The organism is Brevibacterium sp. CFH 10365 (assembly GCF_009299785.1).
GTDB lineage: Bacteria > Actinomycetota > Actinomycetes > Actinomycetales > Brevibacteriaceae > Brevibacterium > Brevibacterium limosum.
Window position 1 is genome coordinate 286,239 of the sequence record NZ_VIGO01000002.1, and the last position, 56,401, is coordinate 342,639.

Here is a 56,401-nt window from a genome sequence, read left to right on the forward strand (position 1 = left end):
CGGTCTGCTGCCACCCACGACCATCGCCGCCAACGGCTACCGCTGCTACGACGAAGCGGCTCTTGTGCGCCTCCAGCGCATCTTGCTGCTCAAGGAGCTGGGTCTGCCGCTGACGACGATCGCCGAGGTGCTCGATCGGACAGACGACCCGGTCGAGGCACTGTCGCAGCATAGGGTCTCGCTCGGACGCGAGAGAGATCGACTCGACCGACAGCTCGCCGCCGTCACCGCCACCATCACACGATTGAGAGCAGGTGAGCCGCTCATGGCTGAAGAGATGTTCGATGGTTTCGACCACCGCGCACACGAAGAGGAAGTGACCAGGCGTTGGGGTGCCGACGCCTACAGACGGGGAGACGAATGGTGGTCCCGGAAGACCCCCGAGCAGAAGCAGGAATGGAAAGCCGACTTCACCGCGCTCGCCGAGGACTGGATCGCCGCCGCCGAGGCGGGGGCACGGCCCGAATCGGACCGCTGCCAGGAACTCGCCCAACGGCATATCGAATGGCTGAGGGCGGTTCCGGGCACCCCTGCCCATGATCCCGAGGGAGACCTCGCAGGCTATGTGCGCGGCCTCGGACAGATGTATGTCGACGATCCGCGATTCGGCGCGAACTTCGGCGGCAGCGCCGTGGCCGAACTGGTCAGGGACGCTCTCGACCGCCGCCTCGAGGCCCACAGCCTCTGAGACGGTCGGAGTCGGCGCTGACCGATTCAGGACAGTTCGGAGAGTGCCTGTCGGATCTTCTCGGCAGGCGCCTCCAGCTGCTCGGGCGTCTGCATGGGCGCACGGTCGGAGATGTCGAAATCATCCATCGAGTTGGTCGGCAGCACATGGATGTGCAGGTGGGGCACCTCGTAGCCGACGATGAGGAGCCCGATGCGCTCGCAGTCGAAGGCCCGCTTCTGGGCTTGGCCGATCTTCTTCGCCACTGCAGTGAGGTGGGCGAGAAGATCGGCATCAGCGTCGACCCAGTGAGAGATCTCCTCTCGCGGAACGACCATGACGTGGCCTTCCGTCATCGGAGAGACATCGAGGATAGCGACGCACTCGTCATCCTGATGGACGAAGGTGCCTGGGATCTCTCCGTTGATGATCTTCGTGAACAGCGTGGCCATTTGAGTCCTCCTCAACAATCTCCGAAGCCGCCGTCGATCGGCACTTCGGTTGCGGCTCGATTATCCGAGGCAGGACAGCGCCGCGGCGAAATCCTCGGAGAAGCCCCGAGTCTCGGTGCGGGTGACCTGCCTGCCACTCACGATCGTACCCGCAGGTGAGATGACGAAGACTCCTCGTTCGGCGACTCCGTGGATCTCGTCGAAGACACCGAACGCACGTGCGGCGCCGCCGTGAGGCCAGAAGTCCGAGGCTAGGATGACGGCGGTGCCCGCCTGCTGAGCCCACGCGGCCAAAGTGTATTTGGAATCCGTGGATACGACGATCACATCGACGGCATGGGAGCCCTGCCGCATCCGCTCCTGCCATCCGTCGAGGGCGGCGAGTTCGTCTCCGCAGATCGGAGAGAAGGCGAACGGAACGAATGCGAGCACGACAGCGGCACGCGGGGCCGCCTCGGTGAGGGTGAAGACCGATCCGAGATGATCGGGAAGGCTGAGATCCGGGGCCCGGTCACCGGGCCGCAGGATCATGAATAGTTCTTCTTGCCCACGAGCCGGAATCCGGCCCAGTCCTCGGCGGCACTGACCGTCGAGGTCACGTGCATACCGGCGGTGGGTGCCGCTTCGGAGATGTCAGCGGGGCTGATGTGTCCCGGGCGATTCGCCTTCGGACTGAGCAGCCACACGACTCCGCCCTCCTTCAGAGTGGTCTGGGCGTCGACGAGGCCGTCGATGAGATCATCGTCGTCCGACCGCCACCACATTAGGATCACGTCGTAGACATCATCCTCTTCGCCGTCGGCGATCTTGTCACCGATGATGTTCTCGATCGCCTCGCAGAGTGCCTGATCGACGTCGTCGTCATAACCGACCTCTTGCACATAGTCGCCCTTGTTCAAGCCGAGGTTGTGTCCCAGCTCGTTTGCGAGGGTCGAAGTGGAGGATGTCCTTTCAGAAGCGGAGTTGCTCATGCCTGTATTGTTCCGCCAACAGTGGTCAAGGTGCAAATATCGGCGCGTCCGCGCGCGGCAAGCGCACTCAAACGACACTCAATCAGCTCACCGGCCCGTGACCAGGCCCGCTCGACGGAGCACATTCGTCAGAGAGATCACAACTTCGCGGGAGCGCGAAGTCTGTCTGCCCGTACTAGGCTGACAGGTGTATCGGGTGGACCCTGGGCTCAGACAACCTGCGGAGGACACACCATCCGATGGACATGATCTCTACACCAAAGAAGATCGTGGAGCTGAAGAGAGGACCACATCGTGGACAATCGGAATCAGGGCGGGCCCATCCTCAACGGGCTGCCCAGCCAGGTGCCCGACATCGACCCGGAGGAGACCGCTGAATGGCTGGCCTCCCTCGATGGCCTCATCGATGAGGGCGGTCGATCTCGAGCACGCTATGTCATGCTGCGCATGCTCGAGCGCTCACGCCAGAAGCAGATCGGCGTGCCCAGCCTCACCGCCACCGACTACGTCAACACCATCGGCCCGGAGAACGAACCCTGGTTCCCCGGCGATGAAGAGGTCGAACGCCGCTACCGCCGCTGGAACCGCTGGAATGCCGCCATGCTCGTCCACCGTGCCCAGCGCCCCGGCGTCGAGGTCGGTGGGCATATCTCCACCTACGCCTCCTCGGCGACTCTCTACGAGGTAGGCCTCAACCACTTCTTCCGCGGCAAGGACCACCCCGGCGGCGGCGACCACATCTTCTACCAGGGCCATGCCTCCCCCGGCATGTACGCCCGCGCCTATCTCGAGGGCCGGATGAGCGCCGACCAGCTCGACGGCTTCCGTCAGCAGCAGTCGCACTTCATCGACGGCAAGCCGCAGGGACTGCCGTCCTATCCGCACCCGCACCAGCTGCCCGACTTCTGGGAGCACCCGACGGTGTCGATGGGTCTGGGACCGATGAACGCGATCGCGCAGGCGCAGTTCGACAAGTACCTGCACAACCGCGGCATCAAGGACACCTCGCAGCAGCAGACCTGGGCCTTCCTCGGTGACGGTGAGCTCGACGAGCCCGAGAGCCGCGGAATGCTCCACGTGGCAGCTTTCGAAGAGCTCGACAACCTCAACTTCGTCATCAACTGCAACCTGCAGCGCCTCGACGGACCGGTTCGCGGCAACGGCAAGATCATGCAGGAGCTCGAGTCGTACTTCCGGGGCGCCGGCTGGAACGTCATCAAGGTCGTCTGGGGACGTGAATGGGACGCACTCCTGGCCAAGGACCGCGACGGTGCGCTCGTCAACCTGATGAACGCCACCCCCGACGGTGACTATCAGACCTACAAGGGCGAGTCCGGTGGGTTCGTCCGCGACAACTTCTTCGGCCGCGACCCGCGGACGAAGGCAATGGTCGAGGACTACAGCGACGAGCAGATCTGGAACCTCAAGCGCGGCGGTCACGACTACCGCAAGGTCTTCGCCGCCTACAAGGCCGCGATGGCGCACACCGGTCAGCCGACAGTCATCCTCGTCAAGACCGTCAAGGGCTACTCGCTCGGACCTCACTTCGAGGCCCGCAACGCCACGCACCAGATGAAGAAGCTCACGGTCGACGACCTCAAGCTCGCCCGTGACCACTTCCAGATCCCGATCTCGGACAAGCAGCTCGAGGACAACCCGCAGCTGCCTCCGTACTACCACCCGGGAGTCGACGCCCCCGAGATCAAGTACATGCAGGAGCGCCGCTCTGAGCTCGGCGGGTACTCCCCCGAACGCCGATCCGCCCATATCGATCTCAAGATGCCCTCCGACAAGGCCTACCAGGCCGGCCGCCGCGGATCGGGCAAACAGGCGATCGCCACCACGATGGGCTTCGTGCGCGTGCTCAAGGACCTCATGCGGGAGAAGGAGTTCGGTCACCGGATCGTGCCGATCATCCCTGATGAGGCTCGCACCTTCGGCATGGACTCCTTCTTCCCGACGGCGAAGATCTACAACCCGCACGGGCAGAACTACGTCTCCGTCGACCGCGACCTGTTCCTCGCCTACAAGGAAGCCACGGACGGTCAGCTGCTCCACGTCGGCATCAACGAGGCCGGAGCGACCGCGGCACTGACCGCAGTCGGCACCTCGTATGCCACGCACGGCGAGCCGATGATCCCGTTCTACATCTTCTATTCGATGTTCGGCTTCCAGCGGACCGGCGACTTCTTCTGGGCCGCCGGCGACCAGATGGCTCGCGGATTCGTCCTCGGCGCCACCGCCGGACGCACCACCCTGGTTGCCGAAGGTCTCCAGCACGGCGACGGACACTCGCATGTGCTGGCCTCGACATACCCGTCCGTGGTCTCCTACGACCCGGCCTACAGCTATGAGATCGCACACATCGTCAAGGACGGCATCCACCGGATGTACGACCCCGCCGATGAGCGCGACCCCGATGTGCTCTACTACATCACGATGTACAACGAGCCGATGGTGCAGCCGGCCGAGCCGGAGGACCTCGACGTCGACGGCGTGCTCAAGGGTCTCTACCTGCTGAAGAAGGGGCCCGACAACGGCGGGCCGAAGGTCCAGCTCATGGCTTCCGGTGTCGGTGTGCCGTGGGTGCTGGAGGCTCAGGAACTGCTCGATCAGGACTGGGGAGTCTCGGCCGATGTGTGGTCGGTGACCTCGTGGACAGAGCTGCGCCGCGACGGAATGGATGCCGAGAACGAGCGCCTGAAGAATCCTCAGGCCGAACCGCGTGTGCCCTATGTGACCGAGAAGATGGCCGAGACCGAGGGACCGATCATCGCGACCTCGGATTACATGCGCGCAGTTCCCGACCAGATCCGTCAGTACGTGCCCAGCCACTTCACTTCGCTGGGAACCGACGGCTACGGAATCTCGGATACCCGTCCGGCGGCACGTCGCTACTACCTCGTCGATGGGCCGTCCGTGGTCACCCAGGCGCTCATCTCGCTGGCCGACACCGGAAAGATCTCGATCGACAAGGCCACCGAGGCGGCGCAGAAGTACCAGCTCGACGATGTCCGTGCCGGCAGCTCGGGTTCGACCGAGGGTGCAGGCGCCTGATCTCGCGCGCATCCTGAGCGCTGATATGGCCGGAGTCCCCAAGACTCCGGCCATATTTGTCGGTTTTTCCGATTGTTTGTATGTCGCTGACAACCGAGTTGTTCTCATTCATCTAAACTCGTGGTCATGATGTCTGATGCCGAGACCCTGCGCCGTCGCGCCGAAACCGCCCGCAGACTGCGCGCAGGAGTCGGCGTCCTGTCCTCGGTGACTCTGCAGCGACTGGAGGCGCAGCTGCCCTGGTACCGCTCGATGTCGTCATCCGACCGCTCCTGGGTGGGACTGCTCGCGCAGTCCGGCATCTCCTCGTTCGTCGACTGGTATCGCAAGCCCGATACGAATCTGCGGGTGGTCTCCGACATCTTCAAGACCGCGCCGCGCGACCTCATCCGCGCCATCAGCCTGCAGCAGACACTGCAGCTGCTCAAGATCGTCGTCGAGGTCGTCGAGGAGCGCGTCCCGGACATCGCCCGCCCGGTCGAACAACCGGCCCTGCGCGAGGCCGTGCTCATCTACTCCCGTGAGATCGCGTTCGCCGCCGCCGACGTCTATGCCCGTGCCGCCGAGGCCCGAGGCAGCTGGGATGCCCGCCTCGAAGCGATGGTCGTCGATGCTCTCGTCCGCGGAGATTCCGTGGACGAGCTGGCCAGCCGCACTGCGGCCTTCGGCTGGCAGTCCGAAGGGCCCGTGTGCGTCATCGTCGGCCGCGCCCCGCAGCGCTCGGCGAAGAAGGGCTTGGACGGCATCCGCCGCAAGGCCAGCCGGTGGGCCGATGACGCGCTCGTGGGCATCCACGACAACCGACTGCTCATCGTCCTCGGCGGAGTCACGGAACTCGACGATGCCGTCGAAGACCTCTCCGACTGCTTCGGACCCTCCGAGGTCATCGTCGGACCCGCTGTGCCGGGCCTCGCCGAGGCGGCCACCTCGGCGAAGGCGGCGATCCGGGCTCTCAAGGCGGCGACCGCCCGCCCGGATTCCCCACGCCCCGTCAAGGCCGATGACCTCCTGCCGGAACGAGCTCTGTCCGGGGACCGCATCGCCTTGAGCGAACTCATCGAGCGCTATTACGAACCGCTGACGTCGGGAACGGGACAGCTGCTCAAGACCGTGAGCGCCTATGTCGAATTCGGGTCCTCCCTCGAGGCCACGGCCAAGGCACTGTCCGTGCATCCGAACACCGTGCGCTACCGGCTGCGGAAGATCACGGACGCCATCGGACTCGATCCGACGACCTCGCGTGATGCCTTCGTCATCCACATCGCGTTGGTGTATGGGCGACTGTCCGAGGACGGCGTATTGTCGGACAGCGACAAATCTCGTTGATTTCGGCCCAGAGTCCATTAGATTGATCAACGGAACCCAACGAAAAGAGAACTGAGTGCTTGCAATCACCTGTCCGGGCCAGGGAGCCCAGAAGCCCGGCTTCCTGAGTTCGTTCCTCGAACTCGACACCTTCTCGGCACAGATCGACGAACTCTCGACCGCCTCGGGGATCGATCTGCGTCTGCACGGAACCGAATCCGATGACGAGACGATCAGGGACACCGCGGTGGCACAGCCTCTGCTCGTCGCCTCCGCCATCGCCTGCGCAGCCGAACTCGGTGCCGGCCCCGCCGTCGTCGCCGGCCACTCCGTGGGCGAGATCGCCGCCGCACAGATCGCGGGCATCTTCACCCCCGCCGACGCCATGCGCTTCGTCAAGGTCCGTGCCGACGGAATGGCCGCCGCTGCCGCCGCTACTCCGACCGGCATGTCCGCCGTGGTCGGCGGTCAGCCCGACGACGTCCTCGCCGCCATCGAGGCCGCCGGAGCCAGCCCCGCCAATGTCAACGGCGGGGGCCAGACAGTGGCTGCCGGTTCGCTGGAGTCGCTCGACGCCCTGGCCGCGAACCCCCCGGAGCGTGCCCGGGTCATCTCGCTGGCCGTAGCCGGTGCCTTCCACACCGATTTCATGGCTGCGGCCACGGAGGATCTCGCCACCACCGCCTCGGCGATGGAGGTCTCCGATCCCACCGTATCCATCCTCAGCAATTCCGACGGCACTGCTGTCGAGGCCGGTCGTGAGTACGTCGACCGACTGGTCAAGCAGGTCACGAATCCGGTGCGCTGGGACCTGTGTCAAGAGTCGCTGCTGAACGCCGGGGTCACCGGAATGATCGAACTCGTCCCCGGTGGAACCCTCACCGGCATCGCCCGACGCGCCATGAAGGGCGTCGAGGCATTCGCCATCAAATCGGCCGCCGACCTCGACGGCGTGCGTGAGTTCGCGGCAGCCCACGCCTGAGAATCGAAAGAAGACGCCATGCCTACACTCAAGACTGCCGAGCTCGGCACCTTCTCACGGATCGCCGGAATCGGTGCCTACCGTGCGGAGAACCTCGTCACCAATGACGATATCGCCGGACCGATCAACTCGTCCGACGAATGGATCCGTCAGCGCACCGGAATCATCACCCGTCGTCGGGCCAGCAAGGATGTCGGTGTCCTCGAAATGTGCGAAGAGGCCGCTCTCGAGGCGATCGCCTCCTCCGGCCTCAAGCCGGAGGACATCGGCGGAGTCATCATCTCCACCGTGACATTCCCCTACTTCACCCCTTCGGCTGCGGCCGCACTCACGGACCGCCTGGGCACCGGCCCGGTCCCGGCGTGGGACATCAGCGCCGCCTGTGCGGGCTACTGCTACGGAATCTCGCAGGCCGACGCCCTCGTCCGTGCCGGAACCATGGACAACGTCCTCGTCATCGGTGCAGAGAAGCTCTCCGACGTCATCGACCCCGAGGACCGGTCCATCTCGTTCATCCTCGGTGACGGTGCCGGTGCGGTCGTCGTGTCGTCCTCCGACGAACCGGGAATCTCGAAGACCGTGTGGGGCTCGAAGGGCGAGAACTGGTCGACCATCCGGATGACCGATTCGCTCATGGACATCCGCGACAACCGCGAGCTGCCGTTCCCGACTCTGCGCCAGGACGGTCCGACCGTCTTCCGCTGGGCCGTATGGGACGGCGCCGAGGTGGCCAAGGAAGCGCTGACCGCGTCCGGAGTCGAAGCAGAGGATCTCGCGGCGTTCATTCCGCACCAGGCGAACATGCGCATCATCGATGAGCTCGCCAAGCAGCTGAAGCTCCCCGGGTCGGTCGTCATCGCTCGTGACATCGCTGACAACGGGAACACCTCTGCGGCGTCGATCCCGCTGGCGACCGAGCGACTCCTGCGCGAGCAGCCCGAACTCAGCGGCGGTCTCGCACTGCAGATGGGCTTCGGCGCGGGCCTGGTCTACGGTGCCCAGGTCGTCCGCCTGCCCTGAGACACACCCATTCACGGAAAACTCTCCGTGAATGTCCTAAGATATTCGGCGGGACACTCGTCGAAAAGTTCCTCAAACGGTCGAAAACCCTCGACCGAGATCAGAAAGTAGGAAAGAAATGGCATTCACCGAAGCTGAAGTCCTCGCTGGGCTGGCAGAGATCGTCAATGAAGAGACCGGCCTGGCTGTCGAAGCAGTCGAAGCCGACAAGTCGTTCACCGATGACCTCGACATCGACTCCATCTCGATGATGACCATCGTCGTCAACGCTGAGAAGAAGTTCGGCGTGAAGATCCCCGATGACGACGTCAAGGACCTCGTCACCGTTCAGGACGCTGTCGACTACATCAACAAAGCTCAGGAAGCCTGACCCACAGCAGCCGAACACGGCCCGTCCACAGACGGGCCGTGTCCACACTATCGACGAGGTTTGTACCATGACATCTAAAGTTGTCGTCACCGGAATCGGTGCGGTAACCCCCCTGGGCGCGACTGTCGATGCCACTTGGGAAGCCATTCTGGCCGGTAAGTCCGGCGTCCACACCATGGACAACGATTGGTCAGAGAAGTACGGCCTCGCCGTGGACTTCGCCGCGCAGGTCGACCCACAGGTCGTGCCCGACAATCTCAAGCGGGTACAGGCCAAGCGCCTCGACCCCTCGAGCCAGTTCGCCCTCATCTCCGCTCGTGAGGCCATGGCCGACGCCGGTCTCGAGGAGACCGATCCGGAACGTACGGCCGTCTCCTGGGCCACCGGAATCGGCGGTGTCTGGACTCTGCTCGACGCCTGGGACACCCTCCAGGAGGAAGGCCCTCGACGGGTCATGCCCCTGACCGTCCCGATGCTCATGCCGAACGGTCCTGCGGCCGCGATCGGAATGGAATTCAAGGCCCGCGCCGGCGTGCAGACTCTGGTCTCCGCCTGCGCTTCGTCGACCGAGAGCCTCGGCCACGCCTTTGATGTTCTGGCTTCGGGCAAGGCTGATGTCATCATCGCCGGTGGTTCCGAAGCTGCGATCCACCCGATCACTCTGGCCGCGTTCAACTCGATGCAGGCGCTGTCGCGTCGCACCGATTCGCCCGAGGCCGCATCGCGTCCCTACGACGTCGACCGTGACGGCTTCGTCATGGGCGAAGGAGCCGGCACGCTCATCCTCGAGACCGAGGAACATGCCAACGCTCGCGGAGCGAAGATCTACGCCGAGGTGGCCAGCTGGGGCATCTCGAACGACGCCTACCACATCACCGGCGGAGAGCCCGAGGGCAAGCATGCCCTCGCCGCCATGCAGCAGGCTCTCGACGGCGGTGGGATCACCGGCACAGAAATCAAGCACGTCAACGCTCATGCGACTTCGACTCCGGTCGGAGACATCCCGGAGTCGCTGGCCATCAGCGAGCTCCTCGGGGACAATGTCTCCGACGCTCTGGTCTCGGCCACGAAGTCGATGACCGGCCACCTGCTCGGCGGTACCGGTGCGGTGGAAGCGATCCTCACGGTCAAGGCTCTGCAGACGCGCACTGCTCCCCCGACCATCAATATCGATGAGGTCGATCCGAAGGTCGAAGGAATCAACATCGTCCGCGACACTCCGCAGGAACTGCCGTCGGGTGATATCGCTGCGATCACGAACTCATTCGGCTTCGGTGGTCACAACGCCGTCGTCGCGTTCCGCTCCGTCTGAGATCGCAGCTCGACACCGAGCAGCTCTACGGCCCACTCCACGGTGGACAGCACAGGTTTCAACTTGGGCTGTTCACCTCGGAGTGGGCAGTTTCCATTGGTGCGCAGGCCGAACACCCGCACAGGTAAGCGAAATGGGCACACCCGAGGCAGGTAGGTGTACCCATTGAGCAGAGTCGAGCCGACCGAACCGTCACATGACTGTACGACCCGGAGGCGACGGAGAGCGGCTCAGCCGACCTTGGTCAGCCAGCGGACCGGTGCGCCCTCACCGGCATGGCGGAATGCGTCGAGTTCCTCATCCCACGCTTCGCCGAGGGCGATCGCCATCTCCGAGGAGAACTTCGCGGGATCGCCTGCAGCGCGTTCCATGACTGTGCGGATGCGGTCTTCGGGAACGAGGATGTTGCCGGCGGTATCGGTCACGGCGTGGTAGATGCCCAGATCGGGTGTGTGGCTCCACCGTCCGCCGTCGACTCCTGCCGAGGGCTCCTCGGTGACTTCGTAGCGGAGAGAATCCCAGCCGCGCAGCGCCGATGCGATACGGGCTCCGGAGCCTGCTGGCGCGCGCCAGCAGACTTCTGCGCGCACGAGACCTGGAGCTGCCGGCTGGGGTGTCCAGTCGAAGCGTGCTTGTGCACCGATGGCCCCGCCCGCTGCCCACTCGATGTGAGGGCACAGCGCACGAGGTGCTGAGTGGACGAAGAGTACGCCCTGTGTCATATCCATTTCTGCCTCCTACCTCGGATACGTCTTCCCCTACGATCCGAAAGGAGGTGCTGACCACATGATAGTCGATGTTCGTCGTGCAGCCAAGCATCAAAGACGCTGGTGGCGTCGGGTGTCTGCAGGTGGCCGGCGATCGGCGTTACGGTGGGCACATGACCGACGATCACATTGCCGAGGACGCATCGCCCCGGACCATCCGCATGTTCCCCGACTATGCGGATACGGTGCTGTGGGTCCGCGAGCCGATCGACTACGAGGACACGGGACTGTCCGACGGTCTGGTCGCGGAGCTGGAGGCATGGGAGCAGTTCTACTACGACTCGCTCGATCCTGATTTCACATGGGTGTCCAACGCGGCCGTTCGCGCCTACAGCGCAGTCGGCACGCGGCTGGCACATCGTGTCGCCGACGAAGTGGGGCCTCAGTTCATCGTCGAGTTCGCCTCGCGTACAGAGAGTACAGAGATCGTCCGGGCACGATCAGATCATCGGGCATCCAACTCCGGAGCAGAGTCGGCCTTCACACAGCTGTTCGACGAGGTCGAGGCCGAGGAACGTGAAGCTGCCGAGTTCATCAGGAACAATCCGGGCGGAGAGTGGGTCGCCTACGCTCCGCTGTCGGGCACCGTCTTCAAGCCGAATCCGAGCCGGCAGGCCGAGACGGCGTCCGATGAGGACTGACGACGGCGCGACATCGATCGGACGGTGTCAGTGGTTGATGGTGCCCCCGGTCGGACTTGAACCGACGGCCAAGGAATTATGAGTTCCCTGCTCTAACCAGCTGAGCTACGGGGGCCGGCCGAGACAACATTAGCACCATCGGTGTCCGCTTCCCCATTCTGATCACACGCGCATTCTGTAAAGCCGTGGCGCGCGGACTCGACGGTCTCAGGCCTGCAGCTTCGCCGTCGCGGTGAGGGGAGCGACACGAGTGAGAACGCTGCGTGCGGCGTCGACGCAGGTGTAGCGGTCGGTCGTGATGTAGACGTCGAAGACGGTCTGTCCGTCGCTGCCAGGATCGCTGCGTTTCGACGCCGCGACCATGCCCGACCAGTCCGGTCCGACCACGACGACCCCGTGTTCATTGCGCATGGGATCGGAGGCATCGACGAGTCCGGTGCGCACTCCGGGAATCGGCGGTCCGTCGAATCCGCCGGAGAACATAGCGGTCAGCCCCACAGTGTCCCGGATCTTCTCGTACCTCAGTCGTGTCGCCTCGGAGAACCCGTCGTCCTCTCCGAACACACCGAGGGTGATCGTCGCGGTTCCCGAGGCCAGAGCACGTTCTTCCAGAGCCGCGATCTGGGCGATGAGCAGTTCGCGGTTCATCACCAGCGGTTCACGTCGCAGCCCCTGCGAGATCGAGTACGGAGTGCCCAATGCCGGCAGATTGCGTGAGTAATGGGAGACGAGAGCGTCCTCGCTCGGTTCGGAGAACGACTGCGGCTGTTTCGTGGCCTCACCGAAGTAGGGTCCGGACATGAATCGCGCCCCCAGTGCTCGCACACGGTCCAGATCGTCTTCGGTCTCGACGCCGTCGGCGAGGATGACCGCTCCTGTGCGTTCGAGGTGGGCATGCAGCAGACGATTGAGCTCGGCCAGATGAGAGTCGCAGTCGATGCGCAGAACGTCCGGATGGAGCCCGACGACGGAGGGGTTGACCAGAGGGACGAAGGACGTGCTGCGCAGGTCGGCACCGACCGATGACATGCCCACTCCCCACCCCAGGGCGCGAGCCGAGCGCACAGAACGCAGCACCGAAGCCGGGGACGAGGCGACCCGATTGGCATCGAGCTGCAAGATGACCGAACGGTCGGGTTCCCCTGTGCGATCCTCGAGAGTCGCAAAGGATTCGGATTCGGAGCGGAGGAACAGGCGATTCGACTTCGGCAGCCCGGCACCCTCTGCGGTGCGCAGAGCCGAATCCCGCAGAGAGGCGTCGATATCACCGGTGATCGTCGAGGCACGCATGGCGTGGCGCAGGTTCTCCGACTCGGCGCGGCCCAGCTCCGGATCACCGGTGGGAGCCTGCAGAATCTGATGGCCGACCCGCTGGAAGGTCAGTACGTCGACGACGGGGGCGAAATAGGTTTCGATCCCGCCCGAGCGCACGAGTTCCTCGAGCGCGAGCTCGTCATCGGGTACGGCCTCGACCACTGTGTTTCCTTCCATGGGCTGATGTGCGTTCACAGTCTTCCATATTCGGACACAGCCGATTGTCTAAAATCCGTAACATTATTGCGCTGACAGCTGAGGATGATCTTTCCTCTGACGGGCGCGCCGCGATCGGCGGCTCAAGCGCGGCGGGGACCGCCTCGGCGGACTTCGATGAGGCCGACGACTCCGGCGAGGACGACAACGACGACGATCGCGGCGAACGCCCCGACCATCCCCCAATGCCAATCGCTCACAGCGGTGATCGAGAACGCCAGGGCAGTCATGATCGCCAGCCCCATCGAGGTGCCGATGCGCTGACCGGTCTGGAGCACTCCTCCGGAGGATCCGGCGTATCGCAGCGGGACTTCCTGCAGGGTCAGGGTCTGGTTGGGGCTGATGACCATGCCCTGAGCGGTGCCGATGAACGCCAATGTGAGCAGCATCCACCACTCGCTGCCGATGCCTCTGGACAGCAGCGCGACGACGCCGATCGTGGCCAGCAGGCCGACGAGGCAGAGGGCGATCCCCCACACCACGAGGCGGCGCCCGACCTGGAAGACGAACCGTCCGGACACGTCGGCGGAGACGGCTGAGCACAGTGCGGCCGGCAGACCGATCATGCCCGCGGCCAGAGCCGTATGCCCCAGGCCCTGCTGCATGTACATGGCGACGAGGACCCAGACGCTGGTGACGCCGAGGAAGTAGAGGGCGATGATGATCGAGCCATTGCTGAAGCTGCGGATGCGGAAGAGGTCGAGATCGACCATCGGCGGCCGGCCCATGCGCGCATAGCGGCGTTCCCACCGCATCCACAGCCAGATCGCACCGACGCCGAGCGGGAGGGAGAGCCAGATGAACCAGCCCAGCGATGATTCGACGAAGGGCAGGAGGATGAGGAGCACACCGACACCGAGGAGGACCACTCCCACAGGGTCGAGGTCCTTGTCGTCATCGGCGTTCTTCGCTCCCTGGTCGACAGCGGGTCGCCAGGCGCCGCTCGGCAGCCAGGCCCGGGCGAGGACGAGAGAGGCGATGGCGAAGGGCACATTGACCAGGAAGGTCGCCCTCCAGCCGAGGTCACTGCCGAACAGGGCGATGAGGGCTCCGCCGAGCACCGGACCGATCGCCACAGACAGACCGACAGTGGTGCCCATCAGCCCGAATGCACGACCGCGCGGCGGGCCCTGGAAGTACTGCTGCAGCAGCCCCACGACCTGCGGGTTGAGGAAACCCGAGCCCAGTCCCATGGCCACTCGGGAGATGTTGAGTGTCAGCGGGTCCGGGGCGACTCCGGCAACCAGCGAGGACAGACCGAAGAGACCCACACCGATGACGAACAGCTGGCCGCGCCCGAAGACGTCACCGGCTCGTCCGGCTGCGACGAGGACGACGCCGAAGGACAGCGCATACCCGGTGAGAACCCATTGCAGAGCCGAGGTGGAGGCGTCGATATCGGCGGCGATGGAGGGGAGGACGACGTTGATGCTGGAGACCGAGAGCAGCGACATGAAGAGGGGAACGAGGCCGATGATGAGGATGCGCTTCTGCATCTGCGTCATCTTCGTGCTCTCGCTCACTCGGTCTCCCCTGTTAGGCGTCGTCTCTGACTGGTCTCATCATACGGTTGCAGAGGATTCCGTGGGCCTTCAGCTCAGCGCTCGCCGGCGGGCACCCATCCGAGAGCCGGTGCGACGTACTTTGCGAAGGACTCGAGGACGTGCAGATTGCAGTCGACTCCCAGTTGGCTAGGGATCGTGAGCATGAGGGTATCGGCGGCCGCGATCGCCGCATCGGCCTTGAGCTCTTCGATCAGTGTGTCCGGTTCACCCGCATAGGTGCGACCGAAGGTCGAGCGAGTGTCATCGATGATTCCGATCTGGTCTCCCTGTCCGGCTCCGCGTCGCCCGAAGTAGAGGTCGTCGAGGTCGGTGGTGATCGGGAAGATGCTGCGGCTGACGGAGACCCGCGGCGTCCACTCATGCCCGGAGTCGCTCCATGCCTGTCGGTACCTGGCGATCTGTTCGGCCTGGAGGTCACCGAATGCGGTTCGATTCGCAGCCGCGCACCGGGACCGAACTGCTGCGGATCGGCTGGGGCGAGCTCCTCGCCGCGGATGGCGCGGAGGAAGCGGTCGAACTTCTCTCGGGCCATGTTCGCGGCTTTGGACTCGGTGGGATCGTCGTATCCGAAGGCCTCCCAGGCGCGCAGCGCCGGCTCCGGAGAGCCGCGGCTGACGCCCAATGCCACTCTCTGGTCAGAGAGCAGATCGAGGGTGGCGGCCTCCTCGGCGAGGTAGAGCGGTTTCTCATACGTCAGTCCGTCATCTCGTTGAGGATCCGAGCGGCGACCATGTGCTGGATAGCTCGACAGCGTCGATGTTGGTGAACCAGGCAGTCAGTTGGATGCATGATCGTTGTCAGCGACGTCGCGTAATGCGGACAGACCCGCGGCGACGGCGGGGTGGTCCACGCTGCCTCGTCGGACGCTCATCATGATCTGCCGCGCAGGAGCCGACCGGCCTATCAGCGGCACTCGCACGACAGTGTGTGAGGCGGGAACGGGAACGATACGCGGGAGCAGACACACGCCGAGCCCCGCGGCGACGAGAGCTGAGACGGCGAACCATTCTTTGGCTTCGTGCGTAACCTGTGGTGTGAATCCGGAGGCGGCGCAGGCCACGGACAGGAGGGTGTAGCTGTCGTTGTCGTGACGCTTGACGATCCAGGACTCCTCGGCAGCATCGGCAAGGTCTACTCCCCGGGACCCGGCGAGCTCGTGGTCGACGGGCACGAGGAGGTCCTGCGGGTCGGTGAGCACAGGCTGCTGCTCGAAGCGCGCGTCGGTCGGCGGTGGCGCATCGGGAGTCGGAAGGACCAGCGCGATGTCGGCCTCGTCGGACAGTAGAAGCCGGTAGCAGTCACTGCTTTCTTCTTCTCGAAGCAGGACCTGTAGGTGGGGATGCCGAGCTTCCAAACAGGTGGTCGCCGGAGCCGCCAATGCGGCAATCGCCGATGAGACACCGCAAACGCGCAGCAGGCCATTGACTCTTTCGGTGCTGGCGGCAAGTTCGGCCCGGGCCTGTTCCCACTGCCCCTGGATAGTCTGCACGTGCCCGAGCAGGATGTGCGCGGCCGGGGTGAGGTGGACACGTCGCCCTTGACGTTCGAGGAGTTCAGTATCGAGATCGTGGGCGAGCTGACCGATCTGCTGGGACACGGCCGAGGGCGTGAAGTTGAGGGCCTTCGCCGCTGCCGTGACGGTCCCGTGCTCGGCCACGGCAGCCAGAGCGTTCAACCTGCGGAGGTCAATCATGTAGTGATTCTAGACGATTCCCTTCAGAAAGGATCGCTGGACCTACCCGAACCGTGCTATCCACACTGGACGTATGAGCAGATTTCCCGCTCCGTTGCTGGTGCTGTGCAGCGTGCTGAGCGTTCAGTTCGGCCAGGCGACCGGCAAAAGCCTTTTCGGGTCAATCGGGCCCGGTGGCGTGGTCGCCTTACGGCTCGGTCTGGCCGCCCTCGTCCTGCTGCTGATCTTTCGCCCTGCCCTGCCGCGGGGTCGCACGAACGTGGCCCTGGTAATCGGTTTCGGCACCGCGATCGCAGGAATGAACCTCGTGTATCCGGCGATGCAGTACTTGCCGCTCGGGCTGGCGACATCACTGCAGCTGCTCGGACCAATCACGCTTGCCCTGCTTACTTCTCGCCGCCTGCTCGATGTCGGGCTTGCCGCCCTCGCCGTCCTCGGCGTCTGGCTGTTCCACTCCCCGACGGGAGCACACTACGAGCTGCCAGGCATTCTGCTGGCCCTGGCGTCCGGGGCGTCGATGGCCGCGTATCTTCTGTTGAGCCGACGAGCCGGAGCCAGCACAATCATGGCTAGCCCTTTGGTCTGGGCGGTCACCTGGGCTGCTGTGCTGACCGTACCCATCGGCATTACCGCAAGCGGGACAGCCTTACTCGACGCCCGGGTGCTGGGCGTCGGCCTGATCGTGGCCGTCCTGGCTGCGGTACTGCCCTACTCGCTTGAACTGGTGGCCTTGCGCCGTATTCCGCCGCGGCTCGTCGGGATCCTCCAGAGCCTCGAGCCCGCTGCGGCCGGGCTTGCCGGCGCGATAATTCTGACCGAGCACCTGAGTGCACCGCAGTGGCTCGCACTCGTCTGCGTCGGCGCTGCCAGCGCCGGGACCGTTGCCGGTCAGCGACGCCGGCGACCTCCGGTATCCGATCGAGGCAGCCGCGATATGGCCCCCAGATGGGAAGGTAAGTCCGATGACCGTTGAGCTCCTCCTCGCCTTCACAGGCGTGGCCCTCCTGGCCTACATCACTCCGGGCCCAGACTGGTTCGTCGTCATGCGACACGCGACCACGGACCATCGCACCGGAATAATCTCAGCCCTCGGCGTCCAGTCCGGGCTAGCCGTGCATATGAGTGCAGCAGCGCTCGGCGTTGCCTCGCTCGTGCTGGCCAGCACGACGGCCTTCACCGTCCTAAAGATCGCCGGAGCTGCCTACCTCGTATATCTCGGCATTCAGGCGCTCGTGCATGCACGTCACACCGCACATGGGACCGAAAAGCACCGCCTGGACGTCGACTCGAAACGGAGCCGGTCAGGCGTGTACGGGCAGTCGCTACTGGCCAATGTGCTCAACCCGAAGGCAGCGCTGTTCTTCATAGCCGTCTTGCCTCAATTCCTTGTTGCCGGCGCACCTATGTTGCCGCAGGTGCTTCTGTTGGGGGCACTAGACATCCTGCTCGGCTTCGTCTGGTGGATCTGCTTCGTCTTCGGACTCGCTCACATCACGCGTCTGCTGAGCAACAGGACATCGCGTGTCGTGATGGACCGCGTCTCCGGCGTCGCACTCATCGTCCTTGGAGGAGCATTGGCACTGACGAACCGGCCGTGACGACCGTTCCCGAACACGTTTGCTGAGTCGACACCCCCGCCACTTGCGCGATCCTGACGGAGGTTGCCAGGTGCCAAAGATGATAGGTCCTAATCATCAGTCCGGAGCGACGAGAAATCCCGGCGTTATGAACCCGAGATCTGCTAGCGCATATCGATGACCCCGGTGCCGACCTCGATCGTGCGGGTCCTCGCGGCGATCGTCGACAACAGCGGAATCGGCGAGGCAGCCTGAGGTGCGAAATGGTGGACACGGAAGTAGGCGCCGTTGATGCCGAGCTCGTCGGCGCCGACGGAGATCTCCACGGCGCCCCGCAGCATCTGCCCGGCGTTCAGTTTGCCTTCTGGGTCATAGTGTCCGAAGCTCAAGAATCCGAAAGACTTCATGCCGGATCAACCTGCATCGTGTGACACCTATTCCCCACCACAGCAGAGGTGCCTCGGCCTGGGGCCCTGCGGCCACGAGAAAGGCCCCGTCCGATCGGACGGGGCCTTGGCTGCTCCCCCGGCTGGGCTCGAACCAGCGACCCTTCGATTAACAGTCGAATGCTCTGCCAACTGAGCTACGGAGGACTGCCGCAGTTTCCTGCGGACGTGCTCTCCAGCTTAGCAAACCTCCCGGCCTGCGAACAAAATGGCGCAGAGTGCTTTAGCTCACAGAATTCAGGGTTTCCCCACTCGTCGCCGCAGGGTTGCCTTACAGTCAGGACAAACACAGTCCACAGCCATCTTCGCCGCCGTCGTGCACGATAGACTCGAAGCGATCCGCTCCCCACATCTGCACCGTCGACACCGGAAGACTCATCGTGACCATAGTGGCAATCGCCCTCGCCGTCCTGGCGGCTGTGGCACTGGCCTATGGCGCCCTGTATCAGCACGACGCGGTGGCGGGTCAGGATGACTCTCACAACGGACTCAGCTGGGCGCATTTCGCCGAGCTGCTGCGCAACCGCCGGTGGCTCGTCGGCCTGATGATCCTCGGTTTGGGAACGGCAGGGAATTTCGTCGCCCTGGCCCTGGCGCCGGTGATGGTGGTCCAGCCGATCGGGGCGTTCTCACTCATCGTCTCCGTGCTGCTCGGGGTGCGTCACCGCGGACTCAAGGTCAACAGGCGGCTCGTCCAGTCCGTCATCTGGTGCACCGCCGGTGTGACGCTCTTCGTCGCGCTCTCGGCCACGACCGCGCAGTCCGAGGTCCACCTCGGTGCCGATGCGCTGCCGCTGTTCTGGATCACCGCCGTCGCCGTCGTCGTCGGCCTGGTAATCATGCTGGCCTTCCGACATGCCCCGCAGCTCGTGCTCATCATCGCCGCCGGACTGCTCTTCGCCTGTGTGGCGACGAACGCCCACCTCGTCAGCGTCCAGTTCCTCCAGGCCGGGCTCGATCAGGTCACCTGGATCAATGTCGCCGCACTGCTGGCGGGCGTGGCGCTGGGGTCCTGGTTCGTCCAGAATGCCTATGCGGCAGGGCCTCCTGAGATGGTCATCGCCGGGCTGACCGTCATCGACCCGATCGGCGCCGTCATCCTCGGCACCATCGTCCTCGGCGAGGCGGCCCACTCCCCCGTCTGGCTGATCGTGCTCATCACGCTCACCGGATTGGTCGCCTGCGCGGCCGTCGTTGTATTGTCGCGGTATCACCCCGATGTCAGAGATCGAGAAGCTCAGCGCAGGGACGCCCGCCGTTCCGACACCATGACCGACACCGAGGAGAGCTGAATCCTGTCTGCGCACCGTCCCACTCAGAAACGCCGAATCCTCATTCCGGCGGAGACGTACGCCCCCGAAGTCAACGGTGCCGCGAAGTTCGCCGAACGGTTGGCCGAAGGACTCGCCGACCGCGGCAATGACGTCCACGTCGCCTGCCCCTCAGCGACGGGCAAGCCCTCGGTCAGCGTGGAGAACGGAGTCACCGTTCACCGCCTCACCGCCCACCGGTGGCCTCTGCACCCGACCTGGATGATCTGCATGCCGTGGGAGACGAAGCCCGAGCTCTCGCGACTCCTCGACAGCGTCCGCCCCGATGTCGTGCATACTCAAGCCCATTTCGTCATCGGCCGTTACGCGTTCTCCGAATCGATCCGGCGCGGAATCCCCGTCGTGGCCACGAACCATTTCATGCCGGACAACGTCCGCCCCTACCTCAAGGCCCCGAAGGCGGTTCTCGACGGCGGCACCGCCATCGCCTGGTGGGACCTGCGCCGGAAGTTCCAGTCCGCCGATTTCATCACGGTCCCCACCCAGCTGGCCGCCGATCTGCTCACCGAGAACGGATTCTCCTCCCCCATCCGGGCGGTGTCCTGCGGGATCGACCTGCAGCGCTTCGCTCATCTGCGTGAACTCGACTGCGCCGAGTCACGGTCCATTCCCCCGCGCGTCCTCTTCGTCGGACGCCTCTCCTCGGAGAAGCATGCCGCCGACATCGTCGAGGCCGTGGCGAAGACCGATCCGGAGCTGGGACTCGAAGCCGATATCGTCGGCGGCGGTGACCAGGAGGAGCCGCTGAAGCAGCTGGCGTCCGAACTCGGCATCGCCGATCGTGTGCATGTGCTCGGAAAGATCAGCGACAAGGCTCTGATGGAGGCTTACCAGCGCTGCACCTTCTTCTGCATGCCCTCGACCGCCGAACTGCAGTCGATCGCCACCCTCGAGGCGCTGGCCTCCCGCAAGCCCGTGGTGCTTGCCGACGCGGTGGCGCTGCCGCACCTCGTCCGCGACGGCGTCAACGGGTATCTGTTCCCGCCGCGCGATATCGACGCGTTGGCCGATCGCTTCACCCGCATCTGTCGAATGCCCGATGCCGAACTCGATGACATGTCGAAGGCGTCACTCGACGTCGTGGCCAAACACGATATCGAATACACCCTCGACACCTTCGAAGCGATCTACGACGGAGTCATCCGAGACGCCATCGACTCATCGGCGGCCTGAGGGCGCAACGGCCTCACGAATCCGCAGGCGCGACGAAGACCATCGGTGCCGTCGACATTCGAGCGAAGTCGACTCCGGAGATCATGTCATCGACGGACTTCCACCTACCGCCGACGTCGCCGAAACCCAGTGACTGCTGCATCCAGGCGAAGAAGTCCGGGACAGCCCACCCGAGGCTGCGCAGCTGCTGATAGGTCACCGCTCCATCGCGCTTGGCCAGTCGCTGACCGCTCTCGTTGAGCACCAGCGGGACATGCAGCCAGCCCGGCTGGGGCAGTCCCAACAGCTCGGCCAGATAGGCCTGACGAGGCGCTGAGGAAGCGAGATCGTCCCCGCGCAGGATCTCGTCGATTCCGCTCGCTGCGTCATCGACGACGACGGTGAGGTTGTAGGCGAAGACACCGTCACCTCGTCTCAGCACGAGATCATCAACGACGGCCGACACCCGACCGAGCAGCACATCGTCGACCGAGTGCTCTCGATTGTCCGCGCGCAGACGCAGAGCCGGCTGCCTGTTGTTCGCCTCCAGTCTCCGTCGGCCCGCCTCCCGTTCATCCTCGCCGAGGCTGCGGCAGGTCCCGGGATACGCCCCGGGTGGTGCGTGCGGTGCGCTCGGCGCCTGGGCGATGTCCTTGCGTGAGCAATAGCATTCGTAGACGAGCCCGTCCGCCGCCAGCTTCGCAATCGCGGCCGAGTATTCCTCGGCGCGTCCGGATTGGACCACAGGCGGCTCATCGGGAGTGACTCCGAGTTCGGCGAAGATTTCGAGCTGTGAGTCGGCCGCTCCGGCCTTCACCCGGTCGAGGTCTTCGATCCTCCACAGGAACCGTCGGCCCGTCTGCCGGGCTCGCACATAGCTGAGCAGTCCGGAGCGGATGTTGCCGATGTGGAGGTCACCGCTCGGGCTCGGAGCGAATCGGCCGGCGCCGACAGCTGCGTCGGATCCGGTCACTGACGGGCCACGAGATCGCCGTACTGCGGGAAGCGTTCGAGGTAGTCCTGCACATAGGAACAGGTCGGCACGATGGACGTCCCGTCCGCCCGGAGGAGGTCGAGCACCTGCGTGACGAGGGTACGGGCGAAGCCGCGTCTGGAGAAGTCTTCGGAGATGATCGTGTGCTGCAGCTCCACGGTGTCCTCATCGATGACCTGGTAGGCGAGGAACCCGATGAACTCCCCCGGGGTCTCATCGGTGAACAGTTCGTACCGTTCGCGGTCGAGGTTCTTCACGACTCTGACCGGTGTGGGGCTGAGCTGAGGCTCTGGCATTGGTGCACTCCTTCATGGCCGACTCCTAAGTGAACGATACATGGTGTCGCGTGGCCCGACCGGCGACAGCCGGGCCCGCGACGACCATCGGGATCAGTCGACGATCGCCGTGGTCAGCGCCTCGCCTTCGATGTCGGCGGTGGTCTTGCGCTGAAGCCGGGCCTCGAGCCAGCGAGCGAACCCGGCGACGATCATATTGATGATGATGAACAGGGCCGCACCGACGATGAACGTCGGCAGCAGGTTGTTGTACTCACGGCCGATGAGGTTCACCTGGTAGAGCAGGTCCTGATAGGTGACGATGAAGCCCAGCGCCGAGTCCTTCAGCAGCACGACGATCTGAGCGATGATCGTCGGCATCATCGCACGCAGCGCCTGCGGCATGAGCACCAAGCTCATCACCTGACCCGACCGCAGCCCGATCGCCATGGCCGCTTCACGCTGACCGGTGGGCACGGCGAGGATGCCGGCGCGGATGATCTCGGCCAGCACCATTCCGTTGTAGAGGGTCAGACCGAAGACGACGGACCAGAAGGGACCGATATCGTTGCCGAACAGAAGGAACATCGCGAAGATGAGCAGCAGCACGGGCACGCCGCGGAAGAACTCGAGGACGATCGTTCCGGGAACCGAGACGACCTTCCTGCTCGACAGCCTCAGGAGGGCGAAGACCACTCCGACCACCATCGCGAGGACCGATGCCACGACCGCCACCTTGAGGGTGGCGAGCATGCCTTGGAGCAGCACCGTCTGGATCTGGGCGAAGGTGAATGGGTACCACTTCTCGGGTTCGAGCTGACCGGCATCGGCGAACTTCCAGATCACAAAGGCCACGAGTGCCAGCAGAACGATCAGTGACACGATCGAGAGGATGATGTTGTTCCGCCGCGACTTCGGGCCCGGTTCGTCGAACAGGACTTGGGTCGGTGCGCTCATCGCAGAATCACCAGCTTCTTCTCCAGGTAGTCGAAGACACGGCCGAGCAGCAGAGCCAGGATCAGATAGGCCAGCGCTGTGCCGAAGAGCAGCGGGATGACGAGGTCACCACGGATTTCGATGGCGTTGCGCATCGCGGAAATGAGCTCTCGGTTGTTGAACGCGGAGGCGATCGACGTGTTCTTGAGCATCGCGATGATCACGCTGCCCAGTGGCGGGATGACCGTGCGGAATGCCTGGGGCAGAACCACTTCGCTCAAGGTCTGACCGAAGCTCAGGCCCACGGCGCGGGCGGCTTCGGCCTGTCCGACGGGAATCGTGGCGATTCCGGACTTCAACGTCTCCGCAACAAAGCATGCGGTGTAGGCGATGAGCGCGATCGTGGCGTAGACGAAGGAGTTGAACGAACTGGTCGACCCGAAGCGGATGTCGAGGAACGGCAGTCCGAACGCGCAGAAGAACATCACCAGAGTCAGCGGTGTGTTCCGGACGACGTTGATGTACGTCGATGCCGCGATGCGCAGCACCGGGGTCGGTGAGACCCGCATGGCGGCGAGCACCGTGCCGAGGAGCATGGCTCCGACGAGGGCGACGGTGAAGAGTCTGATCGTTCCCCACGCACCGGAGAGGAACATCTGGAGAAGCTCCAGGTAATCCATGGCAGATTCCTTAATCGATGCGAGGGCACCGCATTCGGTGCCCTCGCATCATGTCAATCTGTGGACTGGGTCAGTAGCGGTCGACCTTGGGCATGTCGACATCATCGGTGGATCCGAGGGTGTATTCGAATGCCTTCTTCCAGTCGCCGTCGTCCATGCCCTTCTCCAGAGCATCGTTGACCGCGTCGCGCAGGGCCTTGTCGTCCTTGGGGAGACCGACACCGTAGGGCTCTTCGGTGAAGGGCTTGCCGACGACCTTGAACTCGCCTTCGTACTGCTTGGCATAGCCGCGCAGAATCGCATCGTCGGTGGTCACCGCGTCGACGGAGCCCGACTGCAGGTCGGTGACGCACTTCGAGTACGCATCGTAGGTGACGAGTTCGGCCTTCTTGTACTTGTCCTTGATGTTCTGAGCCGGGGTCGAACCGTCGACGGAGCAGACCTTCTTGCCTGCCAGATCGTCGGGACCGGCGATATCGGAGTCCTCGGCGACGAGCAGATCCTGACCTGCGACGTAGTACGGTCCGGCGAAGTCGACGACCTTCTTGCGCTCGTCGTTGATCGTGTAGGTGGCGACGACCATATCGACGTTGCCCTGCTGCAGGAACGGCTCACGGTTGGCCGAGACGGTTTCGGTGTACTTGATCTGGTCGGGCTTGAATCCGAGCTGTGCGGCGACCATCTTTGCGATCTCGATGTCGAAGCCCTCGGGCTGTTCCGAGCCCGCCGAGACATTGCCGAGACCCGGCTGGTCCTTCTTTACGCCGATGGTGATTTCGCCGGCGTCCTTCGCGGCCTTCCAGGTCTTCGAGTCGGCGATGTCCGCGCTTTCGTTCACCTTGTACTCGGGTGCTTCTGCCTTGGCTCCGTCGCCGTCGGCAGGTGCGTCCGGGGTTCCGCCCTGGCCGCAGCCGCTGAGTGCCAGCATTCCGATGGCGACCGAGGCGACCGCCAGTCTGAGCTTCTTCATTGTCTCTCCTTATGAGTGAGGTGGTGCGTTGTGAAAGCGGTGGTTTCAGTTGGTCAGGATCTTCGACAGGAAGTCCTTCGCTCGGGTGCTCTGAGGATTCGTGAAGAACTCCTCGGGTTCGGCGACTTCGACGATCTCCCCGTCGGCCATGAACACCACGCGGTGAGCGGCTTTGCGAGCGAAGCCCATCTCGTGGGTGACCACGACCATGGTCATGCCCTCTTCGGCCAGCCCGACCATGACGTCGAGGACCTCGTTGATCATCTCCGGGTCCAATGCCGAGGTGGGTTCGTCGAAGAGCATCACCTTCGGCTTCATCGCCAGGGACCGGGCGATCGCAACACGCTGCTGCTGACCGCCGGAGAGCTGGGCCGGATATTTGTCGGCTTGGTGGGCGACGCCGACCCGTTCGAGCAGAGCCATCGCCTGCTTGTCCGCGTCGGCCTTCGGGATCTTGCGCACTTTGATCGGTCCCAGAGTGACGTTCTCGAGGATCGTCTTATGGGCGAAGAGGTTGAAGGACTGGAACACCATGCCGACGTCGGAGCGCAGCTGAGCCAGAGCCGCCCCCTCGGCGGGCAGTTCCCTGCCGTCGATGGTGATGCTGCCGGAGGTGATGGTCTCCAGCCGGTTGATCGTCCGGCACAGGGTCGACTTGCCCGAACCGGACGGCCCGATGACGACGACGACCTCGCGCTCGGCGATATCGAGATTGACGTTCTTCAGTGCGTGGAAGTCGCCGTAGTGCTTCTCGACGCTCCTCAAGGACACCAATGGTCGTGATACAGCTCTCATATGATGTGATCCTAATGAATGCGGGCAGACAGAAGAACGTCACGCCCGGGGCAGACAGAACTGCAACCGACTTGTGACCTCGGACACGGCTCGACTGCAGTTCACGCCGAGTCGTGTTCGTCGCCTCAGGCGTCGGCCGTGTGAGCGAGCTTCTCGCCTTCCCTGCGCAGCTCGACCTTGCGGATCTTGCCCGACACCGTCATCGGGAACGACTCACGGACCTCGACATAGCGAGGGATCTTGAAGTGGGCGAGCTTGCCGGTGCAGAACTCGCGCACCTCTTCGGAGGTGAGCGAGTCGAATCCGTCCTTGAGGATCACCCATGCCATGAGCTCTTCGCCGTATTTCTCATCGGAGACGCCGACGACCTGGACGTCGCGGATCGCGGGGTGGTGGTAGAGGAACTCCTCGACCTCACGCGGGTAGATGTTCTCGCCTCCGCGGATGACCATGTCCTTGATCCGTCCGGAGATGTCGACGTAGCCGTCGTCGTCCATGATGGCCAGATCACCGGTGTGGATCCACCGGGCCGCATCGATGGTCTCGGCCGTCTTGTCCGGCTGCTCCCAGTAGCCGAGCATGACGGCGTAGCCCCGCGTGCAGAATTCGCCTTTCTGGCCACGCGGAACGGTCTGCCCGGTGACGGGGTCGGCGATCTTGATCTCCAGGTGCGGCATCACGCGCCCGACGGTCTCGGTGCGCTTCTGCAGCGAGTCGTCCACTCGCGTCATCATCGACACCGGGGCGGTCTCCGTCATTCCGTAGCAGATGGCGACCTCGGACATGTTCATATCGTCGATGACGCGACGCATCGTGTTGACCGGGCACGGCGATCCTGCCATGACGCCGGTGCGCAGAGTGGAGAAGTCGAATTCGGAGAACCGAGGGTGCTCGAGTTCGGCGATGAACATCGTCGGCACGCCGTAGAGGGAGGTGGCCTTCTCCTCGGTGACTGCCGCCATCGTCGCCACCGGGTCGAAGGCGGGTGCCGGCAGCACGACGGCGGAACCGTGGCTGAGCGCGGCGAGGTTGCCGATGACCATGCCGAAGCAGTGGTAGTACGGCACGGGAACGACGACGGTGTCTGCCGGGGTGTACGAGAGCATCTCGCCGATGAAGAAGCCGTTGTTGAGGATGTTGTGGTGGCTGAGTGTCACGCCCTTGGGGAAACCGGTCGTTCCGGAGGTGTATTGGATGTTGATCGGATCATCGGCCGAGAGGTCGTCGATGACCTGCTGCAGCCGCACCGCGTACTTCGCCCCGGCGTCCTCGAGCATCTCGCGTCCTTGCCCGATGAGATGGGCGAAGGACTCGTGCTCGCCCACAGTCACGTCGCCGAGGAGGTCTGCGGAGACGGTGTCGAGGAACACGAGATCGAGGGCGGGGACCTTGGCAGCCACTTCGGTGGCGATGGCGTGGAAGTCCGAGTGCGGAGGCGCGACGATCTGCGAGATCATCAGACTCATTCCGGACTGTTCGACGACGAATTCGAGTTCGTGGCTGCGGTAGGCGGGGTTGACGTTGACGAGGATCGCACCGATCTTCGCCGTGGCGTACTGGACGAGTGCCCATTCACCGACGTTCTGCGCCCAGATGCCGACTCGGTCACCCTTCTTCACTCCCCGTTCGAGGAGGCCGATGGCCAGTGCGTCGGTATCGCGATCGAACTCGGAGTAGGTCCACCTACGATCCGAATGCCGGTCGACCAATGCCAGCGCTTCGGGGTTCTTCGCTGCCGTGCGTTTGATGTGCTCGGCGATCGTGATCCCGAGCAGCGGTTCCGTCGATGTTCCCGACGAGTAGGACAATTCGGACACTGCGGTGTGCTCCCTTGCATGCCAATTTTCACTGTGACTGATTGCACACTATTCCGTCCCGGTCCCGCATGCAAAAGCTGGTGAGGAATTCGGCGCCCTCACCTGCGGCTTCGGGATCGACCTGCCCGACGGGAGCCGAGTGGGCAACGATTCCGCTCTCCACCAGGACAAGGGAATCGGCCAAGGCGGTGACGTCATCGAGGTCATGAGTGACAAGCAGTGCGGCGCGCCCCTTGAGCAGCCGGGCCAGCACCTGCCGGGTCTCGACTGCCACATCCACGTCGAGTGCAGCCAGCGGCTCGTCGAGCAGCAGCAGCTTCGGTTCGACGACGAGCGCACGTGCCAAAGCGATGCGGGCGGCCTGGCCTCCGGAGACGGCGTCCGGTCTGCGGTTCGCGCACTGTCCCACGCCGAGGCGGTCGAGCATCGCCTGCGCCCGTTCACGTGCGGCGCCGCGGGCCGAACCGTGAGCTCGCAGACCGAAGCCGACATTGTCGATGACGCTCAGGTGCGGGAACAGGAGGGGGTTCTGTGCGAGATGGACGATTCCGCGGTCGTGGACGGGCGGCCACAGCCCGGCGTCGATATCGAACACTGTGTCCTCCCCGATGCGCAGCCGCCCCGAATCAGGCAGCAGAGCGCCGGTGAGCACCTTGAGCAGGGTGGATTTTCCGGCGCCGTTGCGGCCGATGATCGCGGTGGTTCCAGGCAGTGCGGAGGTGAGATCCAGATCGACTCCGCGGGAGTTCAGCCGGACTTCGGCGCTGATGGTCTGCGCAGATCTCAACCGGTCCGCGGACCGCGTCCCTGGGCCCGTCTCTCCTCCACCTCGCGGTTTGCAGTCCACGGAGTGCGGGGCCGCCTCGGTGGGGGTGGGCGTCGGGGTGCTGTGCGGTGACCGCAGCCGGGGAGCGTGCGGGGACCGGTAGGCCAGGATGATGATGAGCACGGCGATGACGATGAGCAGGAGTGAGAGTCCGATGGCCGCCTGCGGGTCGGATTCGCGCACGAGGTAGATCTGCAGGGGCATCGTGCGGGTGACGCCGGACAGCGATCCGGCGAAGGTCAGCGTCGCCCCGAACTCTCCGAGAGAGCGTGCGAAGCACAGCACGGCTCCCGTGATGATTCCGTGTCTGAGCAGCGGCAGAGTGACCGTGAAGAACACGCGGTTGGGTTTCGCTCCGAGTTCTGCTGCGGTGAGTTCGTAGCGGCGCCCGAGCCCTGCGGTGGCGGTCTCGACGGACATGACCATGAACGGCAGGGAGACGAAGATCTGCGCCATGATCACCGCCGACGTGGTGTAGGCGAGGCTGAGCCCCACTGATTCGAGTCCCCCGCCGAGGATGGCCGACCGGCCCCAGGTGTAGAGCAGTGCGAGACCGCTGACCACCGGCGGCAGCACGAGGGGCAGCAGGATGAGGGTGCGCACGATGCGCTGGCCGGGGAACGGCCGGGTGGCGAGCAGGTACCCGAGGGGGAAGCCGATGAGGACGCTGATGAGCGCCGAGGTCACCGAGGTCAGCAGGGACAGCTGCATCGCCAGGCGGGACTCCTCGGCCGTGATCACGGCGAGCAGACTCTGCGGGTCGACTCGGGTGAGCATGCCGATGATCGGCAGGAGCAGGAACACGATGCCGATGACGGCGGGCAGCCACAGCCAGCCGGGAATGAGCGCATCCGCTGTGCGCCGCCTCGGTGAGCGTGTCGGGGGTGTCGCCGGTCGCGTCGGGGGTGGTGCGGGCATGGTCAGCCTGCAGCGAATCCGGCGTCGCGCAGCAGCTTCTGGGCTGCGTCGGAGCCGAGGAACTTCACGAAGGCGTCGGCCTCGTCCTGGTGCTCACTGGCCTTGACGGTGGCTGCCGGGTACTTGTTGATGACCTTGTCGGCTCCATCGAGGTCGACCTGTTCGACCTCGCCGTCGGCCCGGGCGATATCGGTGACGTAGACGATTCCGGCGTCGGCCTGTCCGGCGCTGACCTTGCCGAGAACATCGGTCACGGAGTTCTCTTCGCTGACCGGCTCGAGTTCGACGTCGTTGAGGCCGGCCCATTTCTCTGTCGCGGCTCCGCAGGGCACCTGGGGTGCGCAGACGACGAGGTCGTTTCCTGTGAAGTCCGACGAGCTCGTGATCGCCTTCGGGTTGCCGTCGGCCACGGCCAGGGTCAGCGTGTTCGAGGCGAACATCTCCGGATCACCGGCAAGCAGATCGCCGGATGCCAGCGTGTCCATCGTCGTCTCATCGGCGGTTGCGATGACATCGGCGGGGGCGCCTTCGGAGATCTGGGAGACGAGATCGGACGAGCCGGCGAAGGAGAACTTCACGTCTGGAGCGTTCGCATCAGCGGCTTTGTACTCGTCGGCGATGTCTTCGAAGACCTCGGTCAGCGAGGCCGCGGCGAAGACTGTGATCTCTGCCGGCCGGTCCGTTTCGGCTTGGGATTCCGGTCCCGTCGAGCAGGCGGTCAGGGTCAGGGCTGCGACGGTGCAGAGGCCCAAGAGAGTTTTCTTCATAGACCTATTGAACCCGCAGATGCGCCTTTCTGTCGACTTCAGATCCGATTATGAGACGTCTCTGAGCCCTCTTGTCCGAAACTGCTGACAGATTCTCACGAACCGGGGACGGTGTCGATCGACACCATCGTCGCCTTCACCGAGGCGGTTGCGAGACTTCCCGGCTCGAGCTCGAGTTCGCGACAGGCTTCGGCCGACATCAGCGACACCACGCGGAACGGCCCGCACTGCATGCTGACCTGGGCCATCACTCCGTCGATGCTGACGTCCGTGACGAGACCGGCGAAGCGGTTGCGCGAGGAGCTCACCACTCCGCTGGGATCCGGCAGAGCGCCCGATGACGATTGGGCCAGTGCGGCCAGTTCGCTGCCCTCGACGACCGCTCGGTTCGAGGAGTCCTTGAGCTGGGACAGGCGACCGTCGGCGACCCAGCGGCGCACCGTGTCATCGCTGACGCCGAGGAAGCGTGCCGCGTCGCTGATGCGCAGCCGGGTCATTCGAGAGCTCCTACCCACTCGTCGGAGCCGTCGCTGAAGTGCTGGTGCTTCCAGATCGCCACCCGAGCCTTGACCTCATCGATGAGTTCGGAACAGGCGAGGAAGGAATCCCTCCGGTGCGCGGAGGCGACGACCGCGGCCAGGGCTATGTCTCCGATCGAGAGGTCTCCGACTCGGTGAACGACGGAGAGCCTGACCGTGGGGTGGCGGGCGGCGATGTCCGCAGCCACCTCGGCGATCTGGGTGCCGGCGAGCGGATGGGATTCGTAGTGCAGACGGTCCACGCCCCGACCTTCGTCGTGGTCGCGGATGACTCCGGAGAAGGTGACGACGGCACCGCAGGTGTCGGTGAGGACGTCGGGTTCGAGTTCCGCGGTGGAGATCGGGGTCTCGACGACGCCCGTGGTCACTGCTGTTCCGGTACTCATGGCTCTCGTGTCCGATCTCCGCTCTTTCCGCCGGTCTTCTCGATGACCTTGATATCACCGATGACGGCCTGGTTGTCGACGGCTTTGATCATGTCGAAGATCGTCAGCGCGGCGGTCGTCACAGCCGTCAGAGCCTCCATCTCGACTCCGGTCTTCGACACGGTCTTCACCGCGGCGGTGATGGCCACGGCGTCCTCGCGGAGTTCGAACTCCACGTCGATTCCCGTCAGCGGCAGCGGATGGCACAGCGGGATGAGGTCGCTGGTGCGCTTGGCGCCCATCACGGCCGCGATGCGGGCCACCGGCAGGGCATCGCCCTTGGGCAGTCCCGCCTCGGCGATGAGGTCGATGACCTCGGGCCGGGTGGTGATGAGTCCTGAGGCAACGGCTCGGCGCTTCGTGACGTCTTTGTCGCCGACATCGACCATCTGGGCGGTCCCGGATGCGTCGACGTGGCTGAGTTTCATGCGATCTTCCACGTCATCAGCCTATCTCCCGCAGCTGAGAACGGATCGTCTGTGCCCGCGTCCTCGGGTGAGACGAAGACGAGGTGGGTGGCTTCGGCGTAGCTGTGGAGCAGGTGGGATCGTGAGTCGCCGACGAACTCGAGGCCCGCCTCCGTGAGCCTGGCGCGGCGGACCTGCAGCTTTCCTGCAGGAGGGGCTTCGTCGAATCCGTGGGCCAGTCGGTGGTGGGCAACTTCCCGGGGTGCCTCGTGATCGGCCAGACCGAGCAGGGCGGGGCGGATGAAGAGCTCGAAGCTGATGAGTGTGCTCACCGGGTTGCCGGGCAGCGCCAACCACGCGTGGTCGGCCAGGCGTCCGCAGCCCTGCGGTCCCCCGGGCTGCATGGCGATGGGTTCGAAGGTCATCGAGGAGCCCGCATCGAGGTCGGCAGCGAGTTTGACGACCTCGTGCGCTCCCTTCGAGATGCCGCCGGTGGAGATGACGAGCTGCGCATCGCTGTCACGGACTCGGTCGAGCAGCCGCTGCGGGTCGTCGGGAACAGAAGCGACTTCCGTGTCCACACCGAGGCGGCGGAGCCCGGCCGAGAGCGTCACGGAGTTCGCGTCGTTGATCCCGGCGGCCGCCTCGGCGGCGATCTCGTCCCCTGTGCTCACGACGAGGACCCGCGGCAGGCCGAGCACCGGCAGGTCGTTGACCCCACATGCGGCGGCCACGCCGAGGTGGGCGGGGGTCAACATGGTGCCCGCTCTCAGCACGGTCTCACCGATGCGAACGTCGGAGCCGCGGCGACGGACGAAGGTCCCCGGCCGGGGTTCGGCGGGACGAACGATCGTGATGGTTTCGGCACCGAAGCGTCCCGGCTCGGTGTCTTCGATCTTGACGACCATGTCGGTGCCCGCGGGCAGCGGTGCTCCGGTCATGATCTCCACGCCGGTGCCCGGCTCCACTGCCTCACCGCGTGATCCTGCGGCGACGCGGCCGCGCACGGGGACCGGGCGGCCGCGCAGCTCGTGCACCGTGGCTGCGGCGAGTGCATAGCCGTCCATGCTCGAGTTGTCGAAGCCGGGCACATCGATCGGCGATGCCACATCGGCGGTCAGCCGCCTCGGCGAGTCGAGCAGAGAACTCAGCGGCAGGGTCGTGGTGCCGGTCAGTGGCGCGATCGTCTCGAATATCCGCTCACGATGCATCTTCGCAGTAGTCATGGGACGATGATATCGACACGCTTTTCAAGGAGGATGACGCAATGGAGAAGATCGGTCTGCCCATGCCGGTGCTGAGAACTCCGACAGTCGACCTGGGCGAGGAGTTCACCGCTCACAACGAGAGTGCTCTGCTCGACACCTTCGATCGTCGCGCTCGGGACCTCCGCATCTCACTCACGGACTTCTGCAACCTGCGCTGTACGTACTGCATGCCGGAAGAAGGCGTCGAGTTCATGTCTCGCGATTCCGCGATGACCGGCGACGAAATCGTCCGCTTCGTCCGCATCGCCGTGGAGAAGTTCGGCGTCGACCAGGTCCGGTTCACCGGTGGCGAACCCCTGACCCGCAAGGACATCAACGAGATCATCGCCGGTGTCGCGGCTTTGGAGCCGCGACCGAACATCGCGCTGACGACGAACGCGATCGGTCTGGACAAAAGGGCCGCGGGGCTGAAGGACGCCGGACTGGATCGCATCAACGTCTCGCTCGACACGATCGATCCGGAGACATTCGAGACCATGACCCGACGCCCGTTCCTCAAACGTGTGCTCGAGGGCATCGACGGGGCGAAGTCCGCCGGACTCGCGCCTGTGAAGATCAATGCCGTGCTGCTGCCGGGGATGAATGATGCGCAGGCCCCCGATCTGCTGCAATGGTGCCTTGAGCAGGGACTGAGTCTGCGGTTCATCGAGCAGATGCCCTTGGATGCCGGCCATTCCTGGGACAGGACGTCGATGATCACCGCAGCCGACATCTTCGCACTCCTCGAACCCCGTTTCGTGCTCACTCCGGATTCGGCTCCCCGGGGCGGTGCCCCGGCCGAGAAGTTCCTCGTCGCCGATCGACGCGATCCCGACACCATCCTCGGTGATGTCGGGATCATCGCCTCGGTGACGCGTCCGTTCTGCGCCGACTGCACCCGCACCCGCCTGACCGCGGAGGGCCGAGTGCGCACCTGCCTGTTCTCACACACCGAGGTCGACCTGCTCACCGCGATGCGCGACGGCGCCTCGGACGAATCGATTGCGAACCTGTGGAAGGGCGCGCATTGGAAGAAACTCGCCGGTCATGGGATGGACACGGATTCATTCGAGCAGCCCCAACGTCCCATGAGCGCCATCGGAGGATAAGTGCCCACCATCACCGTCCGGTTCTTCGCCGCAGCCCGGGAGGCCTTCGGCTCTCGCGAATCCCAGGTCCGCGCCGGGTCCGTCGCTGAACTCGTCACCACCCTCGCCGAGGCGGCCGACCCCCAAGCCGCGACCGTGCTGTCGCGCTCGAGCTTCCTCGTCAACTCCGTGGCAGCCACCGATCGGTCCGCAGCCCTGTCCGACGGTGACACCGTCGACGTCCTCCCGCCGTTCGCCGGTGGCTGAGGGTCGGTGCCGACGGGCCTGTGCCGGCGGTCGGTTTCGCTGCGTTGCCCTCAGTCAGCTTCGCTGCGAGGCCGGTTGGGACAGGTAGGCGAGGTAGCCGCCGTTGATCGAGGTGACGTCAAGGCCCTGTCTGCGCAGCTGCGCAGCGGTCTTCGCTGAACGGATCCCCGACCGGCAGTAGAGCGCAATCCCATGTGAATGCGCTGGTTCCGAGAGGGCCGCCGGATCAGCACGACCTGCTGTGAGGGTCGATGGTGCTTTCGGGAGTCTGCTGGGATCGGCCAGCAGTTCATCCATCGGAATGTGGACAGCGCCGGGGACCACCCCCGAGGCGACTTCCTCGTCATCGCGAATGTCGACGACGACGGCGTTGTCGCCGAGTTCCGGCCAGCTGAGAGTGGCCGGGCCCAGGGTGTTCTCTGGGCTGGCGCCGACCTCCGGCGCTCTGTCGTCTGCGCTGCGAAGATCGAAAGAGTGCTGTTCGTAGTCGTCGCGATGCTGCTCGAGGTCGGTGATCGGAGTTCTGCCGGGGATCGGTGAGACCGGAACTCTCTCCCAACCGGCGTCGAGGCTGCTGTGGATGGCCACACTGCTGTACAGAGGCGTGCCGATTCCGGTCAGCACCTTGATGGCTTCCATCGCCATGGCTGAGCCGATGCTTCCGCACAGGGGCCCGAGGACTCCGGCGACCGAGCAGTCGGGCACGCTTCCCGGGGCGGGGACCTCGGGATAGAGGTCCCGCAGGGTCGCACCGTGCTCGGCGTCGAAGACGGCGACCTGTCCGTCGAAGCCGAGGATGGTTCCCCAGACGAGGGGGATGCCGAGAATCTCGCAGGCATCATTGGCGAGGTAGCGGGTGGCGAAGTTGTCACTGCCGTCGATGACGAGGTCGACGCCGTCCAACATGTCGAGGGCATTGTCAGGGGTCAGCAGCCGAGGGATCGTGCGGACCTCGATCGACGAGTTGATCCCGTTCATCCGCTGCTGGGCGGAATCGATCTTGCGGGTGCCGATGGCCGCCTCGGCGTGGATGACCTGTCGATGAAGGTTGCTCAGTTCGACGATGTCGGGATCGACCACGGTGATCGTGCCGATGCCGACGGCCGCCAGATAGCTGAGTATCGGGGCGCCGAGCCCCCCGGCACCGATGACGAGGACATGCGAGTCGAGCAGTGCCGCCTGCGCGCTCTCTCCGAATCCGGACAGCCGGAGCTGCCGGGCGTAGCGGGACCGGTCGGCAGGGTCGAGGCGTGAGCTGGACATGGTCCCATCCTAATGCGACCGTTCTTGCTGTGGCTGTGCTGTTCCAGCGGTGCCTGTGACGGTCCGGCAGAGTGTCTGCCCAGGTTTCGGCGTCAGCACTCGAGGTAGTCGATGTCCGTGCCCGCGCCCAGTTCCTCTGAGCCTCGCAGGGAATCTGTGCCGCGCGGGATTCTGATGATCACGTCGGCGACGGCGAAGTCCGGCAGTCTGGCTCGGTCGGCGGCGAGGATCTCCCCCGTCTCGGTGAAAGTGCCGGGACGGAACGTGACGGCATTGTCGTGCCGTCGGAGGTTCGGTCCCGCGAGGATGCCCTTCCGCCATCTCTGCCGCAGCGTCTTTCCGGCCAGCAGCGAGCCGGCGAAGAGGTGGAAGGCGACAAAGGCGCCCGGCGGTGTGCCGGGCAGGTGGAGCAGCGGCAGGGTGCCGAAGCGTCCGAAACCCTGAGGGGACCCCGGTCGCATCTCGAGACGGCGGAAGGTCGAGTGGTCGGGTTCCAAAGTCTGACGGACGACTTCGAAGGCGCCGGCGCTGATTCCGCCGGTCGTCACGACGAGATCGGCCTCGGCCTCCATCGCAGTGAGTACGCTGCGCAGCTCGTCGGCATTGTCGCCGCAGGTGGCTTCGACGGGTTCGGCACCGAGGCGGCGGACAGCGGTGGCGAGCATCGGCAGGTTCGAATTGAAGATCTGGGGGCCGGACGAGCCACGTGCGTGGTCGGTGCTCTGGACTTCGTCTCCGGTGACGACCACGCCGATGCGGGGGTGGACCGTCTCGATCTCGGTGATGCCGAGCATCGCGAGGGTGCCGACTCCGGCGGCCGTGATCCGCTCCCCCGCGGGCAGGATCATGTCCCCGCGGTCCATGTCTTCGCCGATCGAGCGGATGTTCCACAGGGTGGGAACGGCTTCGGGAAGGGAACCGATCCGGATGGCTGCCGGTGCCGGCCCCGTCTGCCGGGCGTCGGTGAGTTCGACGGGCACGACCGCCTCGGCGCCGGTGGGCACGGGAGCCCCTGTCATCACACGCACCGCGCATCCCGACTGAAGGGCGACCGAATCGTGGCCGGCAGGGGTGTCGCCGACGACTCGGACGGCCTCGCCCATACTGGCGGCGGTCAGGGCCTGAGAGTCGAGCGCGAATCCATCCATCGCCGAGGCGGCAAAGGCAGGCACCGCTCGTGGAGCAGTGATGTCTGCCCCGGTCGTGCGCCCGGCGGCGATCGTCACGGGCACCACCTCGGTGCGCTGCAACGGTGCCAGTTCGGCGATGAGCTCGGAGTAGTCCTCTGGGTCCAATGATGTCCTTCCCTCACGTCGATCCTACGCGTCGCGGACGAATGTTCCGGTGCGGGTCGGGCCTGGTTCGTCTACAGTGTGGAGCGTGGACACTGACCGAGCGGTAGCCATCGAATCCTCACAGCTGAAACTGGTCAGCTGGGAGGCCGCCGCGACTGCCCTGTTGGCGATCTCGGCGGTCGTGCTCTTCGGTGTGGGAACCACGTTTCCGCAGGTCCGAGGTCTCGGGTATGCGCCGATGCTCGCGGCCCTCGTCATTGCGTGGAGCGTCAACCGGAGCTTCGCTCGGGACCTCAGCATCATCACCGGCTGTCTCGCGCTCATCTCGGCGATCTCGGTCGAAGCCGATATCTCATGGACGAACATCGCGCGGATGGGCATCGTGCTCTCCGCCGTCGTCGTCGGCCCGTGGCTGGTGACTCGCTATGTCTTCGACGACAAGACGATCCAGTACCCGATGCGGCGCGGCCAACCGTGGTCGCGGCTCGAATGGGGGTGGCTGGTCTTCGTCGTCGTGGTCGCCTGGGCGGTGCTGCCGCAGTACTTCATGCGCACCGGGGTCTACCTCAACTGGCCGCCGCTGACGAACTGGTCGGAGATCATCCGTCTGTTCTTCGGGGTCAACGCCGTGGGCATCTGGGACGAGCTGTTCTTCATCTGCACCGTCTTCGCCCTGCTGCGCAAACACTTCGCGTTCTGGACGGCGAACGTGTTCACCACGATCATCTTCGTCTCATTCCTCTGGGAGCTCGGCTACCGTTCGATCGGACCTCTGCTGACGATCCCCTTTGCACTCGTGCAGGCCTTCATCTTCACACGCACGAAGTCACTGCCCTATACGGTCACAGTGCATCTGCTCTTCGACGCTCTCGTGTTCCTCACGATCGTCCACGCCCATCACCCGCAGGCACTGCCCATCTTCATCGGCGTGTGAGGCTCCGCAACCGACATTTCTTCCCGGTGGCACAGCATCCCTCACCCGAACTCACATAACCTACAGCTGGTCCGGCATCTGTCGCTCGTCCGGCCATACCCTCGTGTTGCAACCCTCTGAAATGGCACCAGGAGTGAGGGATAGTCGCATGCGACGACGAAGGCCCCTCCGAGACGCTGGCTCGGAGGGGCGTTCGTGGGGCTGACGGCTCTGTCATCGAGCCGGTGTCTCAACAGCGGGGCTGAGATCCTACCCGCTCAGCAAGTGCCTCAGCGGATTCCGCGCAGGAGCTTGAGCATCGGCTTCGTCAGGGTCAGGGCGAGCAAGCCGAGCACAACCGACGAACCGCCGACCGAGAGCCAGTAGGGCGCCTGGTTGGCAGCGTCGAAGTAGCCGCCGAGCACACCGGACAGAGCAGTTCCCACACCCGAGGCGAGGAAGAACACGGCGATCATCTGCGACTGGAAGACTTTCGGAGCGACCTTCGTGGAGAACGAGAGCCCCACCGGCGAGATGAGCAGCTCACCGAAAACGAACACAGCCAGGGTCAGAGCCACCCACAGCAGCGGCGTCTCATTGGTACCGGCCTCAGCGAAGGGCAGGAACATGAGGAAGCCGATGCCGATGAGCACTAGCGACAAACCGGCCTTGACCGGGGTCGAGATCTGCTTCGGGCCGAGCTTCATCCACATCGTCGCGAACAGCGGGGCGAAGACGATGACGAAGAACGCAGGGATCAGCTGGATCCAGTTGATCGGCATCTCCCATCCGAAGATCGAACGGTTGAGCTGCGTATCCGAGTAGCCGGTGAGCACTCCGAAGATCTGCTGGTACATCGACCAGAAGATGACGACGGTGATGAAGAACGGGATGAATGCGAGGACACGGGACCGCTCGTCGGAATCCGTCTGCGGCGAGGTGTACATGACGATGAAGTAGCAGGCGGCCGCACCAGCAGAGATTCCGGCGATCCACCAATCGAGATTCTCAGGGTTGACGATCTTCGTCATCCACAGAATGACGGCGAGGAGAACGACGACCACGACGGCCACGATGAAGAGGTAGAGCTTGTTCTTCGGCAGCGGATTGACCGCTACTCGCGACTCCGGCGGCAGGCTCTTGCGGCCGGTGAGGTAGATGATGAGACCGAGGGCCATGCCGACGGCGGCGGCGCCGAACCCGTAGTGGAATCCGATGTTCTTCTGCAGCAGACCGGTGATGAGCGGGCCGAGGAGCGCACCGATGTTCACGCCCATGTAGAAGATGGTGAAGCCGGCGTCACGGCGCGGGTCCTTCTCTTCGTAGAGTTCTCCGACCAGCGCCGAGGCGTTTGCCTTGAGACCGCCGGAGCCGAGTGCGACGAGGATGAGGCCGACCGCCACTCCCCCGTAGCCGGGGATGAACGCCAAGCAGATGTGGCCGATCATGATGATGATCGCGGAGTAGAAGAGCACCTTCTCCGCTCCCGCCAGCCGGTCGGCGACCCAGGCACCGAGGATGGTGGCGAGGAAGACCGCACCGCCGTATGCACCGACGATCCCAAATGCCGTGCCCTGCTCCATCCCCATGCCGCCGTCGGTGACGCTGAAGTAGAGGTAGATGGCGAGGATGCCGTTCATCCCGTAGTAGGAGAAGCGCTCCCACAGTTCCAGGCTGAAGAGCTGCATGAGCGGCAGAGGGTGTCCGAAGAAGCGGGTATCGCTGCGGACGGCCTCGGTCGTCGAGGTGCTTGAAGACATTGTGTGCTTTCCGTAGTGGTGTGAGAGGCCACGATCCGTGGCGCACTTCACGATGGACCAGCGGACATCCTACTCCTCGGTCATGCCGTGGTCACACCTGGCAATGCCTGGGACTCGCCGTCCCAAAAAGCGGAAAGGCAGAGTGATTCAGATCTCGTCTTCGGCCCCAGTGACGCGCTGCCGTGATGGCCTGACCGCCTTCCGGTCGTCACGTCTGCCGACCACGAGATTGAGCACGCCGGCACACAGGACGATCACCGAGGCGGCCACCGGAACAGCCATCGCCACGGCCGTCCCCTGATCCTCGGCGAGGATTCCGTTGATCGCCGAGGACACCGATTGGCCGACGATGATCGCCGATCCCGCCATCGACATCACCGTCGCCGACCGACCGGCGGGTGCCCGTTCGGCTGCGAGACTGAAGAGGGTGACGAGGCTCGGTCCGATTCCCGTGCCCATGAGCAGCAGCGCCATGACGATGATCGGCATCGTTCCCGTCGATGCGAGGATGACAGATCCTGTGACCAGGATCGGCGCGAAGCACAGCAGCCGGGCCCACAGCGCGAACGCTGAAGGAAAGAGCGCCACCGAGATCGCCAGCACCGCGGAGCCGATGCCCATGACACCGTAGATGAGGCCAGCTTCCTCCGGCCGGCCGATGTCGTTGGTCAGGGCGGTCAGAGCCGTGAGCGTGGAGCCGAACACCATCCCGACGCCGAAGACGCCGAGGATGATGACGAAGACACCGGCGGTGAACATGTCCTTCGCCGGAGCGCGCTCGCCGCGGCTGCTCGACGTCCCTGCCGAGCGTGCCCGCCCCGTCGGATGCAGGGCGAAGGCGGAGACGAATGTCAGCGTCATCACGATCGCCCCGATGATGGGGGCGACCGGGGTGAAGAAGGTCGCCAACAGCCCGACGAGGAAGGGCCCGAAGACGAAGATGACCTCATCGGCGGCGGATTCGTAGGCCATCGTGGCGTTGAGCACCTTCGGCCGCCTCGTCGAGGGCAGTGCCGTCATGACGATGTCGACGATGCGTGACCGTGACATCGGTGCCACCTGGGGCGAGGTGGCACCGATCGCGAACGCGGCGATGAAGACGACGAAATCGGGCAGCGGACTGAAGACGACCCAGGCCATGAAGGTCAGGGCCAGACAATTGAGGACCCCGACGATGAGCAGAACATAGCGCTGTCCCCAGCGATCGGCTGCCGCCCCGATGAACGATCCGAACAGGGCCGTGCCCAATCCGACCATGGCGGAGTTGATTCCGCCCAGGCTCAGGGATCCGCGCCCGGCCACGACGAGGGTGAGGACACCGACGACGATCATCGCGAACGGCATGCGGGCGACGAAGGCGATCGGAAAATAGCTGCGTCCGACGGCCGAGAACAGAGTCGATGGAGGCTCCTGCCCGGCAGAGAGTCGAGCCGAGGCGGGAATATCGCTGTCTGTCATACCAATCCAGTTTCTGCTCCCGAACGTCCGGGAGGTCGTGCCGCCGTGGTGACCTGGATCAAATCACTCGGTAGATGCACTTGCCAGTCGGAGAAAGTCGAACCGAAGGTTCTCCCTCAGGCTACTGTGTTTAGCCACCCGATTCGAGTGCAAGCGCACCAGGCGACGTTGAGTTTCGTCACCATGGCACGGACCCCATTCCCATCCCCGACTCAGAAAGAACGCAGATCGGTCTGCGAGGATGACGGCTATGAACTTCTTGTCTCGCGTCATCGTCAACGCATGTGCGATCTGGGTGGCCGCCTGGATTCTGCCGGGTGTGGCGATCACAGGGAACCGGGTCGTCGAAGACCAGGCCGGACCGATTCCGGCCATGATCATCTCCTACCTCGTCATCGGCCTCATCTTCGGGTTGGCGAATGCCTTCATCAAACCGATTCTCAGCTTCGTCTCCGCCCCGATCACATGTCTGACCCTGGGCCTGTTCTCCATCGTCATCAACGCGATCATGCTGGCACTGACGAGTTGGCTCAGCGGGTTCACACCCTTCGAGTTCACCATTGATTCGTTCTTCTTCTCCGCCATCCTCGCGGCGATCATCGTCTCGATCGTCTCCGCCCTGCTCGGGTGGCTCGTCCCGGAGCGAAGCGCCGAGCACGACCGGAGATGAGCAAAGTCCTCTACGCGATGTAGACTGTGGCTGAGAGTCAGCTGACCACCAGAAACATCGCCGGAGGAGACCATGTCCGATATCGCCGCACCGAAGAGAACCCGCAATTCCGCATCGTTTGCCGATGTCATCGTCTTCGTCTTCGCTTTCGCTCTCTTCCTGTTCGGGCTCTACCTCTTCGGAGCCGCGTTCTCTTCGCCTGAGGGAACTGAGTTCTGGGTGTTCTGGGGCGGTCTGCTCGCGTCGAGCTTCGCCTTCCTCGTTCCGATCGTCTACCGCTGGATCCGCGACTCTCGCGGCTGATCGTCCGGTCGGTTCACGAAGGGCCGCTGCGCTGTTGCGCAGCGGCCCTTCGTCGTCCGCAGTCAGTTCGTGCTTCGACATCAGAGTCGTCGGTGACAGAATTCCGTGATCGCCGAGGCGGCGTCCTCCGATCGTTCGTAGTGCACGAGGTGGCCCACCCCGTGCAATTCCACGAATTCGACATCGGAGAGCTCCGCGACGAATGCTCGCGTGGGTCCGATGGGGGCGATCGCATCCTTGTCCCCGGCGATGACGAGCGTGGGCATCGTCAGGTGGTCGGCCACCTCGGTGACGGTGTGAGCGACGGATGTCGCGAAGGCCTCCGACAGGGACGCTCGGTCGGCGAACGACGAGAAGTGCTGACCGTGCTGGTCATGGATGTACCGGCGCAGGCCGGGGTCGCGGGTCGTGGCCATGGCCACGCTCATGGCCCGGACGATCGCAGGATTGCTCAGCAGGGAGCGACCGGCCCACTCGGGCAGCCGCGCACCGAGGGCGTAATAGGCGCGGGTCGCCCCGGTGAGGAACCGTGCAGGACCTTCCAGTGCCGGGCTGGTGATCGGGTTGATGAGCACGAGTTCGTCGACCGTCTCCCGATGCCGAGCCGCGAGGTGGCTGACCAGGATCGACCCGAACGAGTGTCCCACGAGGATCGGAGTCATACCTCTCTGCCCAGCGATCTCGGTCCGCAGAGCGACGAGGTAGTCGACGAACGCAGAGAGTGAGGACCCCGCGTCCAGAGGCACAGTGAGCCCGAAACCCGGCAGATCGGGCACGATCACCTCGCGGTCGGTGATGGTGCCGGCGATGAGGTCCATTCCGTGGTGGTCTCCTCGGAAACCATGCACCATCAGCAGGGGACGCTGCTGCCGGTCCCCCGGATAGACCCACGCGGCCGTGCTGTGCGAGCCCAGCCGAATCGTGATCGGCTGCGATTGCCGTGACCGCACCTCAGTCGGTTTCGGAGGTATTCAGTCGGCTGACCGCGCGGCGGGGAACGACCACGACGGGTACGGGCAGGACACGCAGAAGTCGACGGGCACGCGCACCGATGGCCACCTTGCCTCCGCGGCCCAGACGACTCGAGCCGATGAAGACGAGGTCGCCGGGCTGCCACTCGATGGTCTCCGCGGCCTCTTCGATATCGGCGCCGGCCTTCGATCTCACGGTCGCACGGCCCGAGGCGAGCATCTCCGAAGCCTGGTCGGCCAGCACAGCTCCACCGTACTGCTCGGCGAATTCGGTGATCTCGGCGACCTCGTCGTCATAGAGTCCGTCGTTCTCGATCAGCGAGAGCAGCCTGAGGTCGACGCCGAGGCCGAAGGCCGATTCGACGGCGGCCCCGATGAGTGCCGACGCGCCCGGACGAGCACCGTAGAGTGCGGTCACGCGCGAGATCGGTCCGATGTCCGACCTGCCCGACGGGGCGAGCACGACGGGCACAGTCGACGAATGCAGCAGCGACGAGGCCACCGTGCCGATGCGCAGCTGCCGCATGAGGGTCGTGGCCCGTGCACCGATGACGATGCCCAGCGCACCTTCCTCCTCAGCGACCTCCGTGAGGCCCTTGGACTCGTTCGAGGCGATGTGGATGGTGCCCCTGGCTCGGACGTCGTCGGGAATGAGAGCCAGGGCCTCGTTGAGCCAGTCGTCGATCTGCTGGGCGACGATTCCGGCACCGTCCTTCGGCACGGCGCTGCCGGCGAGGATCGTCGACGATTCGGGACGGACGATGGTGACCACGAGTTCGACGTCGATGGAGCGTGCGATCGAAATGGCCAGCGAGATCGCATCCCGGCCCCGATCCGTGGCGATGTATCCGACGACCAGGCGTCTGGTGGTGACGGTCTCTGACATTCTCAACTCCTGAAACTCCGCGTCCGACTGATGCACGTCTCCCCCGATTCTACGTCGGTGCAAACGGCGCTTCGAACTGCCGATTTCGGGGTTCGCTCCTCGCCCCGAGCAGTCGAATCAAAACTATTTGAGAAAATAATGAACAAAACTCCCACAGGCATTGAATGCTGTGCTAAATTCGACAGTGCAATTACGGATTCGCAGACATCACCCTGATTGCACATTGACAACAGAGGACGTTTGACGCCGTCCCTACGAGATCCACGACCATGAAAGGAGAGCAGTTACGATGATGAATTCTCTTGCAGGCCCCGACCTTCGAACGCCGTGGCATGAAGATGCTGCCTGCCCGATTGGCGGACAAGGACTCGCCGGCTGACACAGCCGTCTATTACGTCTTTTCCACCGGTTGGCTTCCGGCCACCGTTGTCCTCAGAGCCACCGGTCGCCCGAGTTCCGGCATCTTTCACGCCTGGTCCGTGTCCAGATCATTTCGGCTCGCCCACAGTGCTGTGCCACCGCCCGAAGCTGCTCCTGATCCAGACACGTCACGCCGGCGTCGGTGAGTTCGGACTCTGATCTGCTGTCATAGCGGTTGCTCACGCCACGTTTCTGGCTTCCGCCTGGCTGCTGACCGATCCGGGTTCACTGCCTTTTCGGATTTCGCTGCCATTTCAAAGAATCTGCCATTTCAATGGCACCTTGCTCCTATGGCGATTCTCTGCCCGTGCCGCAGGCACCCTTAATCGGGTAATTCTGCGTCATTGTCGCAGCATTTTCGGAACCTGTTTATCTGATCGCCATCCCGGGATATCTCCTGCCCATTTGCGGATATCCCCTGCCTGAAAATCACGAGGAAGAATTGTGTCGACCACATTCCCATTCACCTATCCACGCCGCTGGGCCCTGAGTACCGGAATGAAGCTCATCCGTTGGGCTCGGCGTCCAGTTGCAACCACCGAAACCCGTCGTCAGAAGGCGGCCCGTCGTCAACAGGCCCGCCTGCGCGAACACGCTCGTGAGCAGCGGTTCCGTGAACTGCGCGAACGGGACATCGTGCGCTACCTCAGCCAGGTCAGGCCATACATCTGAGTTCCGCGGCCCGAGTCCACGGAACTCGGGCCGCGGGGCCACCGGATCTGAGCACAGGAACACCGCGCTTCAAGTACGGGTGCACCCTGTGGCGAGCGTCACTCTCCGCTGATTTGGTCTCTCACCCGGTCGTGGGTAATATTGATCAGGCAAGCGGGGGTATGGCGCAGTTGGTAGCGCGTCTCCATGGCATGGAGAAGGTCAGGGGTTCGAATCCCCTTACCTCCACCGCTGAAGGGCCGGGATCCGAGTTCGGAACCCGGCCCTTCGTCATCCCCTCCCTCCCCCTGCTACCTGACGGCGGCCCAGCAACCTCGCGCGAGGTTGCTGGGCCGCCGTCGGGTAGCAATTAGTGGGGGGTTTCCAGGGTGAGCAGGTGGCGCTTCTTCTCCTCTCCCCACGCGTAGCCGGTCATCGACCCGTCGGCGCCGATGACTCGGTGGCAGGGAACTATGATGCTGATGGGGTTCTTCCCGTTAGCGGCCCCCACAGCACGTGCCGCGCCGGAGCGTCCCAGCATTTCGGCCAGCTCTCCATAACCTGCCGTGCTGCCGTAGGGGATCTGCGTCAGCGCCTGCCACACCGAGCGTTGGAATGACGTTCCCTTTGCCGCCAACGGCAGATCGAACCGTGTGCGCTTGCCTGCGCAGTACTCCCCCAGCTGTTCCTCGGTGCGGCGGAAGATCTCCAGGTCGTCTTCCGGAGTCGGTTCGACGCCGAACGTTCTGTCGAGTCGAGCATCGATCGCTTCGGAGACCTCCAGATAGAGACCAGTGAGATGGACTCCGTCGGAGGTGAGCAGGATCGGTCCCAGCTCCGTGTCGAAGATCGTCGTATATACCGGCGCCGAGGCGGTCGGCAGGTCGATGGCGGCGGTGGGCTTCTGCGCGATGTCGGGTTGGGCCGTTGTCGGCGTGGTCATGTCTGCGTGTCCTTCGTGTCGGTGAGTCATGGGTCGAATCATTCGTTCGTCGCAGTCGGAGTGTCAGGCTGCTGGGATGCGCGCGTGATGTGCCCACAGCAGGTGAGTGAGGTAGGAGCGCCAGGGACTGCATTTCATTGCGACCTTCTTCCAATCGGCGGTTGCCGCTGCGTTCTCATCAAGTTCGGCGATGGCCTTCTTCACACCGAGGTCGGAGTCCATGAAGACGTCGGGATCGCCGAGGGCGCGCATCCGGATATACCCATTGCTCCACGGACCGATTCCGGGCAGTGCCAGCAGGTTCCGACTCGCGTCCTCGCGGTCGCTGCCGGTGCCGAGGTCGACACTGCCGTCGGCCAACGCCTGCGACAGTGCGTGAATCGTCCTGATCCGACTTGCCGGCAGAGCCCAGTCCGATGCGGGTATCGCGGCAACCGCATCCGCGGTGGGAAAGACCCTGTCGACTCCGCAGAAGCTCAGCTCCTTCGGCAGTGATTCTCCTGCACCTGAAACAAGACGTTCCAGATGAGTGCGGGCGGCGGCCAAGGAGATCTGCTGTCCGAGGACTGTCCGCAAAGCCAGTTCGACAGGGTCGCTGTGGCCCGGCGAACGGAGTCCCGGATGTTCGTCGACGAGGCGGCGCAGGCCTGCCGATCGAAGGGTCTCGGCGATCGCCTCTGGGTCGGCATCGAGGTCGAGAAGGCGCCGGACCCGTGCGACGGCGCTGCCGAGGTCGCGGGTGTCGGCCAGGCGGATGCGGCAGTCAACGAAATCCCCTGGCCCTTGCCGCACCGTGATCACGGCGGAACCGTGAGCCAGCCGCATCGACCGGGTGTAGGTGCCATCCGACACGTTTTCGATCCCGGCAACGGCTCTTGCCTCGAGATATCCGAGCAGATGCGCGAAGTCGAACGGCGGGCGATACGCCAACCGGAGCACGACTTCGTCGGCCACCGTATGTTCGGCACCGGCTCTGCGCAGCTGTCGTGGGGTGATCGAATACATCGTGCGGAAGGTGTCGTTGAACTGTCGGATACTGGAGAAGCCGGCAGCGAAGGCGATGTCGCTCATCGGCATCGCGGTGGCCTCGATGAGTGTCCTGGCAGTGCGCACCCGTTCGGTGCGGGCCAGCGCCAGAGGTCCGGCACCGAGCTCGGCATGGATGAGGCGCCCGAGTTGGCGAGTGCTGTACCCGAGTTCGGCGGCTAGGGTTTCGACTCCCCCTCGGTCGACTGCGCCATCGCGGATAAGACGCATGGCTCGGGCCACGACGTCTCCGCGCGTGTCCCACTGCGGCGAATTCGGACTGGCATCTGGGCGGCATCGTCGACAGGACCGGAAACCGGCGTCTGCCGCGGCCGCGGCGGTCACGAAGAAGTCCACGTTCTCCCGCCGCGGAGTCCTTGCCGGACACGACGGACGGCAGAATATCCCGGTGGTACGCACCGCGGTGAAGAACATGCCATCAAAGCGTCGGTCGCGGGAAGTAACTGCCTGATAGCACTGGTCGGAGGTGAACATGGTTCCATTGTCCGCCCCGACGAGAACGATTACTAGCGGTTTTCGGTCACGGCAGTGGCTGGCACCAGCAGAGGGAGGACGCGCACGAGGACGATCAGAACAAGAAGCTCGATGAGGGTCTGCGTCACGACCCCTGCAGGGCCGATTCCCTCCCCGGTGATCGCACGAACGATCGGAAGCATGACCAGGGAATTGCGCGTGACGGCGGAGAGGATCACAGCACGCGATCGCTGCGGACCGACGTGCAGAGTCCGGGTGACGCCCCACCCGATCATGGTCATCACGACAGCGAAGAGGATGAAGACGACGGCCACGGTCCCCAACTGTCCGGCGGAACCGGCGATCATCGGGCTGACCGAGGCAGTGATGACGAGCAGCGTCAGCGTCATGATCGGATCCATCAGACGTGCGCTCGCGGCGAGGGGCCGCCCCAATCGTTGCGTATGGCGGGCAAGTCGACGGACGACGCCCGCGGCCGTAAGAGGGATGATGATGAACAGCAGCAGTGCGCCGACAAGCGGGCGAACAGGCAGATCGATGCTCAGCTGCCCTCCGGTGACCGCCCACAGCATCACGGGCAGCAACAGCAACTGAGCGATCATGAGCATGGGAGTGAGCATCAGCAGCCGATCAGCGGTGCCTCCGGCAGCGCGTGTGAATGCGATGACGTAGTCGATGCAGGGACACAGAAGCACGATGAGCACAGCTGGCAGCAGAGGATCAGCGATGTCGAAGACCGTGATGAGACCAGCGACAACCAGCGGGACGATGAGGAAGTTCAAGGCCGCCGTCACGGCAAGAAGAGGCAGATCGCGAACGGCACGCAGTCCCGTTTCGAAAGGGATGTCGAGGAACGTGAGGAAGAGCAGAGCAATGAGGCACGGCGTCAGGGCGGCTTCGGCCAGAGCGGCGAATCCGGAGACTCCGGCACCGAGGATGACACCGAGCACGGCACCGCCGAACCACCAGAGCGTCCGGACCGACGAACTGCGGACGGCATCGGAGTTCTTCGCGGAGCAGAGGGCTTGTCGCTCCGGCTCCGGAGACGGAGGAGTCGGCAATTCGGATCAGCCGATCAGTCGGATTCGGGCCAGTAGTGGGAATCCGGCAACGACCGTCTGCCGAATATGGCTTGGCCGACACGGACGCAGTTCGCTCCCTCCTCGATGGCGACTTCGAAGTCACCGGACATGCCCATCGACAGCCGAGCCGGTCCGAGGAGGTCAGGATCGGTCTCGCGAACTCGGTCACGCAGGCTGCGCAGCAGCTGGAAGCAGGGACGGACGCGGTCGATGTCCGGGGAGAAGACCGCGAGGGTCATCAGTCCCTGCACTTTGAGGGACTCGAATGCTCGAACCTCGCGGAGGAATCCGGGGAGCTCTTCCGGGGGCATGCCGAATTTGGAGTCCTCGGCGGACGTGTTGACCTGGACGTACACGTCGAGGCTGCGTCCTTCCGCTTGGAGCCGGCGGTCGAGGGCTCTGGCGACCTTGAGCCTGTCGAGGGCCTGGAATTCGCTCGCGAACTTCGCCACGTCTTTGGCCTTGTTCGACTGGAGGTGCCCGATCACCGCCCAGTCGACGTCGAGGTCGGCCATCTCCTCGGATTTCCGGTGGGCTTCCTGAACCTTGTTCTCCCCCAGCTTCGCACAGCCGGCAGCGACGGCGAGGCGGATGCGCTCTTGCGGCACGGTCTTACTCACGGGCAGCAGTTCGATGTCGGATCGGTCCCGACCGGCACGCTCGCCGGCGGCGGCGATCCGGCGCTCCACCTCTGCGATATTGGCCCGGAATTCCTCGACCGTCGTTGCCGTCGAGTACTGGTCGTCATGACTGAGTCCGTTGTCGTCTCCCATATTTTCATCGTACCCAGGTTCTTTGCCAGTGCATCCGCTGCTCACGCCACGATGCGGGCCCTGCCGGTCGGTCCTCGTCTGGTCATCGACTTCGCGTCCTCCCAGGCCGCCGCCAATCGCGGTCCCACCTGCGCCAATTCGGTCTCCGCCACCGTATAGGGCAGCCGGATCCACCGATCGAGTCCGCCGGCCGGTGCGAAGTTCGGCCCGGCGACGAGGCGGAGACCGTGCTTCCTGGCGGCGATCGAGAGCACCCCGGAGCGCGCCTCCGGCAGTTCGGCCCACAGCGCCATACCGCCCGAGGGGACGATGAGCTTCCACTCGGGCAGCCAGTCCATGATCTGGGCAGCCAGGAGGTCGCGGGCCGCTCTGAGACGGGTCCGGCAATCGGCGACGATGGTGTCGTGTTCGCCCATCAGCTCCGCGGCCACCAGCTGTTCGAGCACCGGGGCGCCGAGATCGAGGCCGAGGCGTGAGGCGGCGACGTGATCGACACGACGCCGGGGAACGCGCATCCAACCGATCCGCACGCCGCCCCAGAAGATCTTGCTCACACTGCCCACGGTCACCGAATCGGGGATGAGAGCCGCCATCGGAGTGAGCGGTGTCGCTTCGTCCAGTCCGAGCTCGACGAGGGATTCGTCGATGACGGGCACGACTCCGTGGCCCTGCAGGGCCCGCGCCAGGTCCGGTCGCTGCGATTCGGGAAGCAGGGAACCGGTCGGATTGTGGTAGTCGGGGATGAGGTAGGCGCTGCGTGGGTGCGTCTGACGGATCAGCTGCTCCATCGCGTCGATGTCCCAGTGATGGCCCTCGGCCCTGAATTCGAGCGGATAGCTGACCAAAGCGGCTCCGGCGCCCTCCAAGGTGGCGATCGCGTTCGGGTATGTGGGGCTTTCGATGAGGACGCGCTTCGACGATCCTGCCCGGCCGTTCGCCTCATGCGGTTCGACGTCGAGAAGGGCCCGGACAGCGATGGCCGCTCCTCCGAGGGAGCCCGAGGTGATGAGGATCTGGTCGGGGTCCGTCGGCGCGCCCCTGCGTGAGTAGCGGTCGGCGATGAGCTCACGCAGGACCGGAAGACCCGAAGGATAGTATCCGGTCCCTGGGAGATAGGCGCCGAGCTTCGACAGTGCCCGTTCATAGGCGCCGAGGATGTCCGGGACGGCAACCGGCGCGGTGCAGGTGAGGTCGATCTCCGTCTCATCCGCGCCCGCAGGAGAGAGCAGATGATCGATGCGACCGCCGGGGACGCTGGGCAGCTGTACGACGCTGCCGGAACCGCGGCGAGTGAGGATGTACTCCTGGTCTCGCAGCTGTGCGTAGGCGCGCCCCGTCGTCGTCCGCGACAGCCCGGTGGCGACGGCGAGTTCGCGTTCGCTCGGCATCCTCGCCCCGACCGGGATGCGCCCGTCGGTGATCGCTGCAGCCACTGCCGCGGCCAGCGTTTCGAAGGCCGGCGACTTCCACGGACCATCGCCGATGATGCCCGCGAAGCGCTTCGCGCCCACGACCGGCGTGCTCACGGTTCGAACCTCATGAGACCACTTTCCCGCAAGTGGCTATTTCTTACAAGACCAATTTCGGCCATGATGGAGATGCCACCTCGACCGCACCAGAGAAAGCCACCGGATGACAACGATGAGAGCACCGAAACGTCAGCTGGCCAACGTCGGTCCCATCGCACAGCTGCGCGGAGGACGGCTGTGGCGACGCATCCCTCAGCTCATCGTCGGCCTCTACCTGTTCGGTGCTTCGATGGCGATGATGGTCAACGCCGGTCTGGGCATGATGCCCTGGGATGTGCTCAATGCCGGCGTCCTGCGGCATGTGCCGGTGACCTTCGGCACCGTCGTCACTGTGCTCTCGTTCGTCGTGCTGCTCATCTGGATCCCCTTGCGGCAGCAGCCGGGCATCGGCACAGTCCTCAACGCCCTGCTCATCGGGCCGTTTCTCGATCTCACCCGCCTGTTCCTGCCCGCACCCGAACACCTCGGCTGGCAGATCGTGCTCATGGTCGGCGGAATCGTCCTCAACGGGCTCGCCTCGGCGATGTACATCGGCTCCCAATTCGGTCCCGGTCCCCGCGACGGGCTGATGACCGGGATCGCCCGCGTCACCGGATGGTCGATCCGGCTCGTGCGCACCCTCATCGAAGTCACCGTCGTCGGGATCGGGTGGCCGCTGGGCGGAGTCGTCGGCGTCGGCACCGTTGTCTACGCGCTGGGGATCGGCCCGATCACCCAGGCGCTCCTTCCCACATTCACCGTCGAGCTCCGCCCACGCTCGAAGCCGTCGACGACCGACGAACCTGCCGACGACTGAACTGCAGGTCGCCGACAGTCACTCCATGGTGTCGAGGATGTCGACGAGGTCCTCGAACGTGGTGAGCGGGTTGACGATCGCGAACCGTGCATTCGGCCGCCCCGCGTGCGAACTGGGCACAACGAACGCACGCTGATCCTCCAACAGCCGATCCGACCACGCGTCATAGTCCGACCGTTCCCACCCATCGCGTTCGAACACGACGACCGAGAGTTCGGGTTCGCGCACGAGCCGCAGATGCTGCCGTCGCCTGATCTCGGTGGCGATCCGGCGAGCCAGATCGATCGAATGGCCGATCGCCTCCCGGTACGTTTCGGCTCCGTAGCTGGCCAGCGAATACCACAGCGGCAGGCCGCGAGGACGCCTGGTCAGCTGGATGGCGAAGTCCGAGGGGCTCCAGTCCTGCGCGTCGGTGAGCGTATCGAGATATTCGGCCTTCTGCGTGTGCGCTCGCCGTCCCAGATTCGGATCGCGGTAGATCAGTGCGCAGGCGTCGAAGGGAGCGAAGAGCCATTTGTGGGGGTCGACGATGAGCGAATCGGCCCGGTCGACTCCGGCGAACTTGTGGCGTGCCTGCGGTGAGAGCATCGCGGCCAGGCCGTAGGCGCCGTCGATGTGGAGCCAGAAGTCGCGTTCGTCCTTGAGCGCTGCGATGCCGGCGATGTCGTCGATGGTGCCGAAATTCGTCGTTCCCGAGGTGGCCACCACCGCGATCACGGCATCCCCGTGGTCGTTCAGTGCCTTCCGTACCCCGTCAGGGCGCAGGATTCCGTCCTCCCCGGTGGCCACGGGCGCGATGTCGACGTCCATGACCTCAGCCGCCGAGGCGATCGATGAGTGGGCTTCGGCGCTGCACACGATCACCCACCGTCCCGGACGGTCCGCACCGAGCCTCTCCTTCTGCGCATTGCGTGCGGCCACAAGTGCGGAGAGGTTGCCGATCGTCCCGCCTTGGACGAACACTCCCCCGGCAGCCTCGGGCAGCCCGAATTCTCCGGCCAGCCAACGCAGGACTTCGTTCTCGGCGTGGACGACTCCGGCGCCTTCGAGCCAGGAGCCGCCGTAGAGCGCGCTGGCGGAGACGACGAGGTCGAAGGCGACAGCGGCCTTCGTCGGGGCACTGGGGATGAAGGACAGGTACTTCGGATGATCGGTGGAGATGCAGGCGGGGGCGAAGATGTGTTCGAAGATCGCCAGCGCCCGCGCTGATCCCAGCCCCTCCTCGGTGACGGTGGGCCCGGCCAGTCTGCGCAGCTCGGCTTCGGACGTCGGATGGTCGAGCGGGGTGTCCTCGGCCAAGGTGCGACGGCGAGAGTATTCGAGCACGAGATTCACGAGGTTTCGGGTCTCATCGGAGACGACGTGCATGCGGGAATGAAGGCTGTCGGTCATGGAGGCTCCTCGAAAGCTGACGATGGCGATGGGGATCACCCACCGATGACGAGACTATCGGCATCGGCGCCAACTGTGAGGAAAGCCCCGACTAATCGCAAGTTCTGATTCTCAGTCATATCTACTTGCGATTGTCGTCTGTGCTCGGGTACATTCGCCGTATGAGCGACCACCACCCTCCCGGGTCGACATCGGTCCGGGCCAAGGAAGCCATCTCCGGGACTGGACTCTCCCAGCGGCGGGTCGCCGAGGCGATCGGCATCGACGAGACGAAACTGTCCAAAGCCCTCTCCGGTCGCCGCCGGTTCACCGCCGATGAGCTCCTCGGTCTGGCCACGGCTACGGGAGTGACGGTGCGGTGGCTGCTCGGGGACGAGTCGCAGGTGTCCGCGCTTCCGCCGAACTCTGCGACCGTCGCCGGCAGCGACGAGGAAGCGACACCGAAGCGCAGCATCGCCGAGGCTGCTTGGACGCTCTTCGGTCGGCATGGCTTCGACGCGGTGCGCATCGCCGATATCGCGGCGGCCTCCGGTGTCTCCGCGCCGAGCATCCACTACTACTTCGCGAACAAGTCCGAGCTCTTCGATGCCGCTCTCGACTATTCGGTCAAGCTCGCCTTCGACAGGCAGATCGCGTGGCTCGATGACATCGCCGATCCCGCGCAGAGGCTCGAACGCCTGCTTGAGCTGCAGTCGCCGTTGGGGCGCACGGAACGCGGGGAATGGTCGATCTGGCTGCAGACCTGGGCGCGACTGGCCCTGGAGGACTCGGCATTGTCGAACTATCCGCTCAGCTACGAACGCTGGTCCCGGACCGTCCAGGCCACGATCGAGGGTGGTCAGCGGACCGGCTGTTTCCGCACCGGTGATCCGCGGGCCATGGCCGATGAGCTCACCTCTCTGCTCGACGGACTCGGCATCAAAGTGCTCACGGGAGTGATGGACACCGACACGTTCGCACTCCGACTGCGCTCCTATCTCGACCGCGCCCTCACGCACCCGTCCGCAGCAGCGGCCGTATCGACCACCACTGAACCCACAACCCGAACAGACAAGTCCACCGATCGATCCAAGGAGTCATCATGAACCGCAGAGTCATCCTCACCTGTGCCGTCACGGGAGCCGGGGACACCACCGGAAAGAGCGAACACGTGCCCGTCACCCCCGCAGAGATCGCCGACGACGCGATCGCGGCGGCCCGCGCCGGGGCCTCCGTCGTCCACATCCACGTGCGTGACCTCGAGACCAGACAGGGGTCACGGGACGTCGCCTACTATCGGGAGGTCGTCCGCCGCATCCGCGCTGCGGACGTCGACCCGGTCATCAACCTCACAGCCGGCATGGGCGGCGACCTCGTCATCGACCCACAGGATCCGCTGACCACGATGCCCGGCACCGATCTCATCAACGCCCTCGACCGCCTCCCCCACGTCGAGGAGCTGCTGCCCGAGATCTGCACGATCGACTGCGGCAGCCTCAACTTCGGTGAGGGCTCGAACCTCTACGTCTCGACTCCGGACATGCTCCGCGAAGGATCGAAGCGGATCCAGACTCTGGGCGTGCGCCCCGAAATGGAGATCTTCGACACCGGCAATCTGTGGTTCGCCAACGTCCTCGTCGAAGAGGGCCTCATCGACGCACCACCGCTGTACCAGCTGTGCATGGGCATCCCCTATGGTGCTCCGGCCGATCCCGGCCTGCTGGCTGCGATGGTGAATATGCTGCCCAAGGGCGCTCAGTTCACGTCCTTCGCCATCGGCGCCAACCAGCTGCCGTGGGTCGCCCATTCCGTGCTCGCCGGCGGTCACGCACGCGTCGGACTCGAGGACAACCTCTACATGTCCAAGGGGGTCAAGGCCACGAACGCCGATCTGACCTCTCGCGCCGTCGACATCATCACCAGTCTCGGCTCGTCCGTGGCCACCCCGGATGAGGCGCGTGAGATCCTCGACCTGCGGGTGCAGACTCCGACCATCACCGGAGGCGATCTGTGAACGCTTCCACCCCCGCCTACCCCGACTTCGATGCCATCGACACCATCACCTGCGTCGGCGCCGGAACGATCGGCGGCGGCTGGGCCGCATACTTCCTCGCCCGGGGGTACCGGGTGAAGATCTGGGATCCGGCCCCTGACGCCGGCGACAAGTTCGCCCGTCTCCTCGATGCGGCGTGGCCGGCACTGGCCGAACTCGATATGGTCGACGGAGCCGACCGCACCGCGTGGTCCCTTCACACCGACCTCGCCGAGGCGGTCACCGGCAGCGGATTCGTCCAGGAGTCCGCTCCCGAAGATCTGGCCCTCAAGCGCGGCCTCCTCGCGCAGATCGACGGGGCCTGTCCGCCGAATATCGTCATCAGCTCATCGACCTCGGGCTACAGCATGACGGAGATGGCCACCGAGGCGACCCACCCCGAACGTCTCGTCGTCGGCCATCCGTTCAACCCGCCCTACCTCATCCCCCTGGTCGAGGTCGTCGGCGGTCAGTCCACCTCGGCTGCCGCCGTCGACTGGGCCGCGGACTTCTTCGCCCATATCGGCAAGTCCGTGATCCGGATGGACCGTGAGGTCCCCGGCTTCATCGCCAACCGTCTGCAGGAGGCGCAGTGGCGGGAGGCCCTGCACATGGTCGAGCAGGGTGAGGCCACCGTCGAGCAGATCGACCGCTCGATCACCGACGGCCCCGGTCTGCGCTGGCCGTTCCAAGGTCCGATGCTGACGTTCCACCTCGCCGGCGGCGAGGGCGGAATGGCGCATATGCTCGACCATTTCGGGCCCTCGCTGAAGTCTCCGTGGACCCGGCTGACCGCCCCGGAGCTCAGCCGGCAGCTGCGCGACGATGTCGTGGCCGGCTGCGACATCGAAGCCGGTGAACGCTCCATCGCCGACCTCGTGGCACATCGTGATGCCGGAATCATCGCCCTGCGTCGGCTCAACGTGCAGTTGGCCGCCACCGCTGCTGAGCCCGACAGTGCTGACCGGGCGACGGACGACGGTGCTCCGGCATCGTCCGTCGGCCCGGGTGCGCCTGCTGCGGTCGAGTCGTCCTCGCTTCTCGACGCCTACACCAGCGAGGTCGTGACCGAATGGATCGATTACAACGGGCACATGTCCGAGGCGTTCTACGTCCTCGTCTTCGGATTCGCGACCGATCAGGTGATGGATCAGCTCGGCCTCGATGCCACTTACCGGGAGTCGGCGAAGGCGTCCCTGTACACCGTCGAATCCCATATCCGCTACCTCGACGAGGCGGCCCTCGGTGACCGTCTCACCGTCGTCCCGCATCTCGTGAGCGCCGGTGAGAAGAAGCTGCACCTGGCCTATGAGATGTACGTCGGCGACCGGCTCGTGTCCACCGAGGAGATCATGGCTCTCCACGTCGACCAGGCCGAGGACCGTGTCGTGCCCTTCCCTGCAGCTGTGACCGAGCAGATCACGCAGATCGAGGCAAGCCGCCCGGACTGGGTCGGTCGTTCGATCGGCTGACCGACCCGCCCGCTGCTGCGGACCGGTCGGAGACGCATCCGTCGGTCCGCGGCCGCCGGACGTTCGTCGACTCATCAGGAATCGAGAAGTAGAGACGGTTGCGGGGCGCTACCCTGATAGTCAGCGCTGCAACCGAACTCGCCGGGCACACCGTCCGGCACCGATCCTTCGAGGAGACGCTATGTCCACGCACGAAGCCACGGCCACAGACATCACCTTCAACGCTGTCACCGAGGTGCTGGGCGACCGCCCCATTCTGCGCCTGCCGCAGGATGCCAGCGATCGGCTGCCCTCCCGCGGACAGGTCGCGGTCACCGGCACCCTCGACGGTGCCGAGTTCAGCACCGTCATCGAACCCGATGGTCGACGCGGTCATTGGATCAGCCTCGATGAGGACCAGTGGGAAAACCTCGGTGCGAGAGAAGATGCCGCGGTCGAAGTCGACCTGACCCCGACGAAGAACTGGCCGGAGGTGACGGTCCCCTCGGACCTCCGCACGGCTC

56 protein-coding genes, 3 tRNA genes and 1 pseudogene (2 of these 60 only partly in view) are annotated in these 56,401 nt (G+C 64.7%); 24 read left to right on the forward strand and 36 right to left on the reverse strand.

Features of this window, described 5'->3' with window-relative positions:
* Nucleotides 1-688, forward strand: partial view of a MerR family transcriptional regulator gene (locus tag FHG09_RS04570; RefSeq protein ID WP_152346514.1) — the 3' portion only. 74 nt of this gene lie to the left of the window's left edge; the window shows 688 of its 762 coding nt (coding positions 75-762); the start codon falls outside the window, past its left edge; it ends in the stop codon at nt 686-688.
* Between the two features lie 26 nt (nt 689-714).
* On the opposite strand, the gene FHG09_RS04575 is transcribed toward FHG09_RS04570, so the two are convergent.
* The 3 genes from FHG09_RS04575 to FHG09_RS04585 are packed head-to-tail and all read right to left on the reverse strand — an operon-like array spanning nt 715 to nt 2,090.
* Nucleotides 715-1,119 (reverse strand): HIT family protein, encoded by a 405-nt coding sequence (locus FHG09_RS04575; RefSeq protein ID WP_152346515.1) that lies wholly within the window; start codon nt 1,117-1,119, stop codon nt 715-717.
* Between the two features lie 60 nt (nt 1,120-1,179).
* Nucleotides 1,180-1,650: a redoxin domain-containing protein gene (locus FHG09_RS04580; RefSeq protein WP_152346516.1), complete on the reverse strand. Its 471-nt coding sequence runs from the start codon at nt 1,648-1,650 to the stop codon at nt 1,180-1,182.
* Nucleotides 1,647-2,090: a DUF3052 domain-containing protein gene (locus FHG09_RS04585; protein WP_152346517.1), complete on the reverse strand. Its 444-nt coding sequence runs from the start codon at nt 2,088-2,090 to the stop codon at nt 1,647-1,649. Before FHG09_RS04585 ends, FHG09_RS04580 begins: the two co-directional genes overlap by 4 nt.
* Before the next feature lie 294 nt (nt 2,091-2,384).
* Here FHG09_RS04585 and aceE point away from each other — a divergent pair, with 294 nt between their 5' ends.
* The 6 genes from aceE (at nt 2,385) to FHG09_RS04615 (ending at nt 10,136) form a co-directional block, all read left to right on the forward strand.
* Nucleotides 2,385-5,147, forward strand: a complete 2,763-nt coding sequence (gene aceE, locus FHG09_RS04590; protein WP_152346518.1) for a pyruvate dehydrogenase (acetyl-transferring), homodimeric type — start codon at nt 2,385-2,387, stop codon at nt 5,145-5,147.
* Nucleotides 5,148-5,273: 126 nt separating this feature from the next.
* A complete protein-coding gene (locus tag FHG09_RS04595; protein WP_152346519.1) occupies nt 5,274-6,473 on the forward strand; it encodes a PucR family transcriptional regulator in 1,200 nt (399 codons plus the stop codon).
* A 55-nt stretch (nt 6,474-6,528) separates the two neighbouring features.
* Nucleotides 6,529-7,434, forward strand: coding sequence for an ACP S-malonyltransferase (locus tag FHG09_RS04600; RefSeq protein ID WP_152346520.1), 906 nt, complete (start codon nt 6,529-6,531; stop codon nt 7,432-7,434).
* A gap of 18 nt (nt 7,435-7,452) precedes the next feature.
* Nucleotides 7,453-8,454: a beta-ketoacyl-ACP synthase III gene (locus tag FHG09_RS04605; RefSeq protein WP_152346521.1), complete on the forward strand. Its 1,002-nt coding sequence runs from the start codon at nt 7,453-7,455 to the stop codon at nt 8,452-8,454.
* 118 nt (nt 8,455-8,572) lie between these two features.
* Nucleotides 8,573-8,824, forward strand: a complete 252-nt coding sequence (locus FHG09_RS04610) for an acyl carrier protein (RefSeq protein WP_025776743.1) — start codon at nt 8,573-8,575, stop codon at nt 8,822-8,824.
* 67 nt (nt 8,825-8,891) lie between these two features.
* On the forward strand, nt 8,892-10,136 hold the full coding sequence (locus tag FHG09_RS04615; RefSeq protein ID WP_152346522.1) for a beta-ketoacyl-[acyl-carrier-protein] synthase family protein: 1,245 nt from the start codon (nt 8,892-8,894) through the stop codon (nt 10,134-10,136).
* 230 nt (nt 10,137-10,366) lie between these two features.
* Here the strand turns inward: FHG09_RS04615 and FHG09_RS04620 are convergent, their stop codons facing one another.
* Nucleotides 10,367-10,858 carry a DUF3145 domain-containing protein gene (locus FHG09_RS04620; RefSeq protein WP_152346787.1) on the reverse strand — a complete coding sequence of 164 codons (492 nt, stop codon included), beginning with the start codon at nt 10,856-10,858 and terminating at the stop codon, nt 10,367-10,369.
* A 158-nt stretch (nt 10,859-11,016) separates the two neighbouring features.
* Between FHG09_RS04620 and FHG09_RS04625 the strand changes: the two genes are divergently transcribed.
* Nucleotides 11,017-11,544, forward strand: coding sequence for a hypothetical protein (locus FHG09_RS04625; RefSeq protein WP_152346523.1), 528 nt, complete (start codon nt 11,017-11,019; stop codon nt 11,542-11,544).
* 38 nt (nt 11,545-11,582) lie between these two features.
* Here FHG09_RS04625 and FHG09_RS04630 read toward each other — a convergent pair.
* The 5 genes and pseudogenes from FHG09_RS04630 to FHG09_RS04650 form a co-directional block, all read right to left on the reverse strand.
* Nucleotides 11,583-11,659: transfer RNA gene (locus FHG09_RS04630), tRNA-Ile, on the reverse strand.
* Nucleotides 11,660-11,751: 92 nt separating this feature from the next.
* Nucleotides 11,752-13,020, reverse strand: coding sequence for an EAL domain-containing protein (locus FHG09_RS04635; protein ID WP_227492542.1), 1,269 nt, complete (start codon nt 13,018-13,020; stop codon nt 11,752-11,754).
* 137 nt (nt 13,021-13,157) lie between these two features.
* Nucleotides 13,158-14,579 carry an MFS transporter gene (locus FHG09_RS04640; RefSeq protein WP_152346788.1) on the reverse strand — a complete coding sequence of 474 codons (1,422 nt, stop codon included), beginning with the start codon at nt 14,577-14,579 and terminating at the stop codon, nt 13,158-13,160.
* Nucleotides 14,580-14,671: 92 nt separating this feature from the next.
* A pseudogene (locus FHG09_RS04645) lies at nt 14,672-15,336 on the reverse strand (LLM class flavin-dependent oxidoreductase).
* Between the two features lie 78 nt (nt 15,337-15,414).
* On the reverse strand, nt 15,415-16,332 hold the full coding sequence (locus FHG09_RS04650) for a LysR family transcriptional regulator (protein WP_152346525.1): 918 nt from the start codon (nt 16,330-16,332) through the stop codon (nt 15,415-15,417).
* 73 nt (nt 16,333-16,405) lie between these two features.
* Between FHG09_RS04650 and FHG09_RS04655 the strand changes: the two genes are divergently transcribed.
* Nucleotides 16,406-17,305 (forward strand): EamA family transporter, encoded by a 900-nt coding sequence (locus FHG09_RS04655; protein WP_152346526.1) that lies wholly within the window; start codon nt 16,406-16,408, stop codon nt 17,303-17,305.
* The gene (locus FHG09_RS04660) at nt 17,295-17,930 is read left to right on the forward strand and encodes a LysE family translocator (protein WP_152346527.1); all 636 of its coding nucleotides are present in this window, start codon (nt 17,295-17,297) and stop codon (nt 17,928-17,930) included. The genes FHG09_RS04655 and FHG09_RS04660 overlap by 11 nt, the downstream gene beginning before the upstream one ends.
* A gap of 143 nt (nt 17,931-18,073) precedes the next feature.
* Here the strand turns inward: FHG09_RS04660 and FHG09_RS04665 are convergent, their stop codons facing one another.
* Both FHG09_RS04665 and FHG09_RS04670 read right to left on the reverse strand, forming a co-directional pair.
* Entirely contained in the window at nt 18,074-18,316 is a 243-nt protein-coding gene (locus tag FHG09_RS04665) for an LLM class flavin-dependent oxidoreductase (protein WP_152346528.1), read from the reverse strand.
* 113 nt (nt 18,317-18,429) lie between these two features.
* A tRNA-Asn gene (locus FHG09_RS04670) sits at nt 18,430-18,502 on the reverse strand.
* A gap of 233 nt (nt 18,503-18,735) precedes the next feature.
* Here FHG09_RS04670 and FHG09_RS04675 point away from each other — a divergent pair.
* Nucleotides 18,736-19,647: a DMT family transporter gene (locus FHG09_RS04675; protein ID WP_227492544.1), complete on the forward strand. Its 912-nt coding sequence runs from the start codon at nt 18,736-18,738 to the stop codon at nt 19,645-19,647.
* A gap of 99 nt (nt 19,648-19,746) precedes the next feature.
* A complete protein-coding gene (locus FHG09_RS04680) occupies nt 19,747-20,859 on the forward strand; it encodes a glycosyltransferase (protein WP_264674059.1) in 1,113 nt (370 codons plus the stop codon).
* A 13-nt stretch (nt 20,860-20,872) separates the two neighbouring features.
* Here the strand turns inward: FHG09_RS04680 and gluQRS are convergent, their stop codons facing one another.
* The 13 genes from gluQRS to FHG09_RS04745 form a co-directional block, all read right to left on the reverse strand.
* Nucleotides 20,873-21,811: a tRNA glutamyl-Q(34) synthetase GluQRS gene (gene gluQRS, locus FHG09_RS04685; protein WP_152346530.1), complete on the reverse strand. Its 939-nt coding sequence runs from the start codon at nt 21,809-21,811 to the stop codon at nt 20,873-20,875.
* A complete protein-coding gene (locus tag FHG09_RS04690) occupies nt 21,808-22,128 on the reverse strand; it encodes a GNAT family N-acetyltransferase (RefSeq protein WP_152346531.1) in 321 nt (106 codons plus the stop codon). Before FHG09_RS04690 ends, gluQRS begins: the two co-directional genes overlap by 4 nt.
* 93 nt (nt 22,129-22,221) lie before the next feature.
* Nucleotides 22,222-23,064, reverse strand: a complete 843-nt coding sequence (locus FHG09_RS04695) for an amino acid ABC transporter permease (protein ID WP_152346532.1) — start codon at nt 23,062-23,064, stop codon at nt 22,222-22,224.
* Nucleotides 23,061-23,723: an amino acid ABC transporter permease gene (locus FHG09_RS04700; protein WP_152346533.1), complete on the reverse strand. Its 663-nt coding sequence runs from the start codon at nt 23,721-23,723 to the stop codon at nt 23,061-23,063. Before FHG09_RS04700 ends, FHG09_RS04695 begins: the two co-directional genes overlap by 4 nt.
* A 70-nt stretch (nt 23,724-23,793) precedes the next feature.
* Nucleotides 23,794-24,693, reverse strand: coding sequence for a glutamate ABC transporter substrate-binding protein (locus FHG09_RS04705; protein WP_152346534.1), 900 nt, complete (start codon nt 24,691-24,693; stop codon nt 23,794-23,796).
* 45 nt (nt 24,694-24,738) lie between these two features.
* Nucleotides 24,739-25,488, reverse strand: a complete 750-nt coding sequence (locus tag FHG09_RS04710) for an amino acid ABC transporter ATP-binding protein (RefSeq protein ID WP_152346535.1) — start codon at nt 25,486-25,488, stop codon at nt 24,739-24,741.
* A 125-nt stretch (nt 25,489-25,613) separates the two neighbouring features.
* Nucleotides 25,614-27,305: an AMP-binding protein gene (locus tag FHG09_RS04715; RefSeq protein WP_152346536.1), complete on the reverse strand. Its 1,692-nt coding sequence runs from the start codon at nt 27,303-27,305 to the stop codon at nt 25,614-25,616.
* Nucleotides 27,306-27,333: 28 nt separating this feature from the next.
* The gene (locus tag FHG09_RS04720) at nt 27,334-29,049 is read right to left on the reverse strand and encodes an ABC transporter permease (RefSeq protein ID WP_152346537.1); all 1,716 of its coding nucleotides are present in this window, start codon (nt 29,047-29,049) and stop codon (nt 27,334-27,336) included.
* 2 nt (nt 29,050-29,051) lie between these two features.
* Entirely contained in the window at nt 29,052-29,816 is a 765-nt protein-coding gene (gene modA, locus FHG09_RS04725; protein WP_152346538.1) for a molybdate ABC transporter substrate-binding protein, read from the reverse strand.
* A 95-nt stretch (nt 29,817-29,911) separates the two neighbouring features.
* A complete protein-coding gene (locus FHG09_RS04730) occupies nt 29,912-30,313 on the reverse strand; it encodes a TOBE domain-containing protein (protein ID WP_152346539.1) in 402 nt (133 codons plus the stop codon).
* Nucleotides 30,310-30,741 carry a molybdenum cofactor biosynthesis protein MoaE gene (locus tag FHG09_RS04735; protein WP_152346540.1) on the reverse strand — a complete coding sequence of 144 codons (432 nt, stop codon included), beginning with the start codon at nt 30,739-30,741 and terminating at the stop codon, nt 30,310-30,312. The genes FHG09_RS04730 and FHG09_RS04735 overlap by 4 nt, the downstream gene beginning before the upstream one ends.
* A complete protein-coding gene (gene moaC, locus FHG09_RS04740; RefSeq protein ID WP_152346790.1) occupies nt 30,738-31,208 on the reverse strand; it encodes a cyclic pyranopterin monophosphate synthase MoaC in 471 nt (156 codons plus the stop codon). Before moaC ends, FHG09_RS04735 begins: the two co-directional genes overlap by 4 nt.
* The gene (locus FHG09_RS04745) at nt 31,205-32,413 is read right to left on the reverse strand and encodes a molybdopterin molybdotransferase MoeA (RefSeq protein WP_227492545.1); all 1,209 of its coding nucleotides are present in this window, start codon (nt 32,411-32,413) and stop codon (nt 31,205-31,207) included. Before FHG09_RS04745 ends, moaC begins: the two co-directional genes overlap by 4 nt.
* Before the next feature lie 41 nt (nt 32,414-32,454).
* Here FHG09_RS04745 and moaA point away from each other — a divergent pair, with 41 nt between their 5' ends.
* Nucleotides 32,455-33,543 (forward strand): GTP 3',8-cyclase MoaA, encoded by a 1,089-nt coding sequence (gene moaA, locus FHG09_RS04750; RefSeq protein WP_152346541.1) that lies wholly within the window; start codon nt 32,455-32,457, stop codon nt 33,541-33,543.
* Nucleotides 33,544-33,789, forward strand: a complete 246-nt coding sequence (locus FHG09_RS04755; RefSeq protein ID WP_152346542.1) for a MoaD/ThiS family protein — start codon at nt 33,544-33,546, stop codon at nt 33,787-33,789.
* Between the two features lie 54 nt (nt 33,790-33,843).
* Here the strand turns inward: FHG09_RS04755 and FHG09_RS04760 are convergent, their stop codons facing one another.
* On the reverse strand, nt 33,844-35,052 hold the full coding sequence (locus FHG09_RS04760; RefSeq protein ID WP_152346543.1) for a ThiF family adenylyltransferase: 1,209 nt from the start codon (nt 35,050-35,052) through the stop codon (nt 33,844-33,846).
* Between the two features lie 92 nt (nt 35,053-35,144).
* The gene (locus FHG09_RS04765; protein WP_152346544.1) at nt 35,145-36,347 is read right to left on the reverse strand and encodes a molybdopterin molybdotransferase MoeA; all 1,203 of its coding nucleotides are present in this window, start codon (nt 36,345-36,347) and stop codon (nt 35,145-35,147) included.
* 85 nt (nt 36,348-36,432) lie between these two features.
* Here FHG09_RS04765 and FHG09_RS04770 point away from each other — a divergent pair, with 85 nt between their 5' ends.
* A complete protein-coding gene (locus tag FHG09_RS04770) occupies nt 36,433-37,281 on the forward strand; it encodes a CPBP family intramembrane glutamic endopeptidase (protein WP_227492546.1) in 849 nt (282 codons plus the stop codon).
* 269 nt (nt 37,282-37,550) lie between these two features.
* Here the strand turns inward: FHG09_RS04770 and FHG09_RS04775 are convergent, their stop codons facing one another.
* Together FHG09_RS04775 and FHG09_RS04780 are read right to left on the reverse strand one after the other, a co-directional pair.
* A complete protein-coding gene (locus FHG09_RS04775; protein ID WP_152346545.1) occupies nt 37,551-39,020 on the reverse strand; it encodes a peptide MFS transporter in 1,470 nt (489 codons plus the stop codon).
* 147 nt (nt 39,021-39,167) lie between these two features.
* On the reverse strand, nt 39,168-40,478 hold the full coding sequence (locus FHG09_RS04780) for an MFS transporter (RefSeq protein ID WP_152346546.1): 1,311 nt from the start codon (nt 40,476-40,478) through the stop codon (nt 39,168-39,170).
* 250 nt (nt 40,479-40,728) lie between these two features.
* Here FHG09_RS04780 and FHG09_RS04785 point away from each other — a divergent pair, with 250 nt between their 5' ends.
* Nucleotides 40,729-41,148 carry a phage holin family protein gene (locus FHG09_RS04785; RefSeq protein WP_152346547.1) on the forward strand — a complete coding sequence of 140 codons (420 nt, stop codon included), beginning with the start codon at nt 40,729-40,731 and terminating at the stop codon, nt 41,146-41,148.
* Between the two features lie 72 nt (nt 41,149-41,220).
* Entirely contained in the window at nt 41,221-41,451 is a 231-nt protein-coding gene (locus tag FHG09_RS04790) for a hypothetical protein (protein WP_152346548.1), read from the forward strand.
* A gap of 80 nt (nt 41,452-41,531) precedes the next feature.
* Here the strand turns inward: FHG09_RS04790 and FHG09_RS04795 are convergent, their stop codons facing one another.
* Both FHG09_RS04795 and FHG09_RS04800 read right to left on the reverse strand, forming a co-directional pair.
* Nucleotides 41,532-42,401, reverse strand: coding sequence for an alpha/beta fold hydrolase (locus tag FHG09_RS04795; RefSeq protein ID WP_264674060.1), 870 nt, complete (start codon nt 42,399-42,401; stop codon nt 41,532-41,534).
* 1 nt (nt 42,402) lies between these two features.
* Entirely contained in the window at nt 42,403-43,308 is a 906-nt protein-coding gene (locus FHG09_RS04800) for a universal stress protein (protein WP_152346549.1), read from the reverse strand.
* A gap of 864 nt (nt 43,309-44,172) precedes the next feature.
* Between FHG09_RS04800 and FHG09_RS04805 the strand changes: the two genes are divergently transcribed.
* Together FHG09_RS04805 and FHG09_RS04810 are read left to right on the forward strand one after the other, a co-directional pair.
* On the forward strand, nt 44,173-44,400 hold the full coding sequence (locus FHG09_RS04805; protein WP_152346550.1) for a hypothetical protein: 228 nt from the start codon (nt 44,173-44,175) through the stop codon (nt 44,398-44,400).
* A gap of 155 nt (nt 44,401-44,555) precedes the next feature.
* Nucleotides 44,556-44,628 (forward strand) — tRNA-Ala (locus tag FHG09_RS04810).
* Nucleotides 44,629-44,749: 121 nt separating this feature from the next.
* Here FHG09_RS04810 and FHG09_RS04815 read toward each other — a convergent pair.
* The 5 genes from FHG09_RS04815 to FHG09_RS04835 all read right to left on the reverse strand — a co-directional run bounded on the left by FHG09_RS04815 (nt 44,750) and on the right by FHG09_RS04835 (nt 50,224).
* Complete coding sequence (locus tag FHG09_RS04815) at nt 44,750-45,322, reverse strand: methylated-DNA--[protein]-cysteine S-methyltransferase (protein ID WP_152346551.1); 573 nt, start codon at nt 45,320-45,322, stop codon at nt 44,750-44,752.
* A 63-nt stretch (nt 45,323-45,385) separates the two neighbouring features.
* Nucleotides 45,386-46,843, reverse strand: a complete 1,458-nt coding sequence (locus tag FHG09_RS04820; protein ID WP_152346552.1) for an AlkA N-terminal domain-containing protein — start codon at nt 46,841-46,843, stop codon at nt 45,386-45,388.
* 32 nt (nt 46,844-46,875) lie between these two features.
* Nucleotides 46,876-47,904, reverse strand: a complete 1,029-nt coding sequence (locus FHG09_RS04825; protein WP_152346553.1) for an arsenic resistance protein — start codon at nt 47,902-47,904, stop codon at nt 46,876-46,878.
* Between the two features lie 14 nt (nt 47,905-47,918).
* Complete coding sequence (locus FHG09_RS04830; RefSeq protein ID WP_152346554.1) at nt 47,919-48,698, reverse strand: YggS family pyridoxal phosphate-dependent enzyme; 780 nt, start codon at nt 48,696-48,698, stop codon at nt 47,919-47,921.
* Nucleotides 48,699-48,739: 41 nt separating this feature from the next.
* Nucleotides 48,740-50,224 carry a PLP-dependent aminotransferase family protein gene (locus tag FHG09_RS04835; protein ID WP_227492547.1) on the reverse strand — a complete coding sequence of 495 codons (1,485 nt, stop codon included), beginning with the start codon at nt 50,222-50,224 and terminating at the stop codon, nt 48,740-48,742.
* A 115-nt stretch (nt 50,225-50,339) separates the two neighbouring features.
* On the opposite strand from FHG09_RS04835, the gene FHG09_RS04840 reads away from it, so the two are divergent.
* A complete protein-coding gene (locus FHG09_RS04840) occupies nt 50,340-51,023 on the forward strand; it encodes a hypothetical protein (RefSeq protein ID WP_319803244.1) in 684 nt (227 codons plus the stop codon).
* Between the two features lie 18 nt (nt 51,024-51,041).
* Here FHG09_RS04840 and FHG09_RS04845 read toward each other — a convergent pair whose 3' ends face one another.
* On the reverse strand, nt 51,042-52,415 hold the full coding sequence (locus tag FHG09_RS04845) for a pyridoxal phosphate-dependent decarboxylase family protein (protein ID WP_152346556.1): 1,374 nt from the start codon (nt 52,413-52,415) through the stop codon (nt 51,042-51,044).
* Between the two features lie 161 nt (nt 52,416-52,576).
* On the opposite strand from FHG09_RS04845, the gene FHG09_RS04850 reads away from it, so the two are divergent.
* The 4 genes from FHG09_RS04850 to FHG09_RS04865 form a co-directional block, all read left to right on the forward strand.
* Nucleotides 52,577-53,500, forward strand: coding sequence for a TetR family transcriptional regulator C-terminal domain-containing protein (locus FHG09_RS04850; RefSeq protein ID WP_152346557.1), 924 nt, complete (start codon nt 52,577-52,579; stop codon nt 53,498-53,500).
* Nucleotides 53,497-54,408, forward strand: a complete 912-nt coding sequence (locus FHG09_RS04855; protein WP_152346558.1) for a 3-keto-5-aminohexanoate cleavage protein — start codon at nt 53,497-53,499, stop codon at nt 54,406-54,408. Before FHG09_RS04850 ends, FHG09_RS04855 begins: the two co-directional genes overlap by 4 nt.
* Complete coding sequence (locus FHG09_RS04860; protein WP_152346559.1) at nt 54,405-55,898, forward strand: 3-hydroxyacyl-CoA dehydrogenase NAD-binding domain-containing protein; 1,494 nt, start codon at nt 54,405-54,407, stop codon at nt 55,896-55,898. The genes FHG09_RS04855 and FHG09_RS04860 overlap by 4 nt, the downstream gene beginning before the upstream one ends.
* A 181-nt stretch (nt 55,899-56,079) precedes the next feature.
* Nucleotides 56,080-56,401 carry the 5' portion of a YdeI/OmpD-associated family protein gene (locus FHG09_RS04865; protein ID WP_152346560.1) on the forward strand. 230 nt of this gene lie beyond the right edge of the window, so 322 of the gene's 552 nt are visible here — the first part of the coding sequence; its start codon is at nt 56,080-56,082; the stop codon falls past the right edge of the window.

Excerpts from the sequence above, each read along its gene's own strand:
- FHG09_RS04710 (WP_152346535.1), bottom strand. The coding sequence starts at position 25,488 with ATGAGAGCTGTATCACGACCATTGGTGTCCTTGAGGAGCGTCGAGAAG.
- FHG09_RS04720 (WP_152346537.1), bottom strand. The coding sequence starts at position 29,049 with ATGCCCGCACCACCCCCGACGCGACCGGCGACACCCCCGACACGCTCA.
- FHG09_RS04760 (WP_152346543.1), bottom strand. The coding sequence starts at position 35,052 with ATGTCCAGCTCACGCCTCGACCCTGCCGACCGGTCCCGCTACGCCCGG.
- FHG09_RS04850 (WP_152346557.1), top strand. The coding sequence starts at position 52,577 with ATGAGCGACCACCACCCTCCCGGGTCGACATCGGTCCGGGCCAAGGAA.
- FHG09_RS04580 (WP_152346516.1), bottom strand. The coding sequence starts at position 1,650 with ATGATCCTGCGGCCCGGTGACCGGGCCCCGGATCTCAGCCTTCCCGAT.
- FHG09_RS04585 (WP_152346517.1), bottom strand. The coding sequence starts at position 2,090 with ATGAGCAACTCCGCTTCTGAAAGGACATCCTCCACTTCGACCCTCGCA.
- FHG09_RS04820 (WP_152346552.1), bottom strand. The coding sequence starts at position 46,843 with ATGTTCACCTCCGACCAGTGCTATCAGGCAGTTACTTCCCGCGACCGA.
- moaA (WP_152346541.1), top strand. The coding sequence starts at position 32,455 with ATGGAGAAGATCGGTCTGCCCATGCCGGTGCTGAGAACTCCGACAGTC.
- FHG09_RS04735 (WP_152346540.1), bottom strand. The coding sequence starts at position 30,741 with ATGAGTACCGGAACAGCAGTGACCACGGGCGTCGTCGAGACCCCGATC.
- FHG09_RS04620 (WP_152346787.1), bottom strand. The coding sequence starts at position 10,858 with ATGACACAGGGCGTACTCTTCGTCCACTCAGCACCTCGTGCGCTGTGC.
- FHG09_RS04695 (WP_152346532.1), bottom strand. The coding sequence starts at position 23,064 with ATGAGCGCACCGACCCAAGTCCTGTTCGACGAACCGGGCCCGAAGTCG.
- modA (WP_152346538.1), bottom strand. The coding sequence starts at position 29,816 with ATGAAGAAAACTCTCTTGGGCCTCTGCACCGTCGCAGCCCTGACCCTG.
- FHG09_RS04665 (WP_152346528.1), bottom strand. The coding sequence starts at position 18,316 with ATGAAGTCTTTCGGATTCTTGAGCTTCGGACACTATGACCCAGAAGGC.
- FHG09_RS04845 (WP_152346556.1), bottom strand. The coding sequence starts at position 52,415 with ATGACCGACAGCCTTCATTCCCGCATGCACGTCGTCTCCGATGAGACC.
- FHG09_RS04855 (WP_152346558.1), top strand. The coding sequence starts at position 53,497 with ATGAACCGCAGAGTCATCCTCACCTGTGCCGTCACGGGAGCCGGGGAC.
- FHG09_RS04640 (WP_152346788.1), bottom strand. The coding sequence starts at position 14,579 with ATGACGCAGATGCAGAAGCGCATCCTCATCATCGGCCTCGTTCCCCTC.
- FHG09_RS04655 (WP_152346526.1), top strand. The coding sequence starts at position 16,406 with ATGAGCAGATTTCCCGCTCCGTTGCTGGTGCTGTGCAGCGTGCTGAGC.
- FHG09_RS04840 (WP_319803244.1), top strand. The coding sequence starts at position 50,340 with ATGAGAGCACCGAAACGTCAGCTGGCCAACGTCGGTCCCATCGCACAG.
- FHG09_RS04605 (WP_152346521.1), top strand. The coding sequence starts at position 7,453 with ATGCCTACACTCAAGACTGCCGAGCTCGGCACCTTCTCACGGATCGCC.
- FHG09_RS04625 (WP_152346523.1), top strand. The coding sequence starts at position 11,017 with ATGACCGACGATCACATTGCCGAGGACGCATCGCCCCGGACCATCCGC.
- FHG09_RS04615 (WP_152346522.1), top strand. The coding sequence starts at position 8,892 with ATGACATCTAAAGTTGTCGTCACCGGAATCGGTGCGGTAACCCCCCTG.
- FHG09_RS04595 (WP_152346519.1), top strand. The coding sequence starts at position 5,274 with ATGATGTCTGATGCCGAGACCCTGCGCCGTCGCGCCGAAACCGCCCGC.
- FHG09_RS04815 (WP_152346551.1), bottom strand. The coding sequence starts at position 45,322 with ATGACCACGCCGACAACGGCCCAACCCGACATCGCGCAGAAGCCCACC.
- FHG09_RS04780 (WP_152346546.1), bottom strand. The coding sequence starts at position 40,478 with ATGACAGACAGCGATATTCCCGCCTCGGCTCGACTCTCTGCCGGGCAG.
- FHG09_RS04700 (WP_152346533.1), bottom strand. The coding sequence starts at position 23,723 with ATGGATTACCTGGAGCTTCTCCAGATGTTCCTCTCCGGTGCGTGGGGA.
- FHG09_RS04830 (WP_152346554.1), bottom strand. The coding sequence starts at position 48,698 with ATGGGAGACGACAACGGACTCAGTCATGACGACCAGTACTCGACGGCA.
- FHG09_RS04575 (WP_152346515.1), bottom strand. The coding sequence starts at position 1,119 with ATGGCCACGCTGTTCACGAAGATCATCAACGGAGAGATCCCAGGCACC.
- FHG09_RS04800 (WP_152346549.1), bottom strand. The coding sequence starts at position 43,308 with ATGTCAGAGACCGTCACCACCAGACGCCTGGTCGTCGGATACATCGCC.
- FHG09_RS04730 (WP_152346539.1), bottom strand. The coding sequence starts at position 30,313 with ATGACCCGGCTGCGCATCAGCGACGCGGCACGCTTCCTCGGCGTCAGC.
- FHG09_RS04745 (WP_227492545.1), bottom strand. The coding sequence starts at position 32,413 with ATGACTACTGCGAAGATGCATCGTGAGCGGATATTCGAGACGATCGCG.
- FHG09_RS04610 (WP_025776743.1), top strand. The coding sequence starts at position 8,573 with ATGGCATTCACCGAAGCTGAAGTCCTCGCTGGGCTGGCAGAGATCGTC.
- FHG09_RS04690 (WP_152346531.1), bottom strand. The coding sequence starts at position 22,128 with ATGCCAGAGCCTCAGCTCAGCCCCACACCGGTCAGAGTCGTGAAGAAC.
- FHG09_RS04785 (WP_152346547.1), top strand. The coding sequence starts at position 40,729 with ATGAACTTCTTGTCTCGCGTCATCGTCAACGCATGTGCGATCTGGGTG.
- FHG09_RS04660 (WP_152346527.1), top strand. The coding sequence starts at position 17,295 with ATGACCGTTGAGCTCCTCCTCGCCTTCACAGGCGTGGCCCTCCTGGCC.
- FHG09_RS04705 (WP_152346534.1), bottom strand. The coding sequence starts at position 24,693 with ATGAAGAAGCTCAGACTGGCGGTCGCCTCGGTCGCCATCGGAATGCTG.
- moaC (WP_152346790.1), bottom strand. The coding sequence starts at position 31,208 with ATGAAACTCAGCCACGTCGACGCATCCGGGACCGCCCAGATGGTCGAT.
- FHG09_RS04650 (WP_152346525.1), bottom strand. The coding sequence starts at position 16,332 with ATGATTGACCTCCGCAGGTTGAACGCTCTGGCTGCCGTGGCCGAGCAC.
- FHG09_RS04790 (WP_152346548.1), top strand. The coding sequence starts at position 41,221 with ATGTCCGATATCGCCGCACCGAAGAGAACCCGCAATTCCGCATCGTTT.
- FHG09_RS04775 (WP_152346545.1), bottom strand. The coding sequence starts at position 39,020 with ATGTCTTCAAGCACCTCGACGACCGAGGCCGTCCGCAGCGATACCCGC.